Origin of the sequence: Aquaticitalea lipolytica, from assembly GCF_014641635.1 — a bacterium.
GTDB lineage: Bacteria > Bacteroidota > Bacteroidia > Flavobacteriales > Flavobacteriaceae > Aquaticitalea > Aquaticitalea lipolytica.
Genome location: NZ_BMIC01000007.1, coordinates 1 through 57,671, shown reverse-complemented (window position 1 = coordinate 57,671; position 57,671 = coordinate 1). Strand labels below are relative to the sequence as shown.

At 31.5% G+C, this 57,671-nt stretch carries 50 protein-coding genes and 1 riboswitch (1 of these 51 running past the window's edge); of the genes, 19 read left to right on the top strand and 31 right to left on the bottom strand.

From position 1 onward, the window contains the following. The 4 genes from IEW41_RS12985 to IEW41_RS12970 all read right to left on the bottom strand — a co-directional run. Window positions 1-629: the beginning of a DUF3858 domain-containing protein gene (locus IEW41_RS12985; protein WP_229660224.1), read on the bottom strand. 1,276 nt of this gene lie to the left of the window's left edge; the window shows 629 of its 1,905 coding nt (coding positions 1-629); its start codon is at window positions 627-629; its stop codon lies off the left edge, out of view. 71 nt (window positions 630-700) lie between these two features. Next, window positions 701-1,153 carry a D-aminoacyl-tRNA deacylase gene (gene dtd, locus IEW41_RS12980; protein ID WP_188606806.1) on the bottom strand — a complete coding sequence of 151 codons (453 nt, stop codon included), beginning with the start codon at window positions 1,151-1,153 and terminating at the stop codon, window positions 701-703. Between the two features lie 6 nt (window positions 1,154-1,159). After that, complete coding sequence (gene rsgA, locus IEW41_RS12975) at window positions 1,160-2,110, bottom strand: ribosome small subunit-dependent GTPase A (protein ID WP_188606805.1); 951 nt, start codon at window positions 2,108-2,110, stop codon at window positions 1,160-1,162. An 86-nt stretch (window positions 2,111-2,196) separates the two neighbouring features. Then, entirely contained in the window at window positions 2,197-3,858 is a 1,662-nt protein-coding gene (locus tag IEW41_RS12970; protein ID WP_188606804.1) for a hypothetical protein, read from the bottom strand. A gap of 151 nt (window positions 3,859-4,009) precedes the next feature. On the opposite strand from IEW41_RS12970, the gene IEW41_RS12965 reads away from it, so the two are divergent. Next, window positions 4,010-4,468, top strand: a complete 459-nt coding sequence (locus IEW41_RS12965) for a hypothetical protein (protein WP_188606803.1) — start codon at window positions 4,010-4,012, stop codon at window positions 4,466-4,468. Window positions 4,469-4,503: 35 nt separating this feature from the next. On the opposite strand, the gene IEW41_RS12960 is transcribed toward IEW41_RS12965, so the two are convergent. Genes IEW41_RS12960 through IEW41_RS12945 form a run of 4 tightly spaced genes read right to left on the bottom strand, consistent with a single transcriptional unit; the run spans window position 4,504 to window position 8,414 of the window. Further along, window positions 4,504-5,586, bottom strand: coding sequence for a bifunctional 3-deoxy-7-phosphoheptulonate synthase/chorismate mutase type II (locus IEW41_RS12960; RefSeq protein ID WP_188606802.1), 1,083 nt, complete (start codon window positions 5,584-5,586; stop codon window positions 4,504-4,506). Window positions 5,587-5,596: 10 nt separating this feature from the next. Then, on the bottom strand, window positions 5,597-6,448 hold the full coding sequence (locus IEW41_RS12955; protein ID WP_188606801.1) for a prephenate dehydrogenase: 852 nt from the start codon (window positions 6,446-6,448) through the stop codon (window positions 5,597-5,599). Next, complete coding sequence (locus tag IEW41_RS12950; RefSeq protein ID WP_188606800.1) at window positions 6,445-7,590, bottom strand: pyridoxal phosphate-dependent aminotransferase; 1,146 nt, start codon at window positions 7,588-7,590, stop codon at window positions 6,445-6,447. Before IEW41_RS12950 ends, IEW41_RS12955 begins: the two co-directional genes overlap by 4 nt. Beyond that, a complete protein-coding gene (locus tag IEW41_RS12945; protein ID WP_188606799.1) occupies window positions 7,587-8,414 on the bottom strand; it encodes a prephenate dehydratase in 828 nt (275 codons plus the stop codon). The genes IEW41_RS12950 and IEW41_RS12945 overlap by 4 nt, the downstream gene beginning before the upstream one ends. A 259-nt stretch (window positions 8,415-8,673) precedes the next feature. Here IEW41_RS12945 and gldA point away from each other — a divergent pair, with 259 nt between their 5' ends. Then, a complete protein-coding gene (gene gldA / locus IEW41_RS12940) occupies window positions 8,674-9,570 on the top strand; it encodes a gliding motility-associated ABC transporter ATP-binding subunit GldA (RefSeq protein WP_188606798.1) in 897 nt (298 codons plus the stop codon). On the opposite strand, the gene IEW41_RS12935 is transcribed toward gldA, so the two are convergent. From IEW41_RS12935 to IEW41_RS12900, 8 genes are all read right to left on the bottom strand, one after another. Continuing rightward, the gene (locus tag IEW41_RS12935) at window positions 9,567-10,319 is read right to left on the bottom strand and encodes a head GIN domain-containing protein (RefSeq protein WP_188606797.1); all 753 of its coding nucleotides are present in this window, start codon (window positions 10,317-10,319) and stop codon (window positions 9,567-9,569) included. The genes gldA and IEW41_RS12935 overlap by 4 nt on opposite strands. Next, the gene (locus tag IEW41_RS12930) at window positions 10,316-11,407 is read right to left on the bottom strand and encodes an acyloxyacyl hydrolase (protein ID WP_188606796.1); all 1,092 of its coding nucleotides are present in this window, start codon (window positions 11,405-11,407) and stop codon (window positions 10,316-10,318) included. Before IEW41_RS12930 ends, IEW41_RS12935 begins: the two co-directional genes overlap by 4 nt. A 67-nt stretch (window positions 11,408-11,474) precedes the next feature. Then, window positions 11,475-12,734, bottom strand: coding sequence for a pyridoxal phosphate-dependent aminotransferase (locus IEW41_RS12925; RefSeq protein ID WP_188606795.1), 1,260 nt, complete (start codon window positions 12,732-12,734; stop codon window positions 11,475-11,477). 69 nt (window positions 12,735-12,803) lie between these two features. Next, window positions 12,804-13,760: a methylenetetrahydrofolate reductase [NAD(P)H] gene (metF, locus tag IEW41_RS12920; protein WP_188606794.1), complete on the bottom strand. Its 957-nt coding sequence runs from the start codon at window positions 13,758-13,760 to the stop codon at window positions 12,804-12,806. Then, a complete protein-coding gene (metH, locus tag IEW41_RS12915; protein WP_188606793.1) occupies window positions 13,757-16,438 on the bottom strand; it encodes a methionine synthase in 2,682 nt (893 codons plus the stop codon). The genes metF and metH overlap by 4 nt, the downstream gene beginning before the upstream one ends. Window positions 16,439-16,446: 8 nt before the next feature. Then, window positions 16,447-17,460 carry a homocysteine S-methyltransferase family protein gene (locus IEW41_RS12910; protein ID WP_188606792.1) on the bottom strand — a complete coding sequence of 338 codons (1,014 nt, stop codon included), beginning with the start codon at window positions 17,458-17,460 and terminating at the stop codon, window positions 16,447-16,449. A 51-nt stretch (window positions 17,461-17,511) separates the two neighbouring features. Beyond that, window positions 17,512-18,594, bottom strand: a complete 1,083-nt coding sequence (locus IEW41_RS12905; RefSeq protein ID WP_188606791.1) for a homoserine dehydrogenase family protein — start codon at window positions 18,592-18,594, stop codon at window positions 17,512-17,514. Then, complete coding sequence (locus IEW41_RS12900) at window positions 18,581-19,756, bottom strand: trans-sulfuration enzyme family protein (protein WP_188606790.1); 1,176 nt, start codon at window positions 19,754-19,756, stop codon at window positions 18,581-18,583. The genes IEW41_RS12905 and IEW41_RS12900 overlap by 14 nt, the downstream gene beginning before the upstream one ends. Window positions 19,757-19,875: 119 nt before the next feature. After that, a riboswitch (SAM riboswitch) is annotated at window positions 19,876-19,997 on the bottom strand. Window positions 19,998-20,237: 240 nt separating this feature from the next. Between IEW41_RS12900 and metK the strand changes: the two genes are divergently transcribed. Further along, window positions 20,238-21,491 carry a methionine adenosyltransferase gene (metK, locus tag IEW41_RS12895; protein WP_188606789.1) on the top strand — a complete coding sequence of 418 codons (1,254 nt, stop codon included), beginning with the start codon at window positions 20,238-20,240 and terminating at the stop codon, window positions 21,489-21,491. Between the two features lie 55 nt (window positions 21,492-21,546). Here the strand turns inward: metK and IEW41_RS12890 are convergent, their stop codons facing one another. From IEW41_RS12890 to IEW41_RS12880, 3 genes are all read right to left on the bottom strand, one after another. After that, a complete protein-coding gene (locus IEW41_RS12890; protein WP_188606788.1) occupies window positions 21,547-23,121 on the bottom strand; it encodes a M20/M25/M40 family metallo-hydrolase in 1,575 nt (524 codons plus the stop codon). 190 nt (window positions 23,122-23,311) lie between these two features. Next, window positions 23,312-26,023 carry a TonB-dependent receptor gene (locus IEW41_RS12885; protein ID WP_188606787.1) on the bottom strand — a complete coding sequence of 904 codons (2,712 nt, stop codon included), beginning with the start codon at window positions 26,021-26,023 and terminating at the stop codon, window positions 23,312-23,314. Window positions 26,024-26,038: 15 nt separating this feature from the next. Next, the gene (locus IEW41_RS12880; RefSeq protein WP_188606786.1) at window positions 26,039-26,929 is read right to left on the bottom strand and encodes a GLPGLI family protein; all 891 of its coding nucleotides are present in this window, start codon (window positions 26,927-26,929) and stop codon (window positions 26,039-26,041) included. Between the two features lie 212 nt (window positions 26,930-27,141). On the opposite strand from IEW41_RS12880, the gene IEW41_RS12875 reads away from it, so the two are divergent. Together IEW41_RS12875 and IEW41_RS12870 are read left to right on the top strand one after the other, a co-directional pair. Beyond that, window positions 27,142-27,879, top strand: coding sequence for a hypothetical protein (locus IEW41_RS12875; protein WP_229660223.1), 738 nt, complete (start codon window positions 27,142-27,144; stop codon window positions 27,877-27,879). Between the two features lie 4 nt (window positions 27,880-27,883). After that, window positions 27,884-28,498: a deoxynucleoside kinase gene (locus IEW41_RS12870; RefSeq protein ID WP_188606784.1), complete on the top strand. Its 615-nt coding sequence runs from the start codon at window positions 27,884-27,886 to the stop codon at window positions 28,496-28,498. Between the two features lie 75 nt (window positions 28,499-28,573). Here the strand turns inward: IEW41_RS12870 and IEW41_RS12865 are convergent, their stop codons facing one another. Continuing rightward, window positions 28,574-30,961, bottom strand: coding sequence for a sodium-translocating pyrophosphatase (locus IEW41_RS12865; RefSeq protein WP_188606783.1), 2,388 nt, complete (start codon window positions 30,959-30,961; stop codon window positions 28,574-28,576). A 117-nt stretch (window positions 30,962-31,078) separates the two neighbouring features. After that, complete coding sequence (locus tag IEW41_RS12860) at window positions 31,079-31,606, bottom strand: inorganic diphosphatase (protein WP_188606782.1); 528 nt, start codon at window positions 31,604-31,606, stop codon at window positions 31,079-31,081. 117 nt (window positions 31,607-31,723) lie between these two features. Here IEW41_RS12860 and IEW41_RS12855 point away from each other — a divergent pair, with 117 nt between their 5' ends. Then, window positions 31,724-32,200, top strand: a complete 477-nt coding sequence (locus IEW41_RS12855) for a DinB family protein (protein ID WP_188606781.1) — start codon at window positions 31,724-31,726, stop codon at window positions 32,198-32,200. 10 nt (window positions 32,201-32,210) lie between these two features. Here the strand turns inward: IEW41_RS12855 and IEW41_RS12850 are convergent, their stop codons facing one another. Together IEW41_RS12850 and IEW41_RS12845 are read right to left on the bottom strand one after the other, a co-directional pair. Continuing rightward, on the bottom strand, window positions 32,211-34,709 hold the full coding sequence (locus IEW41_RS12850; RefSeq protein WP_188606780.1) for a DUF5686 and carboxypeptidase-like regulatory domain-containing protein: 2,499 nt from the start codon (window positions 34,707-34,709) through the stop codon (window positions 32,211-32,213). Between the two features lie 62 nt (window positions 34,710-34,771). Then, window positions 34,772-35,749 (bottom strand): pyruvate dehydrogenase complex E1 component subunit beta, encoded by a 978-nt coding sequence (locus IEW41_RS12845; RefSeq protein WP_188606779.1) that lies wholly within the window; start codon window positions 35,747-35,749, stop codon window positions 34,772-34,774. 221 nt (window positions 35,750-35,970) lie between these two features. Between IEW41_RS12845 and IEW41_RS12840 the strand changes: the two genes are divergently transcribed. From IEW41_RS12840 to lspA, 11 genes are all read left to right on the top strand, one after another. Further along, on the top strand, window positions 35,971-36,717 hold the full coding sequence (locus IEW41_RS12840; RefSeq protein WP_188606778.1) for an electron transfer flavoprotein subunit beta/FixA family protein: 747 nt from the start codon (window positions 35,971-35,973) through the stop codon (window positions 36,715-36,717). A gap of 20 nt (window positions 36,718-36,737) precedes the next feature. Further along, a complete protein-coding gene (locus IEW41_RS12835; RefSeq protein ID WP_188606777.1) occupies window positions 36,738-37,700 on the top strand; it encodes an electron transfer flavoprotein subunit alpha/FixB family protein in 963 nt (320 codons plus the stop codon). Between the two features lie 113 nt (window positions 37,701-37,813). Beyond that, window positions 37,814-38,422 carry a bifunctional nuclease family protein gene (locus IEW41_RS12830; RefSeq protein ID WP_188606776.1) on the top strand — a complete coding sequence of 203 codons (609 nt, stop codon included), beginning with the start codon at window positions 37,814-37,816 and terminating at the stop codon, window positions 38,420-38,422. A gap of 12 nt (window positions 38,423-38,434) precedes the next feature. After that, window positions 38,435-40,159 carry a NupC/NupG family nucleoside CNT transporter gene (locus IEW41_RS12825; RefSeq protein ID WP_188606775.1) on the top strand — a complete coding sequence of 575 codons (1,725 nt, stop codon included), beginning with the start codon at window positions 38,435-38,437 and terminating at the stop codon, window positions 40,157-40,159. 91 nt (window positions 40,160-40,250) lie between these two features. Beyond that, a complete protein-coding gene (locus tag IEW41_RS12820) occupies window positions 40,251-41,075 on the top strand; it encodes a thymidylate synthase (RefSeq protein ID WP_188606774.1) in 825 nt (274 codons plus the stop codon). Window positions 41,076-41,109: 34 nt separating this feature from the next. Beyond that, window positions 41,110-41,640, top strand: a complete 531-nt coding sequence (locus IEW41_RS12815) for an energy transducer TonB (protein ID WP_188606773.1) — start codon at window positions 41,110-41,112, stop codon at window positions 41,638-41,640. Between the two features lie 117 nt (window positions 41,641-41,757). Further along, window positions 41,758-42,666 (top strand): dihydrofolate reductase, encoded by a 909-nt coding sequence (locus IEW41_RS12810; protein WP_188606772.1) that lies wholly within the window; start codon window positions 41,758-41,760, stop codon window positions 42,664-42,666. Window positions 42,667-42,675: 9 nt separating this feature from the next. Further along, window positions 42,676-43,422, top strand: coding sequence for a class I SAM-dependent methyltransferase (locus IEW41_RS12805; protein ID WP_188606771.1), 747 nt, complete (start codon window positions 42,676-42,678; stop codon window positions 43,420-43,422). Window positions 43,423-43,461: 39 nt separating this feature from the next. Beyond that, the gene (locus tag IEW41_RS12800) at window positions 43,462-45,018 is read left to right on the top strand and encodes an NAD(P)/FAD-dependent oxidoreductase (RefSeq protein ID WP_188606770.1); all 1,557 of its coding nucleotides are present in this window, start codon (window positions 43,462-43,464) and stop codon (window positions 45,016-45,018) included. Window positions 45,019-45,063: 45 nt separating this feature from the next. Further along, complete coding sequence (fabD, locus tag IEW41_RS12795) at window positions 45,064-45,957, top strand: ACP S-malonyltransferase (RefSeq protein WP_188606769.1); 894 nt, start codon at window positions 45,064-45,066, stop codon at window positions 45,955-45,957. Between the two features lie 9 nt (window positions 45,958-45,966). Further along, window positions 45,967-46,482 carry a signal peptidase II gene (gene lspA / locus IEW41_RS12790; RefSeq protein ID WP_188606768.1) on the top strand — a complete coding sequence of 172 codons (516 nt, stop codon included), beginning with the start codon at window positions 45,967-45,969 and terminating at the stop codon, window positions 46,480-46,482. A 33-nt stretch (window positions 46,483-46,515) separates the two neighbouring features. Here lspA and IEW41_RS12785 read toward each other — a convergent pair whose 3' ends face one another. The 5 genes from IEW41_RS12785 to IEW41_RS12765 all read right to left on the bottom strand — a co-directional run bounded on the left by IEW41_RS12785 (window position 46,516) and on the right by IEW41_RS12765 (window position 52,211). Then, complete coding sequence (locus tag IEW41_RS12785; RefSeq protein WP_188606767.1) at window positions 46,516-46,707, bottom strand: hypothetical protein; 192 nt, start codon at window positions 46,705-46,707, stop codon at window positions 46,516-46,518. Between the two features lie 469 nt (window positions 46,708-47,176). Then, window positions 47,177-48,637, bottom strand: a complete 1,461-nt coding sequence (locus IEW41_RS12780; RefSeq protein ID WP_188606766.1) for a helix-turn-helix domain-containing protein — start codon at window positions 48,635-48,637, stop codon at window positions 47,177-47,179. Between the two features lie 102 nt (window positions 48,638-48,739). Then, window positions 48,740-50,017 carry a metal-dependent hydrolase family protein gene (locus tag IEW41_RS12775; protein WP_188606765.1) on the bottom strand — a complete coding sequence of 426 codons (1,278 nt, stop codon included), beginning with the start codon at window positions 50,015-50,017 and terminating at the stop codon, window positions 48,740-48,742. 10 nt (window positions 50,018-50,027) lie between these two features. Further along, entirely contained in the window at window positions 50,028-51,050 is a 1,023-nt protein-coding gene (galE, locus tag IEW41_RS12770) for a UDP-glucose 4-epimerase GalE (protein ID WP_188606764.1), read from the bottom strand. Further along, on the bottom strand, window positions 51,051-52,211 hold the full coding sequence (locus IEW41_RS12765) for a DegT/DnrJ/EryC1/StrS family aminotransferase (RefSeq protein WP_188606763.1): 1,161 nt from the start codon (window positions 52,209-52,211) through the stop codon (window positions 51,051-51,053). A 127-nt stretch (window positions 52,212-52,338) separates the two neighbouring features. On the opposite strand from IEW41_RS12765, the gene IEW41_RS12760 reads away from it, so the two are divergent. Continuing rightward, window positions 52,339-53,571: a 3-deoxy-D-manno-octulosonic acid transferase gene (locus IEW41_RS12760; protein ID WP_188606762.1), complete on the top strand. Its 1,233-nt coding sequence runs from the start codon at window positions 52,339-52,341 to the stop codon at window positions 53,569-53,571. 72 nt (window positions 53,572-53,643) lie between these two features. On the opposite strand, the gene IEW41_RS12755 is transcribed toward IEW41_RS12760, so the two are convergent. The 3 genes from IEW41_RS12755 to IEW41_RS12745 are packed head-to-tail and all read right to left on the bottom strand — an operon-like array spanning window position 53,644 to window position 55,916. Next, window positions 53,644-54,117 carry a ubiquitination-like system serine protease family protein gene (locus tag IEW41_RS12755; protein WP_188606761.1) on the bottom strand — a complete coding sequence of 158 codons (474 nt, stop codon included), beginning with the start codon at window positions 54,115-54,117 and terminating at the stop codon, window positions 53,644-53,646. Next, window positions 54,101-55,279, bottom strand: a complete 1,179-nt coding sequence (locus tag IEW41_RS12750; RefSeq protein ID WP_188606760.1) for a ThiF family adenylyltransferase — start codon at window positions 55,277-55,279, stop codon at window positions 54,101-54,103. Before IEW41_RS12750 ends, IEW41_RS12755 begins: the two co-directional genes overlap by 17 nt. Further along, a complete protein-coding gene (locus IEW41_RS12745; protein ID WP_188606759.1) occupies window positions 55,254-55,916 on the bottom strand; it encodes a multiubiquitin domain-containing protein in 663 nt (220 codons plus the stop codon). The genes IEW41_RS12750 and IEW41_RS12745 overlap by 26 nt, the downstream gene beginning before the upstream one ends. A gap of 561 nt (window positions 55,917-56,477) precedes the next feature. Here IEW41_RS12745 and IEW41_RS12740 point away from each other — a divergent pair. Then, window positions 56,478-57,575, top strand: coding sequence for a helix-turn-helix domain-containing protein (locus IEW41_RS12740; RefSeq protein ID WP_188606758.1), 1,098 nt, complete (start codon window positions 56,478-56,480; stop codon window positions 57,573-57,575). Window positions 57,576-57,671: the final 96 nt, after the last annotated feature.

Sequence of the window (57,671 nt, the reverse complement as noted above, 5' to 3'; positions counted from 1 at the left end):
AAATTTTTAGCAGAATAATGAAAATCACTATACTTTTCAATTTGATACTCATCAAAATTTGAGGTTTTAATTTTAATCTCAATTCCTGAATTATTAATTATCTTGTAGTTAACATTCTGAGAACTTGTATAAAATCCTTCAATTGGCCTCCATCCAGGTAAAAAAGCAGTAGAAGTGTATTCAACTTCAGTTTCAAATAAAACTGTGTATGGGTAATCTGTTGGAGTATAGTTTAAATATTTTACACGACTGTCCGAATATAATGTTCCTCCATCTACTGCACTTACATCTTCAAAATCTCCTTTTTTAATTTTTTTTATTTCATCACCTCTTGAATTGTAAATTTTAACTTCAAGTTTTTTAATATTAGTGTTTTTATCATAACCCATATATGCACCATGCTTAGAATCACCTGATGAATTTAAAATGGTTACTATTCTTTTATTAGTATAGACCATTTTATTGTAGGCTTTTACATCAATATGTGTATCCTCAAGCCTGATTATAGCATTTGCATTTTCTTTTAAATCTGAAGGAATTGTATATGATTGAAATAATTTTTCATCTTGAGCCATAACTGGCAATGAAACAATTACAAACCACAAGAGTAGGAGAAACCTTGTTCGCATTTTAGAGAGTTTAGGAAATTAAAAATAGGATTATTTAAATAAGAAAAAAAAAAAATGAGAAAAATATTACATTATTCTCTATTTTTTGTGTCAATGATAATTGTTACTGGACCATCGTTTAACAACTCTACTTTCATATCTGCACCAAATTGACCTGTTTGCACTATTTTATTAAGGTCTTTTTCTAGTTGATTTACAAAAGATTTGTAAAGCGGAATAGCAACTTCAGGCTTAGCTGCTTTTATATAACTTGGTCTGTTTCCTTTTTTAGTGCTTGCATGAAGGGTAAATTGACTAACTACTATTGCGTTACCGTTTACATCAATAATTGAACGATTCATCACATCATTTTCATCTCCAAAAACACGAAGGTTTACTATTTTATTTGAAAGCCAAATAATATCTTCCTGAGTATCTTCATCAACAATACCTAGTAAAATAAGTAGCCCATTGTCAATTGAAGCTACAATTTCTCCTTCAATAGTAACACTAGCTTTAGCAACTCTTTGGATAACAGCCTTCATAATAATTTACTCTTTCATCCATTCTTCAGTTCGGTAATGCTCATCATCTCCTTCAAGAATTTGTAAATAACTTCTATATCTTGAAAATGCAACTTCATTTTTTTCTAAAGCTTCTTTTACTGCACATTTTGGTTCTTCAACATGCAAACAGTTATTAAATTTACAGTCTTGCTTTAAAGCAAAAAACTCTGGAAAATAATCACCAACTTCTTCTTTATCCATATCAACTACTCCAAAACCTTTAATTCCTGGTGTATCAATAATTTTAGCTCCAAAATTTAAATCGAACATTTCAGCAAACGTAGTTGTATGCTGACCTTGCATATGCTGCGTTGAAATTTCTTTAGTTTTTAAATCTAAATCAGGTTCAATAACATTAACTAATGTTGATTTACCTACACCTGAATGACCTGCGAACATGCTTACTTTATCTTTCATTAAAGCTTTTACTTTATCTACATTTTTACCTGTTGCTGCTGAAACACCAATACACTCGTAACCAATTTTTCTATATACAGAAGCTAAATATTTAACTTCTAAAAGTGTCTCGTCGTCATAAGCATCTACTTTATTAAATAGTAAAATAGTTTTTATACCATAAGCTTGTGTTGTTACTAAAAAGCGATCTATAAAACTAGTTAAGGTTGGTGGATTATTGATAGTTATAAGCAAAAATACTTGATCTATATTAGATGCTATTATATGTGTTTGCTTTGAGAGGTTTACCGATTTTCTTACAATATAGTTTACTCGATCATGTATAGTATGAATAACTCCTGTAGTAACATTGTCAAGTGTCTCAATATCAAAATCGACCACATCACCAACAGCAATTGGATTGGTGCTTTTAATACCCTTTATTCTGAATTTACCTTTTATTCGGCATTCATAAACTACACCAAGATCATTTTTTACGGTGTACCAGCTTCCTGTTGATTTATATACTATTCCTGTCATTCGACACAAAGATGTGAATTATTAGACTGTAATACAACAAAAAAGACTGCCAAAAGGCAGCCTTTAAAAATGTATAGTTATATTTTCTAATCAATTATCATTCTCCCTAATTTATCTTCAGATCTTCTTGAAGAGTAAATAATATACTCACTAGGCGTTTTTCTTAAAAAAACTCCTGGTCTTAATATTAACTGATCTTTAATTAATTCTTCTGGATCAATCCTATTGATATCTCCATTTTCCATATTAAAAACAAAAGCAGTAGGTATAGCCTTATTGTAATTACCTAACGATTTAATTTCTTCAATATCTGTAACACCCATATTCTTCTCATTGTCATTAAAAACAACTGTTAGCTGTCCCTTTTCATAAATTGGCATAGCACCTAAATACTCTGGTCCTTTGCCTAAGACAGCCAAAGGAACAAAGACACCTACACCTACAGTTAACTGCGAATCTCCTGCAAAGCCGTAAACTCCAATTGACATTGTTGTAAAACTTGCTTTTTGCTCTTTTGCTATAACATTAGACCATTTTACTGAACCATCAGCATTTAATGACATTACTATAATTTCGTTAGTAATAAAAGTAATTGGTGTAAAGCTTATTCCTACTCCTGCGAAGCCAATTCCTTGTGAGTTACCTATAATTGCTTGTCTGTATTCGGCAAGAAAAATTAATCCTCCATCTTCCTTTTCAACCAAACTATGTGTTGAGTAATATGGTTTTACATCTTTCCCTTTTTTTGCTCTACGTTCTCCTATTAACTTAACTTTTGTTTCGTAATCAAATTCATTGAATTTTAAATTTGTTACTGCTTTTGTCTGTATATCTACTGTTCCAGAATATACTCCTTTTAATTCTTTATTTGCCTTCCCGTTTTCTCTTACACTAGAATAAAAACCAACTAAGTTTAAAGTCTTATTTTGTGTAATAAGCATTTCACAATTAATAACTTCTTTATCTATAAAGTCTATATTTATAACTTCTTTTGCGTACTTATTAGAACGCTTAAACATATGAACTTCAAATTTTTCGTTATTCTTTTTTTCTTTTCTATCTCTGTAGCTTTCATTAATGACTAGAAAAATATCATCATCATAACTGACATCAAAATCTGAAATTGTAAATTCTAAATCTTTTCTATCAGTAAATGGTACTTTTTCTAAATGCTCTGTTACAATACCTAAATTCTCATCAATAAGTTTAATTTCGTATTGTATTACTTCTTCTTTATCAAAAAGCGCAGCGTGCATTATTAACAGCCTGTCTCCTGCTGGAGATTCTTTAAAATAAAAAGCTCCTTTTTCTCTATTTTTAGTTACCTCAGTAGAGAATAGTTTCTTTTTGTTTGTGGTAAGTTTTCCGTCTTCAGCAACCTCAACTGCTAAAAGGTTTGATATTTTATTTTTCTTATCGTATACACTTCCTAGAATATAAATTCTATTATTAATAACAGATATTTCTTCAAAATCTGGTTCATCATCGTTAAACTCAGGCATTTCAATTTCGTTTGTTGAAATTAAAGCCATATCGCTAGAGTTAAATACTTTTATAAAGTACTTTTTCCCTTTGGTTGCTAAAGTGTAAATTTTGTTATTGGTTTCGCCAGCAATCCTGACAATTTTTTCGCTATCTGCCTCAATCTCTTTCCCATGAGTAATTGTAATAGGACCGAGTTTTCCTTGCGCAAATAGTGTTGATGACATTGTAGTTATCATCAACATAAGCGTGATTTTTTTAATCATAAGTAGTAAAAGTTCTTGTTGTTGATCTAGAAGGTTTTTCCTTCAAGAGTTTCAAAAATAAACCTTTTATATTACTATGCAACTTGTTAATATTTTTATAACGAATTGAATATTTATTTATCTTCGACTTAAAAACTTAAAAATCAACAACATGAAAAAATTAGTATTACTATTAGCGTTAGTTTTAATGCTATGCATTGATGTAGCTGCACAAGTAGAATATAAGGTTATTACTAGTGTAGAATCGATAGTGTCTAGTGGTTTAGGTCGCTCTCGAATTGTATCAGCTTCTGAAGATAGAAATTATAAAGATTTTACTTCAAGTCGTTCTGATGAAGACGATGAACGTAATAAATCTGACAGAGGCGAAATACGTGTTAAGAATTTTGAAGAAACCAAATTATTGAACTTTTTCAATTTAGGAGGTATTCGTTTTCAAAATATTGCTGCAAATGATGCTGTAGTGACTTCAAAAATTAACACAATGGTTGAAGAAGGCTGGGAACTAGCCTTTGTAACCAGTGCTGTTGAAAGTGATGGTGGCAAAGATGATGGACAAGGAATTTTTATTACGCGTTATATTTTTAAACGTCAGAAATCGCAGAATTAAATTTAAAAAGCCTCACACTTGTGAGGCTTTTTTTGTTATCCATTAATAATTTTTTCCTGATGATTTATCGATTCTTGGTGAATAGCTTTAAATACTCTTAAAATAAATTCTTCACTAAGGTTTTTCTCTTCGCCTTGTAAAATCATTTTACCTAAAATCTCGTTCCAACGTTTTGTTTGTAATACAGCAACGTTTTTCGATTTTTTTAACGCTCCTATTTCATCAGCAACTTTCATACGTTTGCCTAACATATCTATTAACTGGTGGTCAATAACATCTATTTGTGTACGCAATGTGTTAAGTTTGTTTTTAAAGTCTGCTGCATCATCTGTTACTTTTCTAATGCGTAAATCTTTAGTAAATTGAATCAAGGTATCTGGCGTAATTTGCTGAGCAGCATCACTCCAAGCATTATCTGGATCGTAATGAGTTTCTACCATTAATCCATCATAATTTAAATCGAGAGCTGTTTGGCAAAGTTCAAACAAAATATCTCTTCGTCCTGCAATATGTGAAGGATCTAAAATTAGAGGCAAGTCTGGAAAACGATTTTGCAAATCGACAGCTATTTGCCACTCTGGATTGTTTCTATAACGTGTTTTTTCGTAAGTTGAAAACCCTCTATGTATTACTCCTAAATTTTTAACGTTAGCAGTATAAAAACGTTCAACTGCTCCTAACCACAACGATAAATCTGGGTTTACTGGGTTTTTAATTAGTACAGGTTTATCAGTCCCTTTTAAAGCTTCTGCAATTTCTTGAACAATAAATGGACTAACAGTAGTACGTGCTCCAATCCATAATATATCAACATCATGTTGTAATGCTAAATCAACATGATTAGCATTAGCCACTTCTGTTGTAATTAACATTCCTGTTTCTTGTTTTGCTTTTTGTAACCATTTAAGGCCTAAAGCTCCTACGCCTTCAAAATTTCCTGGTCTAGTACGAGGTTTCCAAATTCCAGCTCTTAATACAGTAGCATCGCTATCTTTTAATTGATGGGCTATTTTTAATACTTGTGCTTCTGTTTCTGCACTACAAGGACCTGCAATAACCAAAGGATGGTCTAATCCGAAATTATCTATCCACGTTCTTAATTCTTTTTTGTTTTCCATAATTTTTCTTTTAAGCAATTCCTTCTAAAATGTCTTTGATATGATTTGTGTTTTTCATTTCGTTATAAATAGTTTCAAAATCATCACTTTTCATCATATCTTTAAAATGTGTGAGATTGATAATATATTCTTCCAAAGTTTCAATAACATTGGTTTTATTTTGTTTAAAAATTGGTGTCCACATATCTGGTGAACTTTTCGCTAATCTTACTGTTGAAGCAAATCCACTTCCTGCCATATCAAAAATATCGCGTTCGTTTTTTTCTTTTTCAATTACTGTTTTACCTAACATAAATGAACTTATGTGTGATAAATGTGATACGTAAGCTATGTGTTTATCATGAGCTTCAGGATTCATATATCGTATACGCATTCCTAAGTCTGAAAACAATTGCAAAGCTTTCTCCTGAAGCTTAAATGTTGTTTTTTCAACCTCACAAATAATATTGGTTTTATGCTTGTACAAGTCGTTAATTGCTGCTTTAGGTCCAGAAAATTCTGTTCCAGCAATAGGATGCGTTGCTAAAAAATTGCGTCGTCTTGAATGATGTTCAACAGCTTCGCATACAGGCTTTTTAGTTGATCCAACATCTATCACCAAAGTCGTGTCTGAAATTACGTCTAAAACCTTTGGTAATTCTCTTACTGCTGCATCTACAGGAATTGAAAGAATAACCATATCTGCATGTTGCAAATCATTATATGTAGCCTTAGCATCAATAACATTTAATGCTATGGCATCTTCTAGATGAGTTTCATTATTATCAATACCAAACACTTTTACATTTGGATATTTACTTTTAACATCTAATGCTAAGCTTCCTCCAATTAATCCAACTCCTATTATGTATATATTTTTCATTTTATTCTTGCTAAAGCTTCTTCCAAGTCTTCGGTAGATGCACACAACGAAAAACGTATGTATCCTTCACCATTACTACCAAATATTGTCCCTGGAGCTATAAAAATTGATTTCTCTTTTAGTATTAAATCGATGTACTCTTCGGCTTTTAAATACTCTGGCAATTTTGCCCAAACAAATAATCCTGCTGCTTGCGTATCGTAAGTACAGTTTAAAGCTTCAGCCAATTGCCATACAATTTTTCTGCGTTGCTCATAAACACTTTTCATACTTAAATACCACATTTTAGAGCAATTTAAAGCTTCAACAGCTCCTTTTTGTATGCCATAAAACATACCTGAATCCATATTGCTTTTTACTTTTAAAATAGCATCTATATATTCAGATTTTCCTAATACCATACCAACTCTCCAACCAGCCATATTAAATGTTTTACTTAGAGAGTTTAACTCTAAACACACATCTTTTGCACCTACATATTTTAATATACTTCGCGGAAAATCATTCAATATAAAACTATAAGGATTGTCATTTACCACTAATATATTGTTGCGTTTTGCAAACTTTATGATGTCTTCAAATAACTTATTTGATGCTGTAGCTCCTGTTGGCATGTGTGGATAATTAACCCACATTAATTTTACTTTACTTAAATCTGTTTTTTCTAAGGCAAATAAATCTGGCTCGTAATGATTTTTTTCTAATAAATCATAATATCTCGGCTTTGCTCCTAACAGCTTTGTTACAGATGCATAAGTTGGGTATCCAGGATTTGGAATTAACACTTCGTCTCCTTCATTTAAAAACGCCATAGAAATATGCATAATACCTTCTTTGCTTCCCATTAAAGGCAATATTTCTGTTTGATAACTCAATGACACACCAAACTGCTCTTTATAAAAATCAGCCATGGCTTCTCTTAATTCTGGCAAACCTTGATAACTTTGATATTTATGAGCGTAGTCATCTTCCAAACTATCCATTATAGCTCCAATAACACTATGTGGTGGCTTTAGATCTGGACTACCAATTCCTAAATTTATTATTGGTTTTCCATGAGCTTTCATCAAATTAACTTCTTTCAGTTTTTTTGAAAAGTAGTATTCTTCAACGTTGTCTAATCTATTGGATGGTTGAATCATAATTTTGCGTTTTTATATTCTCCTAATACTTTAAAGTCTTGAGCCATAATTTGCATTATAGATTTTGCTTTATTATAATCTTTATATGTTTCAAAAGTAACATCCACAAAAAAGGCATATTTCCATGGTGTTTCAATTTTTGGTAAGGATTGTATCTTGGTTAAATTTAGTTTACAATCACTTAATACATTTAAAATCGTAGCTAAGCTACCACGTTTATGTTCTAATTCAAATTTTAATGAGGCCTTATTAATTTCATTTTCTGGAATTTCAGAGTTTGATGTTTTTACTATCACAAATCGTGTTTCGTTATGCTTTATTGTTTGAATGCTATGTGCAATAATTTGCAACTCAAACAACTCTGAAGCTAATGTGCTTGCAATGGCTGCTACATGCTTTAATTGTTGCTTATTAATACGTTGAGCAACCTCAGCAGTATCTTTATCTTCGACAAGCTTAATGTGAGGATATTTTTTAAAAAACTCTTTACATTGCAACAGTGCCATTGGATGCGAATACACTTCTTTTATATCTTCAATGTTTTGATTTGGCAATGCCATTAAGTGATGTTGAATGTCTAAGTAGTGTTCTCCAATTATATGTAACTCATTTTTATCTATCAATGCATAATTAGGAATTATTGAACCTACTATAGAATTTTCAATAGCCATAATAACCGCATCACTTTTTTTACGCATCAAACTATCTACTGCATTATCAAACGATAAACATTCGTTAACCACAATAGCTTCATTAAAATACTGCTGTGACACAATATGATGAAACGACCCTTTAATTCCTTGTATAGCTACAGATTTTATCATACAAAAAAGTCCCGATTTTCATCGAGACTTATATTTAATTTATAGTTTATAAATTATACATACAACGTCTCGTTTCTTTTGTTAAAAAAGAAATAGTTCCAGTTGTAATAAGTATAAGTTGTTGTTTTCATAATTATAATAGCTAAAGTAACTAATAAATTGAAAAAACAAAATGTTTTTTAAAATCTTTTGGCAATATAACGTTTGCGAGGTGCGTTGGGATTAGCAAAATGATTATTTTTGAATAAATATTTACTCTATGTCTATTGAAGTTGAAAATCTATCTAAAGTTTATGGCGAGCAAATTGCTTTAAATAATATCTCATTTAAGATTAATAAAGGTGAAATTGTTGGTTTTTTAGGACCAAATGGCGCAGGAAAATCTACTATGATGAAGATTTTAACTACATATATTGATGCTACTGAAGGTCTTGCAAAAGTAAATGATTGTGATGTTAAAAGTGACGCCCTTAATGTACAAAAGCAAGTTGGCTATTTACCAGAACACAACCCTTTATATTTAGAAATGTATGTTAGAGAATACTTAAATTTTAATGCAGGTGTTTATAAAGTAAGTAAAGAAAGAATTGAAGATGTTATCGAGCTTACTGGATTAACTCCAGAATCGCACAAAAAAATTGGGCAACTTTCTAAAGGTTACAGACAACGTGTTGGGCTTGCAAATGCTTTATTACATAATCCTGATGTGTTAATTTTAGATGAACCAACTACTGGTTTAGACCCAAACCAATTGGTTGATATAAGACAACTTATTAAAAGTTTGGGTAAAGACAAAACAGTGTTTTTGTCTACTCATATTATGCAAGAAGTTGAAGCTATTTGTGATAGAGTAATTATTATTAATAAAGGCAAAATTGTTGCAGACAAAAAACTTAAAGATTTAAAAGCAGACCAAGTTCAAATTATTGAAGTTGAGTTTGATTATCGAGTTGAAGATGTGCTTTTAAATAAACTTAAGCATGTATCGCTAGTTAGCAACACTCACGATTTTACTTATGAACTTACTTTTTCTACTAAAGAAGATATGCGCTCTGTAGTATTTGATTTTGCTCACGATAATGGATTAAAAATTCTTCAGCTTAACCAGAAGAATATGAACTTAGAAAGTTTATTTAGAGAGCTAACCTCTAATTAATCCTGAAAAATAAGTCGACCTGTATAAAGTTCCTGAACACTTACAACTGGAGGTTCATTTAATGAAATAACATCTCCTGTACTTCTAATTTCTCCTATTAATGATTGCTGTGGATTTATAATCATATCATTACTACTGCGATGAAAAATTTCAACGTTTTGGGCTATCAGATTTGCGCCTTCAAAACGAGCATCTCCAGAATAAAATCCAATAAATAAATTATTAGTAGTACCACTTATAAACATACTGGATAAATTATTGGTTATAGTAGTAAGCGAATTGCAGTTTACTTGTACATTAAAATTGCCATCTGTATGATAAGCCTCTTCAGCATTATAGTTTTCAGCAATTAGTACAAGTGAAGTGTAATTTAACATTCCATTGCTACTCACAGTTAAACCAGAACTATTACGAATTTCAATGAGATTTGGTGAACTTACATATATTTTAGTAATTCCATAATCTCGGGTTAAATTACAACCATTTTCGTTTTTTAAAATTAATCGACCGCCTTCAACAGATATTTTAATATCATTCATTAAATATTCGCCTGTTTCTACTCTAACGCTTTGAGTTACATCATCAGTAACAATTAATTCAATACGCTCAAAAACTGTAATTTTATCGAAAGTATCTACAGTAAATTCTTTTTGTATGATATCGCCTGCGTTTTGAAAACAATCAGGCACATTCTCACCATTACAAGCAAGCAATAGTATAAAGGTTGTTATGTAAGCAATTTTTTTCATAATCTAACTCCTATTCCAAATTCGACTGCTTCAGCTTTAGCACCATGTGATTTTAAGGTTATAGCTCCAAAAAATTTATCGCCAAAATAACGCTTCAACCCAATTCTGTTATATACTCTTCCTTCAAAATCATAAGGATAATATACATAATAACCCAATTGAGTTTCAAAAGACATTTTATTAATAAACAATTCATGACCCACAAAAACACCAACTCGCTTCCAATCTTCATCACCACTAATATTAAATTCTGGGAAAGCAACTGAATAAAAATAAATCAATTCTTTTAAAAACTCCGAAAAGAAAACATCTGTACCAACCTGTATAGCGCTTTTTCTATTCAACCGTTTATCAGCATATGCAGAAACAATGTAAAAGGGAAACTGCCCTGTATCAATCACATCGCTTTCGTTGATTCCGCTTCTGAAGGCAAAATTATATTTTATCTTTTCGGTAAATTTTTTCTTTTCTGATGGAATATATTCTGGTTGTTCGTCATAATCCAACAAATAATTAGCTCCAATATTAAAGGCAAAAGTATTTGTTGAAGTATTAGGTGCTTTAACATTAGCGTTTGAATAATGTATTATAGAAACTCCTGCCTGTAATCCAATACCTTTAAATACATTCTCCTTTTTATAATTTAGTATTATATAAGTTGTACTTAACAAGTCTGAACCATAAGCATTATTGTCATAATTATTCTCTTTGTCGTAAGGGTTAGTTGTGTATGCTAAACCTTGACCAATACGAAACATTAAATTTCTTTTTAAAAAGTAAAAATTATAATGAGCATATAAACTGTGGTTTTCACCAAGATGCTCATTTTTCATATTCTGATAGATATATGAAAATCCCCAATCAGGATAGTTGTATAGCCCTTCCCACTCTTTAAAACCAAAGGTTTTTTTGTTGAAACTTAAAATTAACCCTGTTGGATGGTCTGTAATTAAATGAGATATATCTGGATTATGCTCTAGAATAGTTCCGTAAAAGTAATTAGCATCTAATGTAAATAAATCTGGATCTTCCTGAGAAAGTGCAAGACCACTAATTAGACATAAAATACATGCAAAAAATTGCTTCATTTAATTAAGTTATGAAGCAAAAATAACAGAATAATTAAGATACTTTACTACAACAAGAAGTATATTCTTATTTTAATTTTTGAAGTGCTTGTTCTAATAATTCAAAAATAGTAGAGATATCTTCTTTTCTGGCAGTACCTACTGATAATCTAAACCAATTTGAATCTGTAGATGTACCAAAAGCATAAAAAGGAACTAATGCCAATTTAGCCTCTTTAAGCAAATAACTAGTAACTTCTTGAATGGTGTTTAATGTTTCACCATTAGCAGTAGTTTTTCCAATTAAATTAAATTGAACTGTTAAATATAATGCTGCTTCTGGCTGAATTGCTCTAACTGGAAAACCTTTAGTTTGCAGGTTTTGAAATCCATCATAAAAAGCTACAAGTCTATAATTAAGTTCTTCTTTAATATGATGAATGTAATTTGAAACTACTTCAGTCTGATTTAAATATTTTGCTGTTGCTACTTGCTCTGCCTTTGGTGCCCATGCTCCAATATGACCCAAAATAGCTTTCATTTTATTAATAATATGTAAAGGACCAAAAGCCCAACCAACTCTAACTCCTGTTGCTGCAAAAGCCTTAGAAATACCATCTACAAAAATGGTATAATCTCTCATTTCTGGCAATAACGACACTGGATTGTAATGTACTGTTTCACCATAGGTTAGCTGCCAGTAAATTTGGTCATATAACACATAAAGCGGCTTAATATTTTGTGCCTTTCTTCTTCTATTTTCTTCAATAACAAGTTGAGATATTTCTAATAATGTTTCTTTATCAAATGTTGTTCCTGTTGGGTTTAGTGGAGAACATAAAGCTATTAGATTAACGTTTTTAACATGAGGTTTTAAAGCCTCTGCTGTAGGCATAAATTTATTTTCTGGAAGCGTTTCAACTATAACAGAATTATTACGTGCTAAATATGTATACGCGTCATTGTTCCAAGAAGGCACAGGATACAAAACAGTATCGTCTATATCTAAAATAGTTTGATAAATAGCGTAAATTAAAGGACGAGCTCCACCAGAAATTAACACCTCATTTGCATCATATTCTAACTTTAAATGCTTTAATAAATATTCTGAAACTGTTTTTCTTAATGGCTCAACACCATTTGCTGCTGGATAATTAGTTTGATTATCATTATATGCATCAACTATAGCTTTTTTTAATTCATCTGGAATAGAAAAAATATTAGAATCGAAATCTCCTATTGTTTGATTATAGATAACTTCTCCTTGTGCTTTTAAAGCATTTACTTCTCCAGCTATTTTTATAATTTCAGAACCTTTTAATCCTTCTGCTAGTTTTGATGTGTTCATTACGATATCGTTATAGTTTTGCAAAAGTAAGGTTTAAAAATCTATTTTTAAAAGCTGTATGTTTTTTTGTTAAAACACTTTTGAAGCAATTGTTTTTATATTATCACTTTTTCCCATTGAATAATAATGTAGCACAGGAATTCCAGCTTTTTGTAACTCTTTTGATTGTGCAATACACCAATCAATTCCTACTTGTCTAACCTGATCATTGTCTTTACATTTAACAACTTCTATTATTAGTTCTTCAGGTAAATCGACATGAAAACGATGCGGAATTAAATTTAATTGCTTTTTAGTGGCAATTGGTTTTAGTCCTGGTATAATTGGAACTGTTATTCCTTCTTTCCTACATTTAGCAACAAAATCGAAATACTTTTTATTATCGAAAAACATTTGAGTAACTATGTATTCGGCTCCATTTTTTATTTTCTTTTTCAAAAAATGAATATCACTATCTAAACTTGGTGCTTCCATGTGCTTTTCTGGGTATGCAGCTACACCAACACAAAAATTTGTTTTAGATGAGTTTTGAAGCTCTTCGTCTAAATAGTTCCCTTTATTTAATTCTTGAATTTGAGCAACAAGTTCGTTTGCATAAACATGTCCTTCTTTTTCAGGTTTGAAGTACGTTTCAGTTTTTACAGCATCGCCTCGTAAAGCCATTACATTGTTGATACCTAAAAAATCTAAATCTATTAAAAAATTCTCTGTATCTTCTTTGGTAAATCCGCCACACAATATATGTGGAATTGCATCTACATTATACTTGTTCTGTATTGCAGCACAAATACCGACAGTTCCTGGTCGTTTTTTTACTACTTGTTTTTTTAATAACCCATTATCTAATTCTTTATATATGTATTCTTCACGATGGTAAGTGACATCTATAAATGGAGGTTTAAACTCCATTAAAGGATCAATACTATCAAAAACAGATTGAATGTGTTGCCCTTTTAAAGGTGGTAAGATTTCAAATGAAAATTGAGTATTTCCATTTGCTTTTTTTATGTGTTCGGTGACTTTCATAGTTCTGTTGCTAAATTAGGGTTGAGCCATTTTATGGCTTCTTCATTTGAAATACTTCTACGCTTCGCATAATCCTCTAGTTGATCTTCAGTTATTTTACCAAGTCCGAAATATTTAGCTTCTGGATTGGCAAAATAATAACCACTTACACTAGCTGCTGGCCACATAGCTAAGCTTTCTGTTAACTCAACACCTATGTTTTCTTTCACATTTAGCAGTTTCCAAATGGTTGTTTTTTCAAGATGGTCTGGACATGCTGGATAACCAGGCGCAGGACGAATACCTTTATAATTTTCTTTGATTAACTCTTCATTTGTTAAACTTTCATTTTGTGCATAGCTCCAATGATTAACACGAACTTCTTTATGCAAATACTCTGCAAATGCTTCAGCTAGCCGATCTGCTAATGCTTTTATCATTATTGAATTATAATCATCATGATTTGCTTCAAATTGCTTTGCTAATTCTTCTGTTCCAAAACCAGTAGACACACAAAATGCTCCAACATAATCTTGTTTTCCCGAAGATTTTGGAGCTATAAAATCTGCTAATGCGATGTTTGGAACACCTTCTCTTTTTTTAGATTGCTGACGAAGGGTTAAAAATTTATATTCTATTTTTCCTTCTTCATTATAAATTTCGATATCATCATCATTGATTGTGTTAGCAGGAAACAAACCGAATACTGCTTTTGCTTTTAATAACTTCTCATCAAAAATTCGCTTAAGTAATGCTTTTGCATCAGTAAATAGTTCTTTGGCTTGTTCGCCAACAACATCATCTGTTAGAATATCAGGATATCGACCATGTAAATCCCAGCTTCTAAAAAATGGCGACCAATCAATATAACCTTCTAGCTTTTTTATGTCAAAAGCTTCAATTACCTGAATTCCTAATTGTTTTGGTTTTATAATTTCTGAAGTATTCCAATCAATCTGTAGCTTATTTTTTCTAGCTTCTATAATTGATACATATTCTTTTTCCTTAGTTCGATTAAGAAATTGCTCTCTAAACTTATCGTATTCTTCTCTAATCTGTTCTTTAAATACTTTATTGTCTTGCTGCAATAAATTTCCAACTACTGTAACAGCCCTTGAAGCATCATTTATATGAACAACTGTATGATTATAATGTGGTGCAATTTTTACTGAAGTATGTGCTCTAGATGTTGTTGCACCACCTATAATTAATGGAATATTTAGATTTTTCTTTTCCATTTCTTTTGACACATAAACCATTTCATCTAAAGACGGTGTTATCAATCCACTTAAACCTATAATATCTACTTTTTCTCTAATGGCAGTTTCAATAATTTTTTCAGGCGGCACCATTACTCCTAAATCGACAATTTCGTAGTTATTACATCCTAAAACAACACTCACAATATTTTTTCCTATATCGTGTACATCGCCTTTGACGGTTGCCATTAAAATTTTTCCGGCAAACTCTTGCTTTCCATCTTTTTCTGCTTCAATAAAAGGCTGTAAGTAAGCAACAGCTTTTTTCATTACACGAGCCGATTTAACCACTTGAGGTAAGAACATTTTTCCGCTCCCAAATAAATCGCCAACGACATTCATTCCAATCATTAAATGGCCTTCAATAACTTCAATTGGGCGTGAAACACTTTTACGAGCTTCTTCAACGTCTTCAATAATAAAAGCATCAATACCTTTTACTAAAGCGTGAGTAATTCTATTTTGTAAAGGTTCATTTCGCCATTCTAAAATTGTGACTTCGGCTTCCTTTTTATTGCCTTTTACTGTTTCTGCATAATCAAGCAAACGCTCTGTAGCATCATCTCTTCTATCAAAAAACACGTCTTCAACAAGCTCTAAAAGTTCAGGATTAATTTCATCATACACTTCTAACATAGCAGGATTTACAATACCTAAATTCATTCCATGCTGAATAGCATGATATAGAAACGAGGCATGCATTGCTTCGCGTACAGTATCATTTCCTCTAAACGAAAATGACACATTACTCACACCACCAGACACATTTGCATAAGGTAAATTTTCACGAATCCATTTTGTAGCATTAAAAAAATCTAATGCGTTTTTTCGATGCTCTTCCATTCCTGTTGCTACAGGGAAAATATTAGGATCGAAAATAATATCTTGAGGTTGGAATTTTACTTTATCTACTAAAATGTCATAAGATCGTTTACAAATCTCTATTCTTCGCTCATAAGTATCAGCTTGTCCGTTTTCATCAAATGCCATAACAATAACAGCTGCACCATAGCGCTTTACTAATTTTGCATGATGAATAAAAGCCTCTTCACCTTCTTTTAAACTTATAGAATTTACTACCGATTTACCTTGAACTACTTTTAAACCAGCCTCAATAATTTCCCATTTAGAGCTATCTATCATAATAGGAATTCGAGAAATATCTGGCTCTGATGCAATTAAATTAAGAAACTTAGTCATAGCATAAACGCCATCGAGCATGCCTTCATCCATATTAACATCAAGAATTTGTGCTCCACCATCTACTTGGTGTCTGGCAACTTCTAATGCTTCGTTATAATTTTCTTCCTTAATTAATCTTAAAAACTTACGAGAACCTGTAACATTGGTACGTTCGCCAACATTAATGAAATTGCTTTCAGGAGTTACTACTAAAGGCTCTAAACCTGATAAGGTTAAATATTTGTTTTGTTTATTCATTTTATAGTTTAGTTCTCGACTGCGCTAGAACAGACAATATTTCTAGGTTTATATTTTTTTGCAACTTCAGCAATGGCTTTAATATGTTCTGGATTTGTGCCACAACAACCACCAATAATATTAATTAATCCATCTTGTAAATACTCTTCAATAAAAGCTTGCATTTGTTTAGGAGACTGATCGTACTCACCAAAAGCATTTGGCAATCCTGCATTTGGATGTGCTGATGTATAAAATTCCGTTTCATTAGATAAGCGTTGTAAATACGGTTTTAACTGTTCGGCTCCTAGAGCGCAATTAAAGCCAACACTTAATAAAGGAATATGAGAAATAGATGCTAAAAATGCTTCTACTGTTTGCCCAGACAAAGTTCTGCCTGAAGCATCAGTTATTGTTCCAGAAACCATTATTGGGATATCGATGTTTCGCTCCTCTTTTACTTCTTCAATGGCGAACAAGCAAGCTTTTGCATTAAGTGTATCGAAAATAGTTTCTACTAAAAGTACATCTACTCCTCCATCTATTAAAGCTTCAACTTGCTGTTTGTATGCAACTCTTAAATCATCAAAAGTTATAGCACGATATTCTGGTCTGTTAACATCTGGTGATAAGCTCGCAGTTCTATTTGTTGGCCCAATACTTCCTGCAACAAAACGAGGTTGGCTTGGATTTTTTTGTGTGAACTCATCTGCAACTTGCTTAGCTATTTTAGCCGATTCATAATTAAGTTCATACACTAAATCTTCCATGTTATAATCAGCCATACCTATGGTTGTACCAGAAAAAGTATTCGTTTCAACTATATCTGCACCAGCTTCAAAATACAAGCGATGCACCTCTGCAATGGCTTTAGGCTGCGTAAGTGATAACAAATCGTTATTGCCTTTTAACGATGTTGGATAATCTTTAAAACGTTCGCCACGATAATCTTCTTCAGTGAATTTATAACGTTGCAGCATGGTTCCCATTGCTCCATCGAGAACGAGAATTCTTTTTTGTATTTCTAACTTTATATCACTCATAATATTTTCTTTATTAAACATAGTTCTCGACTGCGCTCGAACAGACAATTATTAATTTAAGCTATTTGACAGTTTAATAATATCTGAAAACAATCCTCTTGCCGTAACGTCTTTTCCTGCTCCAGCACCTTGAATAACCAATGGCGATTCTTGATAAGAATCTGAATAAATTTCAAATACTGAATTGGCACCTTTTAATTGACCTATAGAAGAGTTTTTATCTTCGGAAACCAACTTAACTTCTAAAGTGTTTTTCTCTACATTCAACTCACCAACATATCGCAGCACATCGCCTTTTTTTTGTTTATTTTTTATCTCTAAAAATGGTGCGTCAAATTCTTTACTTCTTGTTTTAAACTGATGTAATGTTGTTTTTCCGTTAAGTTGTTTTGGTACTAAAGACTCGATTGAAACATCATTTATTTCAGCTTTTAAATTCAGTTCTCGAGCTAATATCAATAACTTTCTTGCTACATCATTTCCTGATAAATCTTCACGAGCATCAGGTTCGGTTAAACCTATAGTTGTAGCTTGGTTTAACACTTTAGAAAATGGCACATCATTAGAGGAAAATTCATTAAATATATAACTTAACGAACCTGAAAAGACACCTCTAATTTTTTGAATTTGCTCACCAGAATCATATAATCTTTTAACGGTTTCAATAATTGGCAAACCTGCACCAACATTAGTTTCGTAAAGAAAAGACTTGTTGCACTTTTTTAAAGTTAATCGTAACTGGTTATAAAACTCATAACTTAAAGTATTGGCAACTTTATTAGCTGAAATAATATGAAAACCATTTTGAATTAATGGTATATAATTTTCCACAAAATCTTTACTAGCAGTTGCATCAATAGCTACTAGATTTTTAAGATCGTACTTATTAACAAAAGCTATTATTTCTTCAATTTTATATGGTACAGAAAAAGTATCAAAATCACATTCCCAAGTATTAGAAATTCCAAATTCATTAAAAAAAGCCAATTTGGAGTTTGTGACTACAGGAATATTAATAATTAAATTCTGTTGCGCTTGTAATTTTGGTTTAGCCAGATTTATTTGATGAATCAAAGTACTTCCAACATTACCAATTCCGAAAATGATAATATTTAAAGTCTTACTGTTTGACATGGCTTATTTCTTTATGTTTATTAATTGCAGTAAACGCTTGATTTAAATCATTAATTAAATCTTGTGAATTTTCAATTCCACAAGACAAACGTATTAGTGAGTCTTTAATTCCAGATTTCAAACGTTTCTCACGAGGAATTGATGCATGTGTCATTTGTGGTGGATGACAAAGTAAGCTTTTTACACCTCCAAGGCTTTCTGCTAATTTAAAACAGCTTGTATTAGTTACAAATTGATTTGCTGCTTCTTGGGTGTCTTCCTTCAGCGTAAAAGACACAATGCCTCCAAACAAGCCATTTTGTTGGCGTTTAGCAATGTTGTGGTTTTTATGACTTACTAATCCTGGAAAACACACATCTTCTACTGCATCATGATTTACTAAAAATGCAGCAACAGCAAAAGCATTTTCGCATTGCTTTTTGAATCTAATATCTAAAGTTTCAATTCCTCGAATAGTTAAAAAGCAATCCCAAGGACCAAGAATTCCTCCTGAAGCATTCTGAATAAATTTTAGTTTTTCAGACAATGCTTGTGTTTTAGTAACTACCAAACCTGCAACCAAATCTGAATGACCACCAATATATTTTGTACCACTATGAATAATGATATCTGCACCTAAAGAAATAGGTTGTTGCGCAATAGGGCTCGCAAATGTATTATCTACTACTAAAAGTGCTCCAACACTTTTTGCGATAATGGCAATGGTTTGAATATCTGAAACTTTAAGCGTTGGATTTGTTGGTGATTCAATCCATACTAATTTTGTTTTACTACTAATTTTATTAGCTACATTTTCTGCATCAGTAGTATCTACATAATGTACTTTAACGCCAAATTTTTCGTAAACATGAGTAAATAAACGATAGGCTCCTCCATAAATATCATCGACCGCAATGATCTCATCTCCTGCGGATAATAACTTTAAAACAGCATCGATAGCTGCTAACCCAGTTGCAAAAGCAAAACCTGAATGGCCACCTTCTAATTGTGCGACTACGTCTTCTAAAACTTTACGTGTTGGATTGTTACTTCTTGCATAATCGAAGCCTTTGTTAACTCCAGGAGCTTCCTGAATAAATGTTGATGTTTGGTACACAGGTACCGAAATTGCGCCAGTGAGAGGATCACTTGGAATTGAATGAATAATTTTTGTTGCACTCATTTTTCTAATTTTTTTGAGTTAATAAATGATTAAAACAAAAGTCAAATGCGTCAAGTTATGACGTACCTAATAGAAAAATGTTAAAAAGAAAATTAAACACTACAAGAAGCAGTGTCATTTTGTTATCTATCCAATTACTAATAAATGAATTAGTAATTAAGTAGAATGTAGCACCTTCTCTATTTCTAAAGGGTTGCTAAGGCTTCAGCGGGTCTAATCCCTCCACCTTTCTTGATAACATTTCAGTAAGTTTTTGAACTTTGTGAATACAAATATTGCCTCATAAAAATTTAATATCCAAACTTTTTTGAATAAAAAATAAAAATAATTTGTCATCCATTTTATTTTTTTACTTTTGCCGAAGAAAAATTAAGAGGAAAGATTTGACTGATTGCAACCTCAATAAAAAATGCTAAAGGCAGTGCAAACTACCTTCGACGCTTAACGTCAAATCTTCCATAACATACTATAAATTAAAACTATGGCGTATTTATTTACATCAGAAAGTGTATCTGAAGGACATCCAGATAAAGTAGCAGACCAAATTAGCGATGCTCTAATTGATAATTTTTTAGCTTTTGACAAAGATTCAAAAGTAGCGTGCGAAACTCTTGTAACTACTGGTCAAGTTGTACTTGCTGGAGAAGTAAAATCGAACACATATTTAGATGTTCAAAAAATTGCACGAGATACTATAAACAAAATTGGATATACAAAAAGCGAATATATGTTTGATGGTAATTCATGTGGTGTGTTTTCTGCTATACATGAACAATCTGAAGATATAAATCGTGGAGTTGATAGAGCTAGTAAAGAAGAACAAGGTGCTGGTGACCAAGGAATGATGTTTGGTTATGCAACTCGTGAGACTGAAAATTTAATGCCATTAGCTTTGGATTTATCTCACAGAATTTTAATTGAACTAGCAGCTTTAAGAAGAGAAAATAAAGATATTACTTATTTACGTCCAGATTCAAAAAGCCAAGTTACTATTGAGTATAGTGATGATAATGTACCTCAACGAATAGATGCTATTGTAGTATCTACACAACATGACGATTTTGATAATGATGAAGCTATGCTTGCAAAAATCAGAAAAGATATTGTTGATATTTTAATACCAAGAGTTAAAGCTACATTACCAGAACATATTCAAGTGTTATTTAATGATGACATTACTTATCACATTAACCCAACAGGAAAATTTGTTATTGGTGGACCTCATGGAGATACAGGATTAACAGGACGTAAAATTATTGTAGACACTTATGGTGGTAAAGGCGCTCATGGTGGAGGAGCTTTTTCTGGAAAAGATCCAAGTAAAGTTGATAGAAGTGCTGCATATGCTACTCGTCATATTGCTAAGAATTTAGTAGCTGCTGGATTATGTGATGAAGTTTTGGTTCAAGTTTCTTATGCTATTGGTGTTGTAAAACCAACATCTATTTTTGTTGAGACATACGGAACTTGTCCTTTTAATTTAACAGATGGAGAAATTGCTGATAAAGTTGCTGAAATATTTGATATGAGACCAGCTGCTATTGAAGATCGTTTAAAACTACGTAACCCTATTTACAGTGAGACTGCAGCTTATGGTCATATGGGAAGACAACCTGAAACAGTTACAAAGACATTTAGCCAACCTAATGGTGGTGATGTCACTTTAGAAGTGGAATTATTTACTTGGGAAAAGTTAGACTATGTAGATAAAGTGAAAACTGCATTTGGAATATAATATTTATATCTGTAGAATAAAAAAAGCCTCAACGTAAAGTTGAGGCTTTTTATTTTTAGTTTGTTCCACCTTTACGCTCTGGAGAACGAGGTGTAGGCCAATTTTGCTGTTCACCTGTTCTTCTACTAATAGGTAATACGCTTTTTTCGTTTGATGTTTTATTATCATCTTCACAAGCCATATACACTAAAATAGCTGTTAAAATAGCATTGCTTCTAACATCATCAAATACTATTTTATCATAAGTATCTCTGTTTGTATGCCAAGTATAATTCCAATACGACCAACTTAATGAACTTAAATTAAACGCTGGTGCACCTGCTGCTACAAACGATGCGTTATCTGAACCTCCAGAACTTGGAGAACCTGGAAACTCTGTTTTAATATGTTTTGAAATATCATTTGGCACTGCTTCTAACCAACGCGTTAAATACTCATAAGAATGTAAAAATCCTGCACCTGATAAATCTACAACTCGTCCTGTACCATTATCTTGATTAAATAGAGCTTGAATATTTTGAATGATTTCTGGGTGGTCTTCAACAAAAGCTCTTGAGCCATTTAAGCCTTGTTCTTCACTTCCCCAATGTCCTACTATAATTGTACGCTTTGGATTTGGATATACTAGCTTTAGAATACGCATAGCTTCCATCATTACTAATGTTCCTGTTCCATTATCTGTTGCTCCTGTTCCACCATCCCAAGAATCTAAATGTGCAGATAAAATAACATATTCTTCAGGTTTTTCACTTCCTTTTATTTCAGCAATTGTGTTAAATGTTGGTGCAACTCCTAAATCTTTAGACTCGGCAACTACTTTAATTACTGGTTTACTTCCATATTCAGCAAGTCTATATAACATTGTGTAATCTTCTAACTCTAAATCTATAGTAGGTATTTTTTTTGTAGATGCACTAAAAATTTTGTTAGACCCAAATGCTTTAGACCAATAAGAAGATATAATACCTGCTGCTCCAGAGTTTTCTAACATTGCTATACCTTCTTCACTAAATCCTGAACCTCTCCAATTACTATATCCTGTACGTTTTAAATTATCTCTAAATAATCCTGAAAGAGAATCACGATCTTTCTTCATTTTCGCAAAAGATTCTTCAGTTGCAAACTCTTCCCAGTTATAATCAGGACGTCCTGTAATTTGATATTCAGACACCATTACAAATTTACCTTTTACTGATTTTACCCAGTTTTTAAAATCGTCTGGACCACTAAAAGTAGGCATAACTATTACCTCTGCTGTAACCCCTTTTGGTCCTGTGCTTGGATTCCAAGCTAATTGCATACCATCTAAAGATTGCACTCTTGGGTACACCATATCTATATGTGTAATACCTCGCTCCCAAGCTTTCCATTCTCCCCATTGTTCATTTTTTGCTGAAATTCCCCATTTAGCGTATTGTGCAACTGCCCAATCATTAGCTTGTTTCATTTGAGGTGTTCCTACTAATCGTGGGCCTATACCATCTAAAAGTTCGTGAGCTAAACGCTCTAGTTGTGAGTTTTCTGTTGCTTCTTTTACTATACTATTTACAACTTCGTCTGTGCTTTGTGCTTGATTTTGAATTGAAAATAGCATTGCTATTGCAAGCGTTAATTTGATTGTTTTTTTCATTTATCTAACAATTTTTAAGTAGTGAATTAGGTGAAGCAAAATACAATATTTTGAAATAAAACGACTGTTAAAATTAACAGTCGTTTTATTTTTTTGCGTTAAGGATTGAGCAATTTGTTTGAGCTCTTTTTATAGAAAAAGCGAGTTGCGAAAGCCTGCAGTTTTTTGTAAAAACTGAACGCCTAAATGTTTATAACTCATAACGCAACCTAAACGTTAAGAAACGTGGTTGAATATAATACTCGGTTGCGCTAACAGATATGTTGCTATTTGTACTTTGATTTTGTGATTTTGTATCTAATAAGTTTGTGGCTTTAATTTCGTATTCAAATTTTGCGTCTTTATCTTTTCTGTATGATAATGATGCATCCCAAAATTCGAAACTATTTAATGTTCTGTCTTGATTGCTAAACTTGTTGTATGAATATTCAGTTTTGAATGTGAACATTTTTAAAATATAAGCATCAAAACTGATTGATGGCGCCTGAGTATAGAACTTTGTACGACTGCTGCCTTGATCGTTATCTTGTATAACGTAACGATATCCTAAATCGATATTTGGTGCTGTTTTAAAGTTTGTACTTATGCCTGCACGATACGTTTGTGAATAATTTTCGTTTACTGAACGTTGTGCGTTGATAAACTGATTGAATTTTGAGTAATTAAAATTACCATTTAATGTTCCTCTTATCTTCCCAAAATTACGCTGAAAACGTCCATTAATGCTTAAATTCTCATCTGCGAAATCGGAATTAAAAGGAGAACTCACTCTCACTACGCTACCTGGAGGAAATGTAGATGCTGTTCTAATATTATCGATACTCTTATTATAGTTAATGTTTGCAAACACGTTTGTGTAATTAAACATATTAAAACTAAAATAAGAAAGGTTAAGATTGTGAGATAAGGCGCTTTGTAATTCTTGATTTCCAGAGAAGATAGAGTTATAATTGTTTAATACCAATCCTCTAGCTAACTGATTGACATCGGTAAATTGTGTTTGCATTCGGTAATTAAAAATAATCTGTTCACTATTTTTTAATTGAATTCTTGTATTAAAGTCTGGTAATAACCTGAAAAAATTATCTGTATACTCTAATCCGAACTGTGTGTTTTTTGCACTATATGCATGTGCAGAAACTCCAGGTGTGAAAGTGAAAATTCCTGTTTTAAATTGATAATGTGCGCCTAAATATACATCTGAAAATGTATAATTGGTGTCATTAGTATCTAGTCCGTCATTGATAGTTGGTGTTGGATTAAACGTTGAACCATTATCTAAAAATTGAAAAATTTCGGAATTAAATTTTTGGTTACTGTAAATAGTTCCTATAGTAAAATTGATGTTGCTTTTTTGATTTAGTACATTCCAATAATCAAGTTTAGCATCAACTTGATTTGATTTTACACGCTTGTTTTGTGCAATATCATAACCAACTTGCATATCGTCCAATCCTAATGCATCTCCAGTATCATCATAATTGGTGTTTTCTTCAATAAAAGCATTATAAAAAGGATCTTCATCTTGTATTAAATGCTGTGCAGAAAAAGCAAAGATATTTTTCTCGTTTAGTGTATAATAATAATTTAAATTTTGATTGATACTAAAAGGCGTTGACTCCTCAAACTGGTTTATGTTCCCAATAACTGATGACAGGTAATCTTGGTCTTGCGACTCTTTAGACATACGTCCTAAAACGTCATAGTCTAATTGATTATTTGTATTAGGCTTGTACTTGGTACTAAATTTTAACATCCCTAAATTGCTTCGTTGTATTGCATTGCTTTGGGTGTCTTCGTCTGGAATATTAAGACTTTCATCTGTGTATTGGACTGAACTGTTTTCTTGCAATTCGGTTTTGCTACTTGAAAAAATTGCAAACCCACTAATATCTAATGTCTTTTTAGGGGAATAACTAAAATTGGCTGCTCCAAATTTAGTATTGATATCTTTAGCTCTGTTATTTTGTAGTGACAAAAACCCAAGGTCATTATTACCTAGACTTATATTGGTCCCACTTTGAGAGCTTGGTGCTCTAAATCCGCCAGTAAAATTAAAATAATCTCTACGTGTAAAAGCTATCTCTCCAATGTTATTAAGATCACCTATAAAATTGATACTATATTTAGGACTATAATAAAATAATTTTGGTTGTGCTAAATACAAGGCTTTGTCGTCTGCTGTACCTCCGCCTGCAGTAATATTACCAAACCAAAAATTCTTTTTTCCTTCTTTTAGCTTAATGTTTATTGCTATATTATCTTGGTTGTTGGTTACACCACTTAACTGCCCAACTTCGGCATAATTTTTTAAAACCTGAACTTTATCAACTGCATTAGAAGGTATGTTTTTAGTTGCTAGTTTTGAGTCTCCATCAAAAAAATCTTTACCATCAACCATTACTTTTGTCACCTTTTTCCCTTCAATTTCTATTTCACCATCTGAATTTACTTCAACTCCTGGCAACTTTTTTAGCACATCTTCTAGCTTACGTTCACTTCCGTTTTTAAAAGAATCAGCATTATAAACAATTGTATCTCCGCTAATTGTAACTGGCATTTCATAAGTGAGAGTTATTTCGTCTAACGAATTGTCTGCCTTTAAAGTGAAACTTTTATCAATATCTGTTTCTTTGGTTGAAATAGTTTCTTCAAACGTTTTCATACCTATATAACTTACTTGAACTTTATAAGTTGAGTTTTTACCTAAAGCAAGCTTAAAACGTCCTTGGTCGTTTGTTATAGCATATGACTCTAATGTTTTTGATTCTTGATTTATAGCAATAACATTGGCTAGCTCTAGAGGATTGCCAATACTGTCTTTTACAACACCTTCTAATTTAATTTGAGCAAAAGATTGGCTTGCTACTAAAAGTAGCATTAGGATAGTTAGTTTTTTCATGTTTTTTGATTGATCTTAGTTTCTTCTAAAGTTACCTCTACCTCGACCACCATACATTTCTTGCATTTCTTCAATTTTCTTTTTCATGATGTCGCTATATTCTTTTTGAGTTACTTCTTTTCCTTTAGAAGGCACTTTAATTTCTTCTTTTTCTTCGGGATTGATTACAATTTTAGAACATAAAATTGTAGTTCGTCCAGACGATACTTCAAGTATTAATCCTGGTAGTCCCCAATACTCTCCTGGGCCTTGATTAACTGGTATTTGTGGTGTATACCAAGCCGTAACTATAATTTCTTTTGGTATTTCAATATCATCCATTGGATTGTCTGAAACTTCTGTTTTTGTTGAGTCTTTAGCTTTATCTCCATCTTTCTTTTCATCATTATCTCTGTTACGTCTTCTCATATTAGTAAAATCCATCTCATCAACTTTTTTAACAGCTGTTGCCTTAAAACAAGTGTATTGACCAATTTGCTTTGTTTCCCCTTCCATTTTCCAATCGAGTTTAGGTAATGAGTCTTTTACTAAAAATTGTTTTCCAAAGAACTCTTGCTCTTGCAGCATTTGAGAGCTTTTTACATTTTTATATTGAGCTCCACCTGTAAAATTACCCATCATCATTCTAAAACCACCACCTTGTCCTGGAGTGTCTAATTTTTCCTCTTCTTTATAACTAGACTCAGTTCTATTAAATGTTAGTATATAAGTTTTCTCAAACATACTCTTCATTCGCTCGGCAATCGTCTTTTTTTGCTCTTCGCTCATTTGATTTCCACCAAAGTTGTCCATATCGATAGTTGTTTTCGATTGGTAATAGGCTTTGCCTTGAAAATCTTGAGCATTTAAAAAGTTACTTGATAGTACTAAAAGGGCAATACAGAATTTAATAGAAATTGATTTCATATTTAAATAGTCTTGGTTTAAGTGATAAAAATAAAGTTTTACCTAGCATTAGACTTATAAAACCTTAATTAGTTAAGTTTTAAAAAGTTAAAATAATCTTAAAGTTTCTTGTTTAATTTTATTAGTACTCAATAATTAAGTGATTCAATTTTTGTAATTTTCAAATCTGTATGAAATACTTCTTATACATACTTCTCTTCATTTCATCTTCGATGAGTTCGCAAGAACTTATTGAGGCAGCTTTTATAAAAACCATAGATATAGATACTCAATCTATAATAGGTATAGATAATTTTGGAATTATATATGCTGTGAAAGGAAATGCATTAAGCAAAACAGAAGAAAATAAAATATTAACTTATAGTAATGTTCAACTTGGTAATATATCTTCTGCAAATGCTTTTAACACACTTAAGATAAATCTGTTTTACAAGAACTTTAATACAGCTATAATTCTAGATAACAGATTAGCAGAAATATATAAAATAGATTTTAATACAGTTCAACCATATAAAAATGTATCACACATATCTACTGGATATGACACTACACTTTGGGCCTTTAATACAGACTTGCAACAATTAGAGCTTTATGATTATAAAAACAATACTATAAGAGCTAATACGTTGCCTGTTGAGTCTAATGTATTAGATATGAGAAGCAATTATAATTATTGCTGGCTGCTAACAGAAAAGCATTTGTATACTTTTAATTATTTTGGAAGTTTAGTATCTAAACTAAACAATGATGGCTTCACAGCCTTAACAGAAAATAATGGAAATGTGATTTTAAAAAATAACAATAAACTCTTTTTTTTAGCCAAAAATTCACAAAAACTCATTCCAATTAAAATAAAGGAATTGTTAATAAATCAGTTTTTACTAACCAATGAAACCTTGTATATTTACGATTCTGTAAAATTACATCAGTACCAATTAAAAATCAACTAGAACTATGCATGTTGCTATAGCAGGAAACATTGGCGCAGGTAAAACCACGCTAACAAAATTACTCGCAAAACACTACAAATGGGAACCTCAATTAGAGGATGTTGTAGATAATCCATATTTAGATGATTTTTATAATCAGATGGAACGCTGGAGTTTTAATTTACAGGTTTATTTCCTTAATAGCAGATTCAGACAGGTTTCGCAAATTCGTCAAAGCGGTAAAGATATTATTCAAGACAGAACCATTTATGAAGACGCTCATATTTTTGCGCCAAATCTTCATGCCATGGGTTTGATGACAAATCGCGATTATGAAAATTATCGTTCACTTTTCGATTTAATGGAATCATTTGTTAAAGGGCCTGATTTACTAATTTATTTGCGCAGCTCTATCCCAAATTTAGTGTCACAAATTCATAAACGTGGTCGCGATTACGAAAACTCAATAAGTATTGACTACTTAAGTAGATTAAATGAACGTTATGAAGCTTGGATTACTAAATATGATAAAGGCAACTTACTTATTATTGATGTAGATAATCTAGATTTTGTAGCCAACCCTGAAGATTTAGGAAGTATTATTAATAAGATTGACGCAGAGATAAACGGATTGTTTTAATCTCATATTTAAATAAAAAGCATAAAAAAACCACATCAATAGATGTGGTTTTTTCTTTTTTATCTGTTAAGAAAACTAATTGTTTTCTTTATTTTTTAATTCAGTTATTTTAGCTTTTACTTCTTCTAAAGTACCTTCAACAACTTGCTCTTCAGTTATAGTTTTACCATCTTCAGTATAAGATGCAGTTATAACAGCTCTAGCATTATCAGCATCAGCAGATTCCATTTCAACTTTAATCTCTTTAGAAATTTCATGTTTCATCATAGTATCTGTTACAGCAGTTTCAACTGTGTGACCTCCTAAAATTGGAGCAATTACTAAACCAATTAAACATGTTAGTTTGATTAAAATATTCATTGATGGGCCAGAAGTATCTTTAAATGGATCTCCAACCGTATCACCAGTTACAGCTGCTTTATGAGCATCAGAACCTTTATAAGTCATTTCACCATTAATCATCACACCAGCTTCAAACGATTTTTTAGCGTTATCCCAAGCTCCACCAGCATTGTTTTGGAAGATCGCCCAAAGCACTCCACTTACTGTTACACCAGCCATATAACCACCTAACATTTCAGCTATGGCAAGAGAATCCATTCCAAAAATCATCGGAACAAAAGCAATTACCAATGGAAAACCAATAGTTAATATTCCAGGCAACATCATTTCTTTTAAAGATGCTTTTGTAGAGATAGCCACACACTTATCGTATTGTGGTTTTCCTGTACCTTCCATTATTCCAGGAATTTCTCTAAACTGACGACGTACTTCATTTACCATTTGCATAGCAGCCTTACCTACAGCATTCATAGCTAATGCAGAGAATACTACTGGTACCATTCCACCAACAAATAACATTGCTAAAACTGGCGCTTTAAAAATGTTAATCCCGTCAATTCCAGTAAACGTAACATAAGCAGCAAAAAGTGCTAACGAAGTTAATGCTGCAGAAGCAATAGCAAAACCTTTTCCTGTTGCAGCAGTTGTATTACCAACTGAATCTAATATATCTGTACGCTCTCTTACAATTGGTTCTTGCTCACTCATTTCGGCAATACCACCTGCATTATCAGAAATTGGTCCGAAAGCATCAATAGCTAATTGCATAGCAGTTGTAGCCATCATAGCAGAAGCTGCTAATGCTACACCATAGAATCCTGCAAATGCATAAGATGCCCAAATTGCTCCAGCAAATAATAATACTGAAGGGAATGTAGAAATCATACCTGTTGCTAAACCAGCAATAATATTTGTTCCTGCTCCTGTGCTTGATTGTTGAACAATTTTTAAGATTGGGCTTTTACCTAATCCTGTATAATATTCAGTTACTGAAGAAATCACAGCTCCTACAAATAAACCAACTAACGTAGCATAAAATACTCGCATAGAAGAAATATCTTGCAAGCCTTCTCCAAAGAAATTCATTTGCATAGTTTCTGGTAACATCCAAGTTACTAAAGCAAAACACGACACAGCCACCAAAGCAATAGACACCCAGTTACCTAGGTTTAAAGCTCCCATAACTTGTGCTTCTTTAGCGTCGTTATTTTTAATTTTTACTAGCATTGTACCTATTACAGAAATAATAATTCCTGCTCCAGCAATTGCCATAGGTAATAATATTGGACCTATACCTCCAAAGGCTTCACCAATATTTCCACCCATATCTTTTATAACATAGTTACCAAGAACCATTGCTGCTAATACAGTAGCAACATAAGACCCAAATAAATCGGCTCCCATACCTGCAACATCACCTACATTATCACCAACGTTATCTGCAATTGTAGCAGGATTACGAGGATCATCTTCTGGAATTCCAGCTTCCACTTTTCCAACTAAATCTGCTCCTACATCGGCAGCTTTAGTATAAATACCTCCACCAACACGAGCAAATAAAGCAATAGATTCAGCACCTAAAGAAAAGCCAGCTAATGTTTCTAACACAATTGTCATATCCATAGTGTTTGTCCAAACACCTCCCATAAATACATGAAAGAAAATAATGAAAAATGCTGTTAAACCTAAAACTGCTAAACCAGCAACTCCAAGACCCATTACTGTACCACCACCAAAAGATATTTTAAGTGCATTAGGTAAACTTGTACGAGCCGCTTGCGTAGTTCTTACATTTGTTTTGGTTGCTATTTTCATTCCAATGTTTCCTGCAAATGCAGAAAAAACAGCTCCAAAAATAAAAGCAATTACAATTAGCCAATGTGTAGTTGGTACTATAAAAGAAACTGCTGTTAAAGCGATACTTACTATAAGCACAAACACAGCTAAAAGTCTGTACTCTGCATTTAAGAATGCTAAAGCACCTTCGTAGATGTAATCTGAAATTTCTTTCATTTTACCATCTCCAGCATCTTGTTTCATTACCCAAGACTTTTTTACAAGCATGTAAGCCAGTCCTAAAAGTGCCATTGCTATTGGCATATAAATCATCATTGATTCCATATTGTTTTTTTAGTTAGATTAGTTTTTAACGAAGGCAAAAGTAGTAAAATCTGCAAGAATTAAAAAACCCTTCCACTTTATTGTAGAAGGGTTTAGAATATTGCAACTATTAATTATTTAAATAGTGAAGTCTCCATTGGTTTTATGCTCGCTATTTTCATAACGATCTATACATTTATTTACAATTTCATAAGCTTCTTGGGCATCTCCCCAACCTTCAACGTCTACTTTCTTTTTTTCTAAATCTTTGTATACTTGAAAAAAGTGTTCAATTTCTTTAATTTGATGAGGATTTACATCAGATAAATCGTTTAAACTATTCCAAATTGGGTCTGATACAGGAACACAAATAACCTTTTCGTCATTTCCTTTTTCATCAGCCATATGAAACACACCTATTGGCTTCACTTCTACTACACACATTGGAAATGTTGGCTCAGTACCTAATACTAGCACGTCTAATGGATCTCCATCTAAAGCTAAAGTTTCTGGTATAAAACCATAATCTGCTGGATACATCATTGATGAAAACAACAATCTATCAAATCGAATTTTTTTCAATTCGAAATCGTATTCATATTTATTTCTGCTTCCTTTTGGTATTTCAATTAATACATCAAAAGTTGTTTTTCCTTTTATTGTCATTCTAAATTTTTAAGGGCTGCAAAGATACAGCAATGTTTGAGTTTATCAATAAAATATTTCTTGACTTTTTAATAAATAAAATCGATCTTACATTCTATTGTAATTCTTTACAACAAAATGGAAACATCAAATCAATTAGCAAATCGCTTTAGAGAGGTTTTTTTAAACGGAACTTGGATTGCGAACACAAACTATAAGGATCAATTATCTGGATTAAATTGGAAGCAAGCAATTACTAAAATTGGCTCCCTTAATAGTATTTTGGCATTAACCTATCACATAAATTATTATGTTGCTGGTGTACTACAGGTTTTTGAAGGTAGAAATTTAGACATTAGAGATAAATATAGTTTTGACTTTCCTGATATTAAATCTGAAGAAGAATGGAATGAATTATTGAATGACTTATTATCAAATGCAGAAAAATTTGCAAGTCATATAGAACTAATGCCTAATGAAAAACTAGAAAATAATTTTGTAGATAAGAAATATGGAAGCTATCGTAGAAATATTGAAGGTATGATTGAGCATAGCTATTATCATTTAGGTCAAATTTCTTTAATTAAAAAAATGATTTTAAAACTTGATAATTAAGTATGAAAATCTAAAAATAGAACCCAAAACTTCCAGTAACACCAAACTTACGTGCATCTGGATTATCTAAATAATTCCCTCTAAAATTAAAGTCAATTCTAAAAACCTTAAAGATATTACCAACTCCAAAACTGTATTCATAATACACTTTATTGGTAGGTGCTACATAAATTAATCCTGAAGCATTTAAATCTCTATTTGCTTGAGACACTTCTCCCCAAACACCTCTAATACCTACAATTTCCCTAAGATTATACTTGCGTAAAAACGGAATTCGAGAAAAGAAACGTCCATTAAAATTATGCTCTAAATGTAATGAAGTATAAGTATCTGTTACAAACTCATAAAAATCGAGTTGAGAAAAAGAATTATATATTGAAAAGTAAGATTGATTTCCTGGTACAACACTTAACAAACCTAAAGGAACTTCGCCAATTGTTTTACCTGCTTCAAAAGTAGTGGTTAAGCGACCAAATCCTCCAACTTGCCAAGGTTGAATATAAGAAAATTGCAATTTTGTATAATCAAAATCACTATTTAAAAACCCTTTTTCACCTCGAGTTACTTGTGCAAATAAACTTGCATAACCATCATTTGCGTTACGACGCTCAACACCAAAACCTGTCATTTTTCGTTTTGGAAAATATGAAATTGAAAATGCAGTTTCGTACTGTTTTATTTCCGATTCGGTTGTTGTTTGTGTAGCATCGGTAAAATAGTCTAAGCTAAAAGTATCAGATGCAGATTCCAAAGTTCTGTAACTCCCACTTAAACGGAATATTAAATTTTTGGCTGGCTCAATTTCTAAAGCCAATGTAGTTAAATTAATATTTGTTAATTTATCATTAGGTCCTGTACCAATTACTGCAGATGATGCCAAACTTCTACCTAACACATCTGTCGAATTTGTTAAACTTGCGCCTATTTGCTCAACATCTCGCCTGTTTCCTCCAGATATTATGAATCGGTTTTTCTTATCGACCAACCATTTTCCAGAAATACCATATTTAAATTTATCGTCTCTAAAACCATAAGCTAAAAAACCTTCTAAACGCCATAAATCATTTGGTCCAAAATAAGTTCTTCCTCCTGTGCGTAAACGCAGCCCTTCTACTTCGTTAAACCCAAAAGTTGAAAATATTGGTCCGTAATCAAAGTTTATACTTGGAAACTCAACATAGCCTGAGGCAAGAATACTCCCTAAATTATAAAGTCGTTTAAATTTTTTGACGGTTTTTAGAGTATCTAACATTTTATACACGCCTTGTTCATCATCATTTAAAGACTCTAACCTATTAGCTTCCCAAAATGCATCATCTCTATTATAAGCATCTTCATTATAGTTGTAAACTTCTTCATTATAAAACTTTTCAGTCTTCGGGATATCAAAAGCATATTTATCATAAAGAGTTGTACGTTTTCCATAAACACCACGGGATTGCTCTTTTTTATTTAGCGCAAAATCAGACAGCATATAATCGCGTTTTATTAAAAACAACGAATCGTTTAATACCTCAAACTCTTGCTCTATATATATTTCTTTAACCCAGTTAATATTTGCACTTTTTGATGCCTGAAGATTTATTTCTTTTATAGCAAACGTAGAGTCGTTAACCCAAAAATCGCCTTTAAACGTTAGCTCGTTTTTACGTCTTGGATAGTAAATAATATTATAACACCATTTGTTATCAATAAATGCACTATCAGAAAGCACATAGTTGTAGGTGTTGATTCCTGTTTTTGATAAAGGGCTTACAAAACTTTTATCAAAAAACTTAAGGTAATTATCGTAGATGTCAAACTCTGAATATAAATCGTCAACAAAATCAATAATCACTTGATTATTACTAAAACCCGAATTTTTATTCCCTTTTAAATCTTCCTTTTCTTTTTTAAGAATATTGTCTCCATAAACTTTACTCGAAGACTCATTAATAAATATTGGTAAATATGTTTTTCCTGTTATTCTAGATGTATCAACCTCTTCAAAAACAAACTCCATACCTCTAAATAGTTTGCTTTTTATTAATGAACTATCTATTGTATTGAGGTCAAACTCTACTTTTTCGTATTTATCATATTCGTACTGCTTAAATTGACGCAATCCGTTTTTATGTTTACGTTCCCAAATTTTCTTTAGTATAGTAATTGCAGGGTTTTCAGATTCTTTTTTAGACTGTTTTCCTGTAACAATTAAAACTTCTTTAAGTTGTGAAGCACCTTCTTTTAAAATAAATTTTAAGTCGTAATTTACTTTCTTATTAAGAGGAATTTCTAGTGTTTCATAACCTAAAAACGAAACCACAACAGTGTCCCAAGTATTTTGAGATTCTAAATAAAATTTTCCGTTTTCGTCTGTTATAGTACCTTCTGTTGAGCCTTTAAAAAACACATTTGCATAAGGCACAGATTCGTTTTGCTCATCTAGCACGTGGCCACTAATTTTTGTTTGAGCAAAAACAGAAATAATTCCGAAGAAAAAAAATGGGACAAGTAGTTTTATATTCATAATTAAAAAAACTTCATCAACAATTATGCTAATGAAGTTTATATAACGCAAAAAAATGCGATTTATTTATACATTACTTTTTTAACAGCTTTAACAACCTCATTACTATTAGGCAACCACTCCTCCAATAAAACAGGAGAATATGGAGCAGGAGTATCTGCTGTATTAATTTTAACAACAGGAGCATCTAAATAATCAAAAGCTTCTGACTGTACAATATAAGTTAGTTCAGTAGATACATTTCCAAAAGGCCATGCTTCTTCTAAAACTACCAATCTATTTGTTTTTTTAACCGATTTTAAAACTGCTTCTTTATCTAAAGGTCTTACTGTACGTAAATCAATAATCTCACAAGAAATACCTTCTTTTGCTAATTCATCAGCAGCTTTATAGGCTTCTTTTATAATTTTACCAAAAGATACTATTGTTACATCTGTACCTTCACGCTTAATTTCTGCTACACCTAACGGAATCGTATATTCTCCTTCTGGCACTTCACCTTTATCACCATACATTTGCTCACTTTCCATGAAAATAACTGGGTCGTCATCACGAATTGCAGATTTTAATAATCCCTTTGCATCGTAAGGATTTGATGGAACAACTACTTTTAAACCAGGAGTGTTAGCAAACCAACTCTCAAAAGCTTGTGAATGTGTAGCAGCTAACTGACCAGCAGATGCTGTTGGTCCACGAAATACAATAGGACATTTAAATTGTCCGCCAGACATTTGTCTTATTTTGGCTGCATTATTTATAATTTGGTCAATCCCAACTAAAGAGAAGTTAAAAGTCATATACTCAACAATTGGTCTATTTCCTGTCATTGTTGAACCAATTGCTATACCTGCAAAACCAAGCTCTGCAATAGGAGTGTCTATAACACGTTTTGGACCAAACTCATCTAACATGCCTTTTGAAGCTTTATAAGCTCCATTATATTCTGCAACTTCTTCGCCCATTAAATAAATGCTTTCATCTCTGCGCATTTCTTCGCTCATGGCTTCACATATCGCTTCTCTAAATTGAATTGTCTTCATTTGTAAAATTTAAATCGAGTAGCAAAAATAACAATAAAACAAAAACTAAACGTCAAAGAATAATTTAAAATTTATTATGCATGCATAGTAAATATTCAGAATAAAATAATTAACTTCGTAGCCTATTTTAGTTTACCATGCTTTACAGACTGTTTTTTAATTAAAATTATTAGCATTTACAACTAAAAAAGCTGAAATTATAAACATATAAACTATTCAAAATGAAAATATTAGTATGTATTAGTCACGTCCCTGATACGACTTCAAAAATTAATTTTACTGATGGCGATACAAAATTTGACACTAATGGTGTTCAGTTTGTAATTAACCCAAATGATGAATTTGGTTTAACTCGTGCTATGTGGTTTAAAGAAAAACAAGGCGCAACAGTTGATGTTGTTAATGTTGGAGGTCCAGAAACAGAACCAACACTTCGTAAAGCTTTAGCAATTGGTGCAGATGGTGCAATTAGAGTAAATACAACTGCTACTGATGGATTTGCTGTAGCAAAACAATTAGCTGATGTAATAAAAAATGGTAGTTATGATTTAGTAATTGCTGGTCGCGAATCTATTGATTATAATGGAGGAATGGTTCCTGGTATGATTGCTGGACTAACAAATGCTAACTTTGTAAATAATTGTATTAGCCTTGAAGTTGATGGAACTAACGCAAAAGCCGTTAGAGAAATTGATGGAGGAAAAGAAACAGTTTCAACAACCCTTCCGCTAGTTATTGGTGGTCAAAAAGGTTTAGTTGAAGAGAGTGATTTACGTATTCCAAATATGAGAGGTATTATGATGGCTCGCCAAAAGCCTCTTACTATAGTTGAACCAAATGGAATAACAACAGAAACTACAACTGTTAAGTTTGAAAAGCCTGCGCCTAAAGGTGCTGTAAAATTGGTATCACCAGATAATTTAGATGAATTAGTAAACTTACTTCATAACGAAGCTAAAGTGATTTAATTAACTTCAAAAAGAAAAACATGTCGGTTTTAGTATATACAGAATCAGAAAAAGGAAACTTTAAAAAAATAGCATTAGAAGTTGCATCTTATGCAAAAGCTGTTGCCAACCAAATGGGAACAACTGTAACTGCAATAACTATTAATGCAAATGACACTTCCGAATTAGGGAAATATGGTGTAGATAAAGTTCTAAAAGTAAACAACCCAAGTTTAGACACTTTTAATGCCAAAACTTATGCAGATGTTATTAAACAGGCTGCAGAAAAAGAAGGCACAAAAGTAGTAGTGGTTAGCTCAAGTGCAGATAGTAAATACCTAGCACCTCTTCTCGCAGTAGGTTTGCATGCAGGTTATGCATCTAATGTTGTTGAAGCGCCTACAAGTGCTTCTCCTTTTACAGTAAAAAGAACAGCATTTACAAACAAAGCTTTTAATTTTACAACTATAGATACAGATGTAAAAATTGTAGGCGTTTCAAATAATTCTTTTGGATTAGTTGAAAACTCTGGAAGTGCGTCAGCTGAAGATTTCTCACCTTCAGTTTTAGATAATGGAGTTCATGTTGACTCAATTGATAAAGCAACAAATACAGTATCTATTGCAGATGCTGAGATTGTAGTTTCTGCTGGTCGTGGACTAAAAGGCCCAGAAAATTGGGGTATGGTTGAAGAGTTAGCATCAGTTCTTGGAGCTGCAACTGCTTGTTCTAAACCAGTGTCAGATTTAGGATGGAGACCTCATAGCGAACACGTTGGACAAACAGGTAAACCAGTAGCTGCTAATTTATATATTGCTATTGGAATCTCTGGAGCTATACAGCATTTAGCTGGTATTAACGCATCAAAAGTAAAAGTTGTAATTAATACCGATCCTGAAGCTCCTTTCTTTAAAGCTGCAGACTATGGTGTAGTTGGCGATGCTTTTGAAGTTGTACCTAAACTCATCGAAAAATTAAAAGAATTTAAAGCGCAAAACGCATAAATTTATTAACTTGTAACAGCTAAAGGACTGTTTAGATTTAGAAAAAATTACTTAATCTGTATTTAACAGTTTGGTAAAGTCCTAATTTAAACAGTTCTTTACGTTTTTAATATATGAGTTTAGTAAGGTTAAACATAAAAGGAATTTCTTATAGTCAAACGCAAAATGGTGCGTATGCACTGATATTAAATGAAGTAGATGGCGACAGAAAACTCCCTATTGTTATTGGAGCTTTTGAAGCACAATCTATTGCTATTGCTTTAGAAAAAGAAATTAGACCTCCTCGACCTCTTACTCACGATCTTTTTAAAAATTTTGCAGACAGATTTGATGTTATAGTCAAGCAAGTTATTATTCACAAATTAGTTGATGGCGTATTTTATTCTAGTTTAATTTGTGAGCGTGATAAAATTGAAGAAATAATTGATGCTAGAACAAGTGACGCTATTGCTTTAGCACTCCGTTTTCAAGCACCAATTTTTACCTATAAAAACATTTTGGATAAAGCAGGTATTTATTTAAAAGTTAATCCGAAAAAAGAAGAAGAACAGCAAGATAGTATCCTTGTTGATGATATGATAGCGGAAGAAATAGAAACTAGCTTACAAGAAAGCTATAAAGGTAAAACACTCCAAGAATTAAATACCCTCTTAGATGAAGCTGTAGCAAATGAAGACTACGAAACAGCAGCCAAAATTAGAGACGAAATTTCCAAACGATAAACACATTTTCCTATGAAACACTTCTTTTTGGCTTTTACAGCTATTTTTTTTGGAATTAACTTAATTACCTCACAAAATTTAGAAAAAAAGTGGATTTCAGATTCCTCTTCAAATCAATTTGAACAATTAGAATTCAATCAAGGAGAATTTTCATTCAAATTAAATGATGCAAATGAAAGTTTAAAAGGCGACTACCTAAGCCAAAACAATTTATTGGTTTGCTATTTTAACGATTCAATTAATTCTATAAAACGTTATAAAATATCTGAATTAACAGATTCTACTTTAGTTTTTTCAGAAAAAGATATTACTTATAAGTTTAAAACACCAAAAAAAGTAAAAACTGCTGCTACAGCAGCTAGTTCCGACAACAAAATAATTCCAAGCCAAGGGTTTTCTTTAGATAGTTTATGGAGAGGAGTTTTGGGTATGATTACCTTGATTTTTATTGCCTTTTTATTTAGCAAAAACAGAAAAGCAATTGATTGGAAAATTGTAAGTCTTGGTTTAGCATTTCAATTAATTATCGCTGTAGGTGTATTAAAAGTTGATTTTATTAAAAATATCTTTGAATTTATTGGAAGTCTATTCATCAGTGTCCTTGATTTTACAAGGGCTGGAAGTAAGTTCTTATTTGAAGGGCTTGTTGTAGACATGGATACTTTTGGTTTCATTTTCGCTTTTCAAGTATTACCAACAATAATTTTCTTTTCAGCTTTAACTTCAGTATTATTTTACTTAGGTATTATTCAAAAAATAGTAAAAGCAATGGCTTGGGCATTAACCAAAGTTTTAAAAATATCTGGTGCAGAAAGTTTAAGTGTTGCAGGTAATATTTTCTTAGGTCAAACTGAGGCTCCTTTATTGATTAAAGCATATTTGGAAAAAATGAATAAATCTGAAATGCTATTAGTAATGATAGGCGGTATGGCAACAGTTGCTGGTGCAGTATTAGCTGCTTATATAGGCTTTTTAGGAGGTGATGACCCAGAGTTAAGGTTATTTTATGCAAAACACTTATTAGCAGCTTCAGTTATGGCTGCTCCAGGAGCTATTGTGATTTCTAAAATTTTGTATCCACAAACCGAAAACATTAATACTGATGTACAAGTATCGCAAGAAAAAATTGGTTCTAATATTTTAGATGCTATTGCCAATGGAACTACTGAAGGATTAAGACTTGCTGTAAATGTTGGTGCAATGTTATTAGTTTTTGTGGCTTTTATTGCAATGATAAATGGAATATTAGGAGGTATAGCTAGTTTTGATGGATTTACGATTGCTTCTCTAAATATTGAATGGCATTTTACATCTCTGAATGAAATTATTTCAAATAACACTCCATATAAAGATGGATTATCTCTTGAGTTTATTTTAGGTTACATTTTTGCACCTTTAATGTGGCTTATTGGCGTTGCAAAGGAAGACATGGCATTAATGGGACAATTGTTAGGTATTAAATTAGCTGCAAGTGAATTTATAGGTTATATACAATTAGCTGATCTTAAAAATGCTGCAAATTCAATCCATCTTAATTACGAAAAATCGATAATTATGGCTACATATATGCTTTGTGGATTTGCCAATTTTGCTTCAATAGGTATTCAAATTGGTGGTATTGGATCATTAGCTCCTGGGCAAAGAAAAACATTATCTCAGTTTGGTATGAAAGCCTTAATTGGTGGTACAATTGCATCATTAATTTCTGCAACAATCGCTGGGATGATTATAGGATAAAATCGTTAATAACTTTTAATATAAAAAAAGGGTTGCTCAATAAATGTTCAACCCTTTTTTCTATTTTTATTTTCTAGAAAAAGATAATGAAATGAAACAATATCACGACCTCGTAAAACACGTATTAGAACACGGAAACCAAAAAGGAGACAGAACAGGAACAGGAACAAAAAGTGTTTTTGGGTATCAAATGCGTTTTGATTTAAGTGAAGGGTTTCCAATGGTTACCACAAAAAAATTACACTTAAAATCTATTGTTTACGAATTACTTTGGTTTTTAAAAGGTGATACAAATATTAATTATCTAACCGAAAACGGTGTGCGTATTTGGAATGAATGGGCTGATGAAAATGGTGATTTAGGTCCTGTTTATGGTCACCAATGGCGTAATTGGAATAATGATGAAATAGATCAAATAAAAGAGATCGTTCATGCTCTTAAAACTAACCCTAATAGCAGAAGAATGCTAGTGTCTGCATGGAACCCTTCAGTATTACCTGACACTTCAAAATCGTTTAGTGAAAATGTTAGTAATGGCAAAGCTGCCCTTCCTCCTTGCCATGCGTTTTTTCAGTTTTATGTAGCTGAAGGCAAACTATCTTGTCAGCTATACCAACGTAGTGCAGATATATTCTTAGGTGTTCCCTTTAATATTGCCTCTTATGCTTTATTTACAATGATGATGGCTCAGGTTTGTGGTTTTGAGGCAGGTGAGTTTATTCATACTTTTGGAGATGCACATATTTATAATAACCATTTTGAACAATTAGAATTACAATTGTCTCGCGAGCCTAGACCACTACCAAAAATGATTCTTAATCCTGAAATTAAAGATATTTTCGATTTTAAATTTGAAGATTTTACTTTAGTGGATTATAATCCTCATCCTCATATTAAAGGCGTAGTAGCAGTCTAAAAAAAATTCCAATCCTATAAACTTAAAAACATAAATGAAGAAATTATCATTTTTATTCATCATATTTTTCTTTAGTTTTCTAACAAGTATCTCTCAAAACACACCTCCAATAGAAGAAGTTAAAATAATTGAAGTTTCAGAACCAGAGGACTTAGAAACAATAGAAGTTCCTTTTGCTATTATTGAAAAAGTCCCTGTATATGATGGTTGTGACGAGAATACATCTAATGAACAATTAAGAATGTGTATGTCCAATGCAATAGCTAAATATATAGGAAAGCACTTTAATACAGATGTAACTAAAAATATCGGATTACCTTCTGGACCAAATAGAATTATAACCATGTTTAAAATAGATAAGGAAGGAAATATTATAGACATTAAAGCTAGAGCTAAACATCCAAACCTTGAAAAGGAAGCAATTAGAGTAATTAGCTTATTACCTAAACTTATTAAACCTGGTTATCAAAGAGGCAAACCGGTAATAGTACCTTATAGCCTTCCAATTATTTTTAATATTGTTGCAGACACACCTTCAGAGCAAAAAGAAGGACAAAAAAATTAGATGAAATGAAATTCTTCTTCAAAAAAAAGAATCAATTTAACCCCTAAGAGTTTTCTGTAATAGAAAGCTCTTTTTTATTGCAAAATTGGTAACTTTACATAAAATTTTTAATAAAAAATGTTCGGAAAAAAGAAAGCTGTTCCTCAAATAGATAAAGAGCAATTAGAGCTCATAAAAACTGCTCAAGCACGAGTAAAACAAAAGAAACGTTTATACATTCATTTTGTAGTGTTTTTAATTGGAGCTGTATTTTTAATTATCTTAAATACTGTAATAGGTGTAGGAGAAGATGTGACACTTTTTGGTAAAAATTGGTTTGTTTTTGCCATTTTAGCTTGGCTATTTTTGTTTGTTTATCATCTGTTTAATGTTTTTATCACTCATAAATTTATGGGTAAAGATTGGGAGAAACAACAGCTAGATAAATTAGTTGCTAAACAAAAAGAACGAATTGCTCAATTAGAAAAGACAATTACAAAACAAGATACTACAACTTCAAAATTAGAGTCTGAGGAGGAAAAAAAAACTAAAATAAGTAATGGTTTAACGATTATTGTAGCAGCTGGAGAGAATGACGCTATTGGTAAAGACAATAAACTTATTTGGCATTTAAGTGACGATTTAAAACGTTTTAAAGCATTAACTTCAGGTCATAATATTATTATGGGACGCAAAACTTTTGAAAGCTTTCCTAAACCATTACCAAATAGAACACATGTAGTTATTAGTCGTCAAAAAGATTACCAAGCACCTGAAGGAGTCATAATAGTCAACTCATTAGAAAATGCTATAAATGCTACTAGACAGGATAATCAATCATTTGTAATTGGAGGTGGAGAAATATATAAACAAGCCATTTTACTTGCCGATAAAATTGAAATGACGAGAGTACATGAATCGTTTGATGCTGATACATTTTTCCCGAAAATTGATCCTACAATTTGGAAAGAAGTGAGTAATACTTTTCATAATAAAGATGAAAACCATGAACATTCTTTTTCGTTCATAACTTACGAGAGACGTTAATTTTATACTATGATTATTGACAAGCAATCATTAATTAATGCAGATACCAATTCGCCTTCATTTACTGAAGATGAATTTGCAATAGATTGGTCAATGACTAGAAATGAACGTTACTGTTTCATACAATTACTTCAAAAAATAAAACCAAAAATCGCTATTGAGATTGGTACTTTTAATGGTGGAAGTCTTCAAGTAATAAGTAAATATGCTGAAAAAGTTTATGCTATAGATACAGATGCTTCAGTTAAGGAACGACTAGGTTCTAAATTTAAAAATGTTGAGTTTTTAATTGGCGACTCTAAGACAATTGCTCCTCAACTCATTCAAACATTACAAGAAAACAATGACCCTTTAGAGTTTGTACTTATTGATGGCGATCATAGCACAAATGGTGTTTATCAAGACATTAAAAATATTCTAAATTACAAACCAAAAACCAGTTTGCATATCATTCTTCACGATAGTTTTAATCCTACTTGTAGGAAAGGAATGAAACTTTATGATTATAATAAAAATGAAAACGTACACTACGTAGAATTAGATTTTATAACAGGTATTTTTAGTCCAGAAGGTTTAAAACGTCAAATGTGGGGCGGATTTGCAATGGTTTTAATGTTGGCTGAAAAACGTTCAACACCTCTTAAAATAAATGAAAGTCAGAAAAAATTACATAATCTAATTTACCTTCAATCATTCCATTTAGTAAATAATCTATTCTGGTTTTTAAAACCATTGTTTAATTTCTTAAAAAAATAAGTTTAGTATTTCTCTTTTAAATTTGCCTAATTTTGCAATATGGTAAAAGAAATTCAGCTTCGCATTACACTACAAGAAGAAAAAGAGAGTGATATTTTAGTAAAGAAATCTGCTGAATTTTTCAGTATTCCTGAAAGAGATATTACTGGTATTAAAGTGCTTCGTAAATCTATTGATGCTCGAAAAAAACTAATTATTCTCAATTATAAAGTTGCGGTTTATATAAAAGAACCTCTTCCTGACACATCAGACTATACATTTGATTATAAAGATGTATCTAATGCTAAACCAATTCATATTATTGGTTTTGGTCCTGCTGGAATGTATGCTGCATTACGTTGCATTGAGTTAGGCTTTAAACCAATTGTTTTAGAGCGTGGAAAAAATGTACAAGACAGACGTCGCGACCTTAAAGCCATTAATCAAGAGCATTTTGTAAATGAAGATTCTAATTACTGTTTTGGTGAAGGTGGTGCAGGCACATATTCTGACGGAAAATTATACACGCGGAGTTTAAAACGAGGTGATGTACGTCGTATATTCGAAAATTTGGTGTTCCATGGTGCAACAGATCAAATATTAATTGATGCTCATCCACATATTGGAACAAATAAATTACCTAAAGTGGTTCAAAACATTAGAGAAACCATTTTAAAATATGGAGGAGAAGTTCATTTTGAAACCAGAGTAGTTGATTTTATAATAAATAATAATAAGCTACAAGCCATTATATTTCAAAATGGTAACGAAATGCCTGTTAACAGAGTTATTTTGGCAACAGGACATTCGGCTAGAGATATCTTTTATCTATTACATAAAAAAAATATTGCTTTAGAAGCTAAATCATTTGCAATGGGAGTTCGTGTTGAGCATCCTCAACATATAATAGACTCAATTCAATATCATTGTACTGGTCAACGTGATAAATTACTTCCTGCAGCTGCATATAGTTTAGTTGAACAGGTTAATGACAGAGGTGTGTATTCCTTTTGTATGTGTCCTGGCGGATTTATTGTACCTGCAGCAACTGCTAATGGAGAAGTTGTAGTTAATGGTATGTCGCCTTCAAAACGGAATAATCTGTTTGCAAATTCAGGAATTGTTGTAGAGATAAATGTTGATAAAGATTTATATAAATATGAACACTTTGGTGTTTTAAAAGGGTTAGAATATCAAAAAGATTTAGAACGATTAGCTTTTACATCTGGAGGACGAAGTCAGGTTGCTCCTGCTCAACGATTAACAGATTTTGTTGAAGGTAAATTATCATCAAGTTTAAATTCTACTTCGTATCAACCAGGTTTAAAATCGGCACCATTACATTCCTTACTACCTAAATTGATTGGTGGTAGGTTACGAACAGGGTTTAAGGCCTTTGGCGATAAAATGAAAGGCTATTATACTGAAGAAGCAAATATTATAGGTGTAGAATCGAGAACCTCATCACCTGTTAGTATCCCTAGAAATGAACATCTAGAGCATCCACAAATTGAAGGGCTTTTTCCTTGTGGTGAAGGCGGTGGTTATGCTGGCGGAATAGTTTCTGCTGCTATGGATGGTGAACGCTGTGCAGAAGCAGCTGCTAAAGGTTTATAAGTTTTAATATTATTCCTATTTTTGCAACATTAAAAATTGATTATTATGAATGCATATATATTTCCTGGTCAAGGAGCACAATTTACTGGTATGGGTTTAGACCTATATGAAAATTCACATTTGGCACAAGAGTTATTTGAAAAAGCAAATAAAATTCTTGGATTCAACATTACAGATATTATGTTTGAAGGTTCTGCTGAAGACCTTAAAGAAACTAAAGTTACTCAACCTGCAATTTTCTTACATTCTGTAATTTTAGCTAAAACATTAGGAAACAGTTTCAAACCAGATATGGTAGCTGGCCATTCTTTAGGAGAATTTTCTGCTCTAGTAGCTAATGGAACTTTAACTTTTGAAGACGGTTTACGATTAGTATCTCAAAGAGCTATGGCTATGCAAAAAGCTTGTGAGCTTAAGCCAAGTACAATGGCTGCTGTTTTAGGTTTAGATGATGCTATTGTAGAACAAGTATGCAAAAATACTGAAGGTATTGTAGTTGCTGCAAACTATAACTGTCCAGGGCAATTAGTAATTTCTGGTGAGATTGATGCTATAGATAGAGCCTGTGAAGCAATGAAAGAGGCTGGAGCTAAGCGAGCTTTAGTTCTTCCTGTTGGAGGCGCTTTTCACTCTCCATTAATGGAACCTGCACGTGAAGAATTAGCTGCAGCTATCGAAAACACATTATTTAGCAAACCGAATTGCCCTATTTATCAAAACGTTACTGCTAATGCAGTTAATAATGAATCTGAAATTAAGAAAAACCTTATTTCTCAACTAACAGCTCCTGTGCGTTGGACGCAATCTGTACAACAAATGATTACAGATGGCGCAACGTTATTTACCGAAGTTGGCCCTGGAAATGTTCTTCAAGGATTAGTTAAAAAAATAGACAGAGAAGCACAAACATCGGCTGCAATATTTACCTCAAATTCTTAAAATACCTACATGAAATTTTCCAGATCCCTAAGCATCATTTTATTGATTGTGGCTAATATTGCCATTGATCAAGTATCAAAAATAGTAGTAAGAGCTAATATTGAGCCAAGAACTGAAACAAGTTATGGTGAAGATATAAATGTAATTGGCGACGCTTTTATTCTAACTAATGTAGAAAACAAAGGTGCTTTTTTAGGTATGGGAAGTGATTTAAATGATACTCTTAGAGTGTTACTCCTTTTAATTCTACCAGTAGTTGTTTTAGGTTTTGTTCTGTATTATATATTTAAGAATAAATCACTAGACAGACTAAGCCTTATTGGTTTTTGTTTTATTATTGGTGGTGGAATAGCAAATGTATTTGATAGAATTGTTTATGGTTCTGTAACCGATTTTTTTCATATAGATTTAGGTGGCGGAATTAGAACAGGAATTTTTAACGTTGCTGATATGTCTGTAACTTCAGGAATGATAATGTTAGTAATAGCGAGTTTTATACACAGAAAAAAAGAAACGAATTCATAATAAAAAAGCCTCAATTAAATTGAGGCTTTTTTATTATCGCGTTAAATTACATTCACTACAATCTTTCACTTCTCCATAATAGGTTTCTCTATATTTATGAAGTGTTTTTACGGGAATTTTTAAAAATTCCTTTTTAATATAAGTTACCTTTGTTTTTAGCAATCCCATTTCTGGAGCAAAACGCTTTTCTAACTTAGTTTCTCTTTTAATACTTATCAATTTCATTCTATTTCATTTATCATTAGCTGCAAAGGAACAAATGATAATATACAACTACAAAGAATAAAAGTTAAATCATTGTTAATCAATTTCATAAAAAAAAGTCTCAAAGCCAGACTTTATCTTTTAGAAGTTTTTCTAAAACCATTAACGTGTTAGACATGCACATTAATAAAACTCGACTCATTCCTAACTAACAGAAGTTAGGGTCAAATTGATATGGGTTTGCTTTGAGACGTTGCTTAATTTTAATTTTCTTTTTCATCAACAATTTTATTGATTGTAGATACAATTGAAAAAGGTAGTTGGTTAATTATTTTTAAAGGCTAATTCAAAGTTAATTCACCACATAGGAAAACAAAGCTTAATGGACCTTTAGTTTAGTTAAGGTAATGTTTTAAATCTATTCTACCTTTACAATTGCAGTGTAAAGCAACATAATAAACTTCAAAACAAGGTTAATACCTATAATAGCTTACCTATTATTTTCTATTGATTTAAGAAACTGTGAAGGTGTTAAAGAGGTTTCTTTTTTAAATGCTTTATTAAAAGTAACTTTATTATTATAACCTACTTCATAAGCAATATCTATAATTTGAAGAGAGTTCAACTTGTTTTCTTTCAATAAACTAATTGCTTCATCAACTCTAAACTTATTTATTAATTCAAAAAAGTTCATATTAAATTGCTCATTGATAATCTGTGAAGTATTATGGCGAGATGTATCTAAAACATTAGATAATTTTTCAAGATTTATAGAATTATCTTTATATATTTTTTGAGTAACTAATAAACTTATAAGATTTTGCTTTAACTCTTCTGATAAAGATTTTGTTAATCCAGACTTTTGGTATTTTGAAAAAAATGAATCATCAGACAGTAAAACTTCTTTACTAAAAACAGCAGGCTGAACTTGTGCCATATAAGCAACATACAATACCATTAGTGACATAGCAATAATTTGCGACTGATACAAGAAGGGATTAGGACTAAAAAAAACACCACTTATAGATATCCCATAGGCTAAATATGAAAACACATAAAACATATGCATTTTATATATCCCTTTTTTCCAGAATACAATTGCTGAATTATTTTTAAAATGCTGTCCTTCTTGCTTTTTTAAGTATAATTTACTTATAAAAAATCCATAAATAATTAATGATAAAAGTTTAGGTATAAAAATTATAAATAAAAAATCGTTAGGTGAATAAACCTCACTAGTGCCTAATTGTACTTTTATTTTTTCTTCAAAAGGCAAGCTATAAACAGGTAATAAAAAAAGCAACAAAATGAATGTTGGCAAAAAATGAAACAAATCAATCCATCTGAATTTATACTGCTCTGTTAACCTTTTAAAATAGAAAAATAACAATGGTCCATATAACAAAGCAACTGAGGCAGACATCAAGTAAGTATTGGCATACTTAAACTGATAATTAGTGCTGTAAAACACAAAGTCTAATATAAAAAATGCGTGGACTATTATAAAAATACTAATTAATCGTTTTCCAATTTTATCAGAATTCTTAGTGAAGTTTATCACTATTGCAATGTAAAAGCCTATTAACGCTATATAAAAATAGATAAAATCTAACGGGTCTATTTTTGGTAAATATTTTTCTTTTAGCTCACTAAACTCATTGGTGTTATCAATTTTATTAAAGACATCAATATCTAGAATTGAAAAATCTGCAGTGTGCATTATGTATTTATCCAAATACAAAGAAGCCATTTTTGGTTTATATAAATTTGCACTTGTAATAGCTAGCGATTTATAAGCTTGTACTGAGTCTTTAGGATATAAATTTGAAGTGTTTTCTTTTGCATTTGCAACTAAAAAAACATGAAGACTATTTGTAGAAAAGCACTTAAAACTAATAGTCAATAAAACTATTAATAATACAAAACCCCTCTTTTTTGAATTAAAATACATTTGGTTGAATTAGCCTCGTTTAAATTTATCAAATTAAAATTTAAACTGCATAAACCCAATCTTAAAAATTTGTTAATAAATTAATTTAAACTCAATCGTTTATTAGTTTTTATAAACTTTTCCGTCTTTCATTACAAAAATAACATTCTCCATAGTATTAATGTTTTCTATTGGATCATCATTCGTCGCGACTATATCTGCAATAAAGTTTGGTGCTATAATACCAATTTCTGTATCCATACTTAATAACTGTGAGGGTATAATTGTTGCGCTTTGTATCGTTTCCATCGCTGGCATTCCTGCTTCAACCATATAGCCAAACTCTTTACCATTTTGTCCATGAGGAAAAACACCTGCATCTGTCCCAAAAGCAATTTTCACTCCCTTTTTATAAGCCCTTCCAAACGTGCTTTGAATTTTTGGTCCTATTTCTAAAGCTTTAGGTACAATAATTTCTGGGTAAAATCCTGATATCTTAGCATTATCTGCAACAGCTTTTCCTGCTGCTATTGTAGGCACATAATATGTTCCGTACTTTTTCATTAATTCCATAGTTTCATCACTCATTAAAGTACCATGCTCTATAGTAGTTACTCCACCAACAATTGCTCTTTGCATACCTTCATCGCCATGAGCATGAGCAGCTATAATCATTCCATAATCTTTAGCTGTGTCACAAATTGCTTTAATCTCCTCTAAAGTAAATTGTGGGTTTTGCCCATTTTTGGCAACGCTCAAAACACCTCCAGTGGCAGTTATTTTTATATTATCAGCTCCATCTTTATAACGCTGTCTTACTGCTTTTTTTGCATCGTCAACACTATTAATAACACCTTCTCTTGGCCCTGGATCTCCAGTTAAATCTTTACGCATCCCGTTTGTTGGATCTCCATGACCTCCTGTTGAACTTATAATTTTTCCTGCTGTAAATATTCTTGGACCATCAACTAATCCACTGTTTATTGCATTTCTTAAAGAAATATTTACTCCTGTACCACCTAAATCTCTAACTGTTGTAAATCCTGCATTTAGCGTTTCTTTTGCATAAACAGCAGATTTAAACGCTATATCTGCATCATTGTCAGTAAATCTATTTAGGTAAACTTTAGGGTTATACTCGTTCTCTAAATGAACATGCATATCAATTAACCCAGGCATTACTGTTTTAGTTTTTAAATCGATAACAATATCATCGGCAGATTTTGGTTGTGAAAACCCATCCTCGACAGCAATAATTTTTTTACCAGAAACAATTATGGTTTTATTAGTTAAAACTTTTCCGTTTTTTGTATCTATTAATTTACCACAATACAAATAGGTGTTTTGTCCAATTGTTATAGTAGTAATCAAAAGGACTAAAAAATTAAGAAGTAATTTCATTATGTTAATTTTAGATGTTTCTAATTTGTTTTTCCCAATTCCAAGCTGACAACATTGCATCGTCAAGTGAGGAATCTGCTTTCCAACCTAATTCATTATTGGCTTTTGTTGTATCTGCATAAGCTTGTATAACATCACCTTCGCGTCTTGGCGCAAACTTATAGTTGAGTTGTTTACCTGAAACTTTTTCAAATGATTTAATAACCTCTAAAACAGTACTCCCTTTTCCTGTTCCAATATTGAAAGTTTCATAATTATTGGTATTCTTATTATGCAATAAACGCTGTAAAGCTACAACATGTGCTTTTGCTAAATCTACAACATGAATGTAATCTCTTATACAAGTACCATCAGAAGTTGGATAGTCATTTCCAAACACTGAAAGTTCTTTACGTAAACCTGCAGCAGTTTGTGTTATAAAAGGGACTAAATTTTGAGGTACTCCAATTGGCAATTCTCCTATTTTAGCACTAGCATGAGCACCTATCGGGTTAAAGTATCGTAAAGATATAGCACTTAACTCTGGAGTAATTTTACACGTGTCTTTTATAATTTCTTCACCAATTTGTTTAGTGTTTCCATAAGGGGATTCAGCTAATTTTACTGGTGCATTTTCTGTAATAGGCATTTTATCTGCTTGCCCATAAACAGTACATGAAGAACTAAAAATAAAATTTTTGGTTTCTAATTTTGAAAGCGATTTCAAAACATATACCAATGTGTTAATATTATTTTCGTAATACAATAACGGATTCTCAACACTTTCTCCTACCGCTTTACTTGCTGCAAAATGAATTACACCAGCGATATCTTGATGATTTTTAAAAAAAGCTTCTACTTTGTTTTTCTCCTTTAAATCTAGTTTTTCAAATATTGGTGCTTTACCTGTTATTGCTGTAATTCCCTCTAACACCTTAATTGTAGAATTTGATAAATCGTCAATAATTACAACTTCAAAACCCTTATTCTGAAGTTCAACAACAGTATGAGAACCTATAAATCCTAAACCACCTGTTACGAGAATTTTATGCATTTAAGAATGAGAATTTACAAAATTAATAACTGTTGATGTTATAAAATCAATTTGCTCATCATCTAATTCAGTATGCATAGGAAGAGAAATAACTTCTTTTACAAGCTGATTAGTAACAGTAAAATCTTCTTCTTTATATCTTGAATCTTTATAAGCCTTTTGTAAATGCAACGGAATTGGATAATATACTCCACAAGGAATACCATTTTCATTTAAATGCTTTACTAAAGCATCACGATTTGTATCTTTAATTTTTAAAGTATATTGATGAAAAACATGGCAATCACAAGATTCACAAATACCATTACAATTAGAATTCATTGAAGGTGTGATAATATTTTTATGCACTTTAAATGCATCATTATATTTTTTTGCAGCCTTTTGTCTTGCTTTATTATATGCATCTAAATGAGGTAGTTTTGCATCTAAAACTGCAGCTTGTATTGAATCTAATCTTGAGTTTACTCCAACTACATCATGATGATAACGCTCATACATTCCGTGATTTACAATACCTCTAATTTTATGTGCTAGATCATCATCATTTGTAAAAATTGCTCCACCATCACCATAACATCCTAAATTTTTAGACGGGAAAAAAGATGTTGAAGCAACATGACCAATTGTTCCTGCTTTAGCTTTTTTACCATTACTATACGTGTAATTTGCACCAATTGCTTGTGCATTATCTTCAATCACATAAATATTATGTTCTTTAGCTATTTCCATTATAGCCTCCATATTAGCACACTGCCCAAATAAATGAACAGGAACTATAGCTTTTGTTTTTGGAGTAATTGCTTTTTTAATAGCATCTATATCTATATTAAAACTCTTTGGATCAACATCAACAAGAACAGGCGTTAGTTGCAATAATGCAATAACCTCTACAGTAGCTGCAAATGTAAAATCGGCAGTAATTACCTCATCACCTGGTTTTAAATCTAATCCCATCATTGCAATTTGCAATGCATCTGTACCATTAGCACAAGGTATTGCATGCTTTACGTTTAAATATGCTTCTAAGTTTTTTTGAAATTCATGAACTTTAGGTCCATTTATATATGCAGTATTGTCAAGCACTTCGGCAATTGAAGAATCAACAACGTCTTTAATTTTTGTGTACTGACCTTTTAGGTCGACCATTTGTATTTTTCTCATTTGAAATAAATGTGTTGTTTAAGCGTCAACCCTAATTGGTTTTGCTGAATAGCGAAATTACAAAATTCAGTATAGTGAACCAATGAAAATATGATAAAGTAATGTATTTTAGCACAAACAAAATCTTTTGAAGTTAATTTACAATATAGGAGTTTATATAGCCGATTTTCACCTGAAAATCATTGCACTATTTAGTCATAAACTTAAACTTGGTGTTGATGGTCGTGCTCAAACTTTTAATATTCTTGAAACCTCAATATCTAAAAATGATAAAACATTTTGGTTTCATTGTGCCTCATTAGGAGAATACGAACAAGGACTTCCTGTGTTTAAAGTTTTAAGAGAAAAATACCCATTACACAAAATAGTGTTGACATTTTTCTCGCCTTCTGGATACGAAATTCGTAAAAATACAGATGTAGCTGATATAGTAGTTTACTTGCCAATGGACACTAAAGTTAATGCAAAACGTTTTTTAAATATTGTACATCCAGAACTCACCATTTTTGTTAAGTACGATATCTGGCCAAATTATCTCATAGAGCTAAAAAAGAGAAATTTACGTGCTATTTTAATTTCAGCATTATTTAGAAATAACCAATCGTATTTTAAACCTTTAGGATCGATGATGCGAAATGCACTTTCAGCTTTTGAACATATTTTTGTTCAAAATGAAGATTCAAAGAAACTATTAGAATCAATTAATTTTAATAATGTCACTGTTGCTGGTGACACTCGTTTTGATAGAGTTAGTAATCAGTTAAAAATAGATAATAAACTTACCTTTATTGAAGAGTTTAAACAAGACAAACTATGTGTTGTTGTTGGTAGTTCTTGGCCTGAAGATGAAGAGTTATTAGTAAATTATATAAATTCTAACGACTCAAAAGAAATTAAATACATTATTGCGCCTCACAATATAAAACAGAATCAAATTCAAAATTTAACCTCAAAACTTAACGTAAAAACTGTTTTATTTACTGAAAAAGAAAGTCAAAACCTTTCGGATTATTCTGTATTTATTATTGATACAATTGGTATTTTAAGTAAGATATATAGCTACGCAGATATTGCTTATGTTGGTGGAGCGATGGGAACTACTGGACTTCATAATATATTAGAACCAGCAGTATTTGGAGTTCCAATAATTATTGGAAAAAACCATTCCAAATTTCCTGAGGCTCAACAAATGATAGATTTTGGAGGATTAAAATCTATAAAAAATGAAGACGAATTAAATTCTGAATTAACTTCAATTATTGAAAACGCATCAAAACGAAATCAAATGGGTAGCTTAAATAAAGCGTTTATCGATTTAAATAAAGGTGCAATTCAAAAAATCACAAACTATTTAAAATAAAAAAAGCCTCTATCTTTTCAGATAAAGGCTTTAGTACACAACATTGACTTATTCTCGAACCAAACAATAAAACTATTTGAATATTTGAATGATAAGAATACTAATGCTTTTTTTCCTTAAAATTAGCTTTTGAAACCAACTCTTCTTTTTTGGTTCAGGGTTAGGCAATTCAACAAAATCTCTTATACCATCCTCTAAATTTTGAGAGTCTTTATTCTTATAATACTCCTCTCTTTCAGAATCTTCAACTGCTCTAACTTCACGTATAGTTTCGTCAGACCATTTTAATGACCATTCAACCTCGTTGTTAGTAATCCAATAATGAGATTTACAATCAAAACTCCAGTTACCAACCGATGGTTTTAAACTGATTGCCTCTCCATTATAAATCATTTTCCATCCTGTAGGAGTTAAAGGCGTATTAACTTCACTTCCACAACCACAGGCACATTTATGAATCACAGTACCATAATCTAAAGAAATGTACAGAATACCTTCTTCAATTATATCTGGTATAAAGTCAACGAACTTATGCTGAAATCTCATCACTTACTAATTGATTAACGTTAATTGAATAAGTGCTGTGATGCTCATTTTCAAGGTCATTTAAAACACCATAACGCTTATAAAACTTAATTACAGCAAAAGCTGCATTTAAACAGTTCAAAGGAGCAATTTGGATATTGGAAGCATATTCTTCATTATCTTCATCAGCAAATGAAATACATCCATTCCAAACATGGTCTCTTTTATTTTTAGTACTCGTAGTAGTCCTAATCATTCCTATTAAGGAATCATCAACTCGTTCCACTCCAATTCCTGTATCGATAAATTCGACCCCTTTATCTTCCAGTTTTTTAAATATTAATTCTTTGATTTCACTTTTGTCAATACAGACAAATACAAAATCCAAATCTTTAAGCATACCTACATTTGATTCATTTATAAACAAACCATGAGTTATAATATGCTTGTGCATTTTAGAATAAATATTGTAAAGATAATCTACCTTTAAAACGGATTCATTGAGTTCTTCCAACGAAGGTGCACTAGGTGCTCTAAAAGCATTATGTTGTAAAAACTTATCACCATCATACAAGTGTATTTCGCCTACATAAGTTTTTGCTATGAAATCTAATATGTAAGAACCTGTACCTCCAAGACCTATAATGCCAATTTTAAGCCCTGACAGCTTCTGGTTAATAGCTTCAATTTCAGCTTTTGAAGAATTTGTATCACTATAATTTAACACTGACTCCTCATCCAATGACTCAATAACTTTATATGTTCGAGCAGTAACACTAGGGTCAATATTTCTGGCAGGTGCTGAAATAATTTCAGCATACTGCACCATTTTATCATAGTAATTCTGATAACCATTTGCAGGTTTATTTGAAAATGAATGGTTTACAACAATCTTATCAGTTAAATTCGTAGTTCGACTCGAATGCTGTAACTGACGAATTATAGTTCCATCAATATTACAAGGAAATTCACCTGCAAAATGAATTACATGTGTATTAGGCTTTGTAACTTGATTGTTAGCAATAGACACGTTGCTAACCAACGTGCCTTTTACTACTTCTTTATTAGCGCTCAAATAAGGAACACTATGCATCAATAAGTAATTTCCAATTACTTCTACTTCGTAACCATTGTCACGAAGTTTTTTGACATCTGGACTATGATCTATTAGTTTGTGTGACATTGAAAATCATTTTATTTTTAACATATATCACTTCACCTTTAACCATACTTCCTTCTGGCTTACTTGGTACACCTCGCTTGTAATTTATTGTATAAATCACATTAGGATTAGTGGAAACTTCTCCATAAGCAAGTTTTACAACATCATCGAAAGAGATTTTTTCATTGCTCCATGCCTTTTCTCTGGCATTTACAATAACACACTTAATCTCTTCACGTTCACAGCTCACAAAACATGATGTTTTGGTTATAGCTATCTTATGTTCTACATCTTCTTTATAAGAAACCTCTAAATTTCCTTTGCGAATCTCTTTTAGATAGAATCGGTCAGAGTTAATACCTGCCACTTCCATTATTTCTAAAGGAGTCATAAAACACTCTTCAACTTCATATTGCTTTTTATCAACTTTTATTTTCAGCTTTCTATAAGGTTTTGCCTTGAAGCCTTCAATACCAGCTGTTTTGAGGTCAACTGTCTCATCAAGTTGAATTGGCGTAAAACCCTTCTCATTAATTTTATATAGCAACTCAAAATCCTCTACAGGAGTCAAATTAGCAATAGTTAATATTTCACGTCCAGTTATTTTTGATTCGCTGGACTCGAATTTCTGATTGTTAACTTTAAATATAAAAATCATCTTTTTAAAATTTATTGTTTTTATAAATACTATCAATATTGATAGCTCTTTAACACCCCATTTCCTTTAAAACAGCATGGGCTATGTACTGCTCAGGTAAAATATTTTGTTAAAACAATTGTATAAATCCTAAAAAGATGCTACTTTCGTAGTACAAAATAAAACATAAGGAACGCTTCAAATTAGGTGACAAGCCTTTTGAAGATTAGTTTACCAGACTAAAGAAAATTCCTAAATAACCTTAATCCAATCTGTTGCTTCAACAACAAATTGGATTTTTTTATTTCATGTCAGCTGATGTTTAAAATTATACTTTCACAAATATACTAAAAAAATCAATTAAGTTATTTTTTAGTGATAACATTTTTGTTAAACTTTATTTTAGTTTAATCTGTTTCATTAATTCAAAAACAAACATACAATAATTTAACTATAGAGGCGTTATTGTGATATCTAAAGTTTTTAACTTTTATCAACTAATTTGTGTAAAGTTATTAACATTTTATTGATAACAAGAAGTTAATAACTATATTTGTACACTTTTTAAAACCAAACCTTTTTATGCGAAACAAAATCATTCACCCGGGTATTACCCTTGACAATATGTTGAATGAAAGAAGTTTAAGCCAACGAGACCTAGCCTCAAGAATTGACGTAGCTCATTCTTTACTCAACAATATATTAAAAGGCAATAGGAATATTAATGTTCATATAGCAATAGCTCTTGAATCAGCAGGATTTGAAAATGCTAATTATTGGCTAATGGAACAAATGAAGTTTAACTTATATCAAGCTCACAATGATAAAAATGTAATTAAAAAAACAAAATCAATAAAAGAATGGAATGATATTGAAGAGAGTGGAATTGTTCCATTGAATTTTTTTAAAAAGCAAAACATTGGAGTCAACACATCAGATGATATTGATAAAATATTCAAAGTTTATGGTGTAGAAGATTACAAAAGTCTTGAAAAAAGAGTTAGCGAGTTCAATCCTACTTACTTTAGAAAATCCTCAAAATTCTCTGAAAACAAATACAACGTAGTTGCTTGGTCATTAATGGCTAAATACAAAGCGAATCAAGAAACAGTTCCTAGCTTTAAACGTTCAAACGAACAATTACTATTAAAAGAATTAAAAAAATGCTTTTTCGACAACGATGATGTAATTGTTAAGACAAAAAAAATATTAAACAAATTTGGGATTAAATTTTTTACATTAAATCGACCACCTCAAACTCCTGTTGACGGAAAATCATTTATGTCTGGAGATAACCCCACAATTGTACTTTCATTAAAGTATAAACGTCTTGATAATTTTGCTTTTACATTATTCCACGAGTTAGGTCACGTTTTTGAGCATCTTACACATCCCGACAGACCACAATATAGAAATGAGGAATTTTTTATAAATAGTTCAAATACGGAAATTGTAGAATTTCAAGCTGATAATTATGCTAGAAACAATCTAATAGAACAAAGTCTATGGAGTGATTTCATAACTTTAAATGAAGAGTTTACCGACGAAGTAATTTTAGAATTTTCAAGAAAACATAAAATTCATGCAGGTATTGTAAGAGGACGTGTGTGTTTTGAATATAATGAGTACTATAGAAAAAGGTCAGCTATTACAGCATTAAACAGAGTTGAATTACTATAATTAACCAATAACACTACTCAACTTAAACATAGGTAAATACATAGCGATAAGTATCACACCAACCAATATACCAACAAAAAGAATAATGAATGGCTC

Coding starts and splice junctions, on each gene's coding strand:
- dtd (WP_188606806.1), bottom strand. CDS start 1,153: ATGAAGGCTGTTATCCAAAGAGTTGCTAAAGCTAGTGTTACTATTGAA.
- rsgA (WP_188606805.1), bottom strand. CDS start 2,110: ATGACAGGAATAGTATATAAATCAACAGGAAGCTGGTACACCGTAAAA.
- IEW41_RS12970 (WP_188606804.1), bottom strand. CDS start 3,858: ATGATTAAAAAAATCACGCTTATGTTGATGATAACTACAATGTCATCA.
- IEW41_RS12965 (WP_188606803.1), top strand. CDS start 4,010: ATGAAAAAATTAGTATTACTATTAGCGTTAGTTTTAATGCTATGCATT.
- IEW41_RS12960 (WP_188606802.1), bottom strand. CDS start 5,586: ATGGAAAACAAAAAAGAATTAAGAACGTGGATAGATAATTTCGGATTA.
- IEW41_RS12955 (WP_188606801.1), bottom strand. CDS start 6,448: ATGAAAAATATATACATAATAGGAGTTGGATTAATTGGAGGAAGCTTA.
- IEW41_RS12950 (WP_188606800.1), bottom strand. CDS start 7,590: ATGATTCAACCATCCAATAGATTAGACAACGTTGAAGAATACTACTTT.
- IEW41_RS12945 (WP_188606799.1), bottom strand. CDS start 8,414: ATGATAAAATCTGTAGCTATACAAGGAATTAAAGGGTCGTTTCATCAT.
- gldA (WP_188606798.1), top strand. CDS start 8,674: ATGTCTATTGAAGTTGAAAATCTATCTAAAGTTTATGGCGAGCAAATT.
- IEW41_RS12935 (WP_188606797.1), bottom strand. CDS start 10,319: ATGAAAAAAATTGCTTACATAACAACCTTTATACTATTGCTTGCTTGT.
- IEW41_RS12930 (WP_188606796.1), bottom strand. CDS start 11,407: ATGAAGCAATTTTTTGCATGTATTTTATGTCTAATTAGTGGTCTTGCA.
- IEW41_RS12925 (WP_188606795.1), bottom strand. CDS start 12,734: ATGAACACATCAAAACTAGCAGAAGGATTAAAAGGTTCTGAAATTATA.
- metF (WP_188606794.1), bottom strand. CDS start 13,760: ATGAAAGTCACCGAACACATAAAAAAAGCAAATGGAAATACTCAATTT.
- metH (WP_188606793.1), bottom strand. CDS start 16,438: ATGAATAAACAAAACAAATATTTAACCTTATCAGGTTTAGAGCCTTTA.
- IEW41_RS12910 (WP_188606792.1), bottom strand. CDS start 17,460: ATGAGTGATATAAAGTTAGAAATACAAAAAAGAATTCTCGTTCTCGAT.
- IEW41_RS12905 (WP_188606791.1), bottom strand. CDS start 18,594: ATGTCAAACAGTAAGACTTTAAATATTATCATTTTCGGAATTGGTAAT.
- IEW41_RS12900 (WP_188606790.1), bottom strand. CDS start 19,756: ATGAGTGCAACAAAAATTATTCATTCAATTCCAAGTGATCCTCTCACT.
- metK (WP_188606789.1), top strand. CDS start 20,238: ATGGCGTATTTATTTACATCAGAAAGTGTATCTGAAGGACATCCAGAT.
- IEW41_RS12890 (WP_188606788.1), bottom strand. CDS start 23,121: ATGAAAAAAACAATCAAATTAACGCTTGCAATAGCAATGCTATTTTCA.
- IEW41_RS12885 (WP_188606787.1), bottom strand. CDS start 26,023: ATGAAAAAACTAACTATCCTAATGCTACTTTTAGTAGCAAGCCAATCT.
- IEW41_RS12880 (WP_188606786.1), bottom strand. CDS start 26,929: ATGAAATCAATTTCTATTAAATTCTGTATTGCCCTTTTAGTACTATCA.
- IEW41_RS12875 (WP_229660223.1), top strand. CDS start 27,142: ATGAGTTCGCAAGAACTTATTGAGGCAGCTTTTATAAAAACCATAGAT.
- IEW41_RS12870 (WP_188606784.1), top strand. CDS start 27,884: ATGCATGTTGCTATAGCAGGAAACATTGGCGCAGGTAAAACCACGCTA.
- IEW41_RS12865 (WP_188606783.1), bottom strand. CDS start 30,961: ATGGAATCAATGATGATTTATATGCCAATAGCAATGGCACTTTTAGGA.
- IEW41_RS12860 (WP_188606782.1), bottom strand. CDS start 31,606: ATGACAATAAAAGGAAAAACAACTTTTGATGTATTAATTGAAATACCA.
- IEW41_RS12855 (WP_188606781.1), top strand. CDS start 31,724: ATGGAAACATCAAATCAATTAGCAAATCGCTTTAGAGAGGTTTTTTTA.
- IEW41_RS12850 (WP_188606780.1), bottom strand. CDS start 34,709: ATGAATATAAAACTACTTGTCCCATTTTTTTTCTTCGGAATTATTTCT.
- IEW41_RS12845 (WP_188606779.1), bottom strand. CDS start 35,749: ATGAAGACAATTCAATTTAGAGAAGCGATATGTGAAGCCATGAGCGAA.
- IEW41_RS12840 (WP_188606778.1), top strand. CDS start 35,971: ATGAAAATATTAGTATGTATTAGTCACGTCCCTGATACGACTTCAAAA.
- IEW41_RS12835 (WP_188606777.1), top strand. CDS start 36,738: ATGTCGGTTTTAGTATATACAGAATCAGAAAAAGGAAACTTTAAAAAA.
- IEW41_RS12830 (WP_188606776.1), top strand. CDS start 37,814: ATGAGTTTAGTAAGGTTAAACATAAAAGGAATTTCTTATAGTCAAACG.
- IEW41_RS12825 (WP_188606775.1), top strand. CDS start 38,435: ATGAAACACTTCTTTTTGGCTTTTACAGCTATTTTTTTTGGAATTAAC.
- IEW41_RS12820 (WP_188606774.1), top strand. CDS start 40,251: ATGAAACAATATCACGACCTCGTAAAACACGTATTAGAACACGGAAAC.
- IEW41_RS12815 (WP_188606773.1), top strand. CDS start 41,110: ATGAAGAAATTATCATTTTTATTCATCATATTTTTCTTTAGTTTTCTA.
- IEW41_RS12810 (WP_188606772.1), top strand. CDS start 41,758: ATGTTCGGAAAAAAGAAAGCTGTTCCTCAAATAGATAAAGAGCAATTA.
- IEW41_RS12805 (WP_188606771.1), top strand. CDS start 42,676: ATGATTATTGACAAGCAATCATTAATTAATGCAGATACCAATTCGCCT.
- IEW41_RS12800 (WP_188606770.1), top strand. CDS start 43,462: ATGGTAAAAGAAATTCAGCTTCGCATTACACTACAAGAAGAAAAAGAG.
- fabD (WP_188606769.1), top strand. CDS start 45,064: ATGAATGCATATATATTTCCTGGTCAAGGAGCACAATTTACTGGTATG.
- lspA (WP_188606768.1), top strand. CDS start 45,967: ATGAAATTTTCCAGATCCCTAAGCATCATTTTATTGATTGTGGCTAAT.
- IEW41_RS12785 (WP_188606767.1), bottom strand. CDS start 46,707: ATGAAATTGATAAGTATTAAAAGAGAAACTAAGTTAGAAAAGCGTTTT.
- IEW41_RS12780 (WP_188606766.1), bottom strand. CDS start 48,637: ATGTATTTTAATTCAAAAAAGAGGGGTTTTGTATTATTAATAGTTTTA.
- IEW41_RS12775 (WP_188606765.1), bottom strand. CDS start 50,017: ATGAAATTACTTCTTAATTTTTTAGTCCTTTTGATTACTACTATAACA.
- galE (WP_188606764.1), bottom strand. CDS start 51,050: ATGCATAAAATTCTCGTAACAGGTGGTTTAGGATTTATAGGTTCTCAT.
- IEW41_RS12765 (WP_188606763.1), bottom strand. CDS start 52,211: ATGAGAAAAATACAAATGGTCGACCTAAAAGGTCAGTACACAAAAATT.
- IEW41_RS12755 (WP_188606761.1), bottom strand. CDS start 54,117: ATGAGATTTCAGCATAAGTTCGTTGACTTTATACCAGATATAATTGAA.
- IEW41_RS12750 (WP_188606760.1), bottom strand. CDS start 55,279: ATGTCACACAAACTAATAGATCATAGTCCAGATGTCAAAAAACTTCGT.
- IEW41_RS12745 (WP_188606759.1), bottom strand. CDS start 55,916: ATGATTTTTATATTTAAAGTTAACAATCAGAAATTCGAGTCCAGCGAA.
- IEW41_RS12740 (WP_188606758.1), top strand. CDS start 56,478: ATGCGAAACAAAATCATTCACCCGGGTATTACCCTTGACAATATGTTG.